The sequence below is a fragment of the Halobacillus sp. Cin3 genome (assembly GCF_947311855.1).
Classification (GTDB): Bacteria; Bacillota; Bacilli; order Bacillales; family Halobacillaceae; genus Halobacillus; species Halobacillus kuroshimensis.
In genome coordinates this window covers 168,991-226,661 of the sequence record NZ_CAMZMV010000002.1, presented here as the reverse complement: position 1 = coordinate 226,661, position 57,671 = coordinate 168,991, and the positions used below count along the sequence as shown (strand labels likewise).

The 57,671-nt window shown below is 46.2% G+C and carries 54 protein-coding genes and 1 riboswitch (2 of these 55 only partly in view); of the genes, 43 read left to right on the top strand and 11 right to left on the bottom strand.

Translation table 11 applies throughout. From position 1 onward, the window contains the following. The 5 genes from QMA39_RS09280 to QMA39_RS09260 all read left to right on the top strand — a co-directional run. Positions 1-75 carry the 3' end of a S41 family peptidase gene (locus tag QMA39_RS09280; RefSeq protein WP_281658505.1) on the top strand. The gene continues 1,425 nt to the left of window position 1, outside the view, so 75 of the gene's 1,500 nt are visible here — the last part of the coding sequence; the start codon falls outside the window, past its left edge; its stop codon occupies positions 73-75. Between the two features lie 103 nt (positions 76-178). Continuing rightward, positions 179-1,366, top strand: a complete 1,188-nt coding sequence (locus tag QMA39_RS09275; protein WP_281658504.1) for a PDZ domain-containing protein — start codon at positions 179-181, stop codon at positions 1,364-1,366. Positions 1,367-1,727: 361 nt separating this feature from the next. Further along, entirely contained in the window at positions 1,728-3,206 is a 1,479-nt protein-coding gene (locus QMA39_RS09270; protein ID WP_281658503.1) for an Lsa family ABC-F type ribosomal protection protein, read from the top strand. Between the two features lie 635 nt (positions 3,207-3,841). Then, positions 3,842-4,996, top strand: a complete 1,155-nt coding sequence (locus QMA39_RS09265; protein ID WP_281658502.1) for a trypsin-like peptidase domain-containing protein — start codon at positions 3,842-3,844, stop codon at positions 4,994-4,996. An 18-nt stretch (positions 4,997-5,014) separates the two neighbouring features. Further along, entirely contained in the window at positions 5,015-5,884 is an 870-nt protein-coding gene (locus QMA39_RS09260; protein ID WP_281658501.1) for a peptidylprolyl isomerase, read from the top strand. 318 nt (positions 5,885-6,202) lie between these two features. Here the strand turns inward: QMA39_RS09260 and QMA39_RS09255 are convergent, their stop codons facing one another. Next, entirely contained in the window at positions 6,203-6,976 is a 774-nt protein-coding gene (locus tag QMA39_RS09255; RefSeq protein ID WP_281658500.1) for an alpha/beta fold hydrolase, read from the bottom strand. Between the two features lie 381 nt (positions 6,977-7,357). On the opposite strand from QMA39_RS09255, the gene QMA39_RS09250 reads away from it, so the two are divergent. After that, positions 7,358-7,582, top strand: coding sequence for a hypothetical protein (locus tag QMA39_RS09250; protein WP_281658499.1), 225 nt, complete (start codon positions 7,358-7,360; stop codon positions 7,580-7,582). Between the two features lie 215 nt (positions 7,583-7,797). Continuing rightward, positions 7,798-8,223, top strand: a complete 426-nt coding sequence (locus QMA39_RS09245) for a hypothetical protein (protein ID WP_281658498.1) — start codon at positions 7,798-7,800, stop codon at positions 8,221-8,223. Here QMA39_RS09245 and QMA39_RS09240 read toward each other — a convergent pair. Then, positions 8,179-8,673 (bottom strand): GNAT family N-acetyltransferase, encoded by a 495-nt coding sequence (locus QMA39_RS09240; protein WP_281658497.1) that lies wholly within the window; start codon positions 8,671-8,673, stop codon positions 8,179-8,181. The genes QMA39_RS09245 and QMA39_RS09240 overlap by 45 nt on opposite strands. A gap of 103 nt (positions 8,674-8,776) precedes the next feature. Beyond that, positions 8,777-8,883: riboswitch (TPP riboswitch) on the top strand. Between the two features lie 79 nt (positions 8,884-8,962). Here QMA39_RS09240 and QMA39_RS09235 point away from each other — a divergent pair. The 4 genes from QMA39_RS09235 (at position 8,963) to QMA39_RS09220 (ending at position 15,502) form a co-directional block, all read left to right on the top strand. After that, complete coding sequence (locus QMA39_RS09235) at positions 8,963-10,249, top strand: acetylornithine deacetylase (protein ID WP_281658496.1); 1,287 nt, start codon at positions 8,963-8,965, stop codon at positions 10,247-10,249. Beyond that, positions 10,249-10,935 (top strand): thiaminase II, encoded by a 687-nt coding sequence (tenA, locus tag QMA39_RS09230; protein ID WP_281658495.1) that lies wholly within the window; start codon positions 10,249-10,251, stop codon positions 10,933-10,935. Before QMA39_RS09235 ends, tenA begins: the two co-directional genes overlap by 1 nt. 577 nt (positions 10,936-11,512) lie before the next feature. After that, a complete protein-coding gene (locus QMA39_RS09225; protein ID WP_281658494.1) occupies positions 11,513-13,456 on the top strand; it encodes a BglG family transcription antiterminator in 1,944 nt (647 codons plus the stop codon). Between the two features lie 87 nt (positions 13,457-13,543). Further along, complete coding sequence (locus QMA39_RS09220) at positions 13,544-15,502, top strand: PTS fructose transporter subunit IIABC (protein WP_281658493.1); 1,959 nt, start codon at positions 13,544-13,546, stop codon at positions 15,500-15,502. A 29-nt stretch (positions 15,503-15,531) separates the two neighbouring features. Here the strand turns inward: QMA39_RS09220 and manA are convergent, their stop codons facing one another. Further along, complete coding sequence (manA, locus tag QMA39_RS09215) at positions 15,532-16,491, bottom strand: mannose-6-phosphate isomerase, class I (protein WP_281658492.1); 960 nt, start codon at positions 16,489-16,491, stop codon at positions 15,532-15,534. Positions 16,492-16,654: 163 nt separating this feature from the next. Here manA and QMA39_RS09210 point away from each other — a divergent pair, with 163 nt between their 5' ends. Both QMA39_RS09210 and QMA39_RS09205 read left to right on the top strand, forming a co-directional pair. Continuing rightward, positions 16,655-17,149, top strand: a complete 495-nt coding sequence (locus QMA39_RS09210; RefSeq protein ID WP_281658491.1) for a PH domain-containing protein — start codon at positions 16,655-16,657, stop codon at positions 17,147-17,149. Then, positions 17,146-18,708, top strand: a complete 1,563-nt coding sequence (locus QMA39_RS09205) for a PH domain-containing protein (protein WP_281658490.1) — start codon at positions 17,146-17,148, stop codon at positions 18,706-18,708. Before QMA39_RS09210 ends, QMA39_RS09205 begins: the two co-directional genes overlap by 4 nt. A 639-nt stretch (positions 18,709-19,347) precedes the next feature. Here the strand turns inward: QMA39_RS09205 and QMA39_RS09200 are convergent. Then, complete coding sequence (locus QMA39_RS09200) at positions 19,348-20,109, bottom strand: SDR family NAD(P)-dependent oxidoreductase (protein WP_281658489.1); 762 nt, start codon at positions 20,107-20,109, stop codon at positions 19,348-19,350. Between the two features lie 92 nt (positions 20,110-20,201). Between QMA39_RS09200 and QMA39_RS09195 the strand changes: the two genes are divergently transcribed. From QMA39_RS09195 to QMA39_RS09165, 7 genes are all read left to right on the top strand, one after another. Beyond that, a complete protein-coding gene (locus QMA39_RS09195) occupies positions 20,202-20,567 on the top strand; it encodes a MerR family transcriptional regulator (RefSeq protein WP_281658488.1) in 366 nt (121 codons plus the stop codon). Between the two features lie 108 nt (positions 20,568-20,675). Further along, entirely contained in the window at positions 20,676-20,882 is a 207-nt protein-coding gene (locus tag QMA39_RS09190) for a helix-turn-helix transcriptional regulator (protein ID WP_281658487.1), read from the top strand. After that, a complete protein-coding gene (locus QMA39_RS09185) occupies positions 20,882-21,259 on the top strand; it encodes a hypothetical protein (RefSeq protein ID WP_281658486.1) in 378 nt (125 codons plus the stop codon). The genes QMA39_RS09190 and QMA39_RS09185 overlap by 1 nt, the downstream gene beginning before the upstream one ends. Positions 21,260-21,600: 341 nt before the next feature. Then, entirely contained in the window at positions 21,601-21,747 is a 147-nt protein-coding gene (locus QMA39_RS09180) for a hypothetical protein (RefSeq protein WP_281658485.1), read from the top strand. 149 nt (positions 21,748-21,896) lie between these two features. Then, positions 21,897-22,334 carry an OsmC family protein gene (locus QMA39_RS09175; protein ID WP_206933477.1) on the top strand — a complete coding sequence of 146 codons (438 nt, stop codon included), beginning with the start codon at positions 21,897-21,899 and terminating at the stop codon, positions 22,332-22,334. Between the two features lie 119 nt (positions 22,335-22,453). Next, the gene (locus QMA39_RS09170; RefSeq protein WP_281658484.1) at positions 22,454-22,669 is read left to right on the top strand and encodes a glutaredoxin; all 216 of its coding nucleotides are present in this window, start codon (positions 22,454-22,456) and stop codon (positions 22,667-22,669) included. Positions 22,670-22,940: 271 nt separating this feature from the next. Continuing rightward, on the top strand, positions 22,941-23,558 hold the full coding sequence (locus QMA39_RS09165) for a membrane protein (RefSeq protein WP_281658483.1): 618 nt from the start codon (positions 22,941-22,943) through the stop codon (positions 23,556-23,558). Between the two features lie 333 nt (positions 23,559-23,891). Here the strand turns inward: QMA39_RS09165 and QMA39_RS09160 are convergent, their stop codons facing one another. Then, a complete protein-coding gene (locus QMA39_RS09160) occupies positions 23,892-25,010 on the bottom strand; it encodes an MFS transporter (RefSeq protein ID WP_281658482.1) in 1,119 nt (372 codons plus the stop codon). Positions 25,011-25,168: 158 nt separating this feature from the next. Further along, the gene (locus tag QMA39_RS09155) at positions 25,169-25,720 is read right to left on the bottom strand and encodes a TetR/AcrR family transcriptional regulator (protein ID WP_281658481.1); all 552 of its coding nucleotides are present in this window, start codon (positions 25,718-25,720) and stop codon (positions 25,169-25,171) included. A 501-nt stretch (positions 25,721-26,221) separates the two neighbouring features. Between QMA39_RS09155 and QMA39_RS09150 the strand changes: the two genes are divergently transcribed. Together QMA39_RS09150 and QMA39_RS09145 are read left to right on the top strand one after the other, a co-directional pair. Next, the gene (locus tag QMA39_RS09150) at positions 26,222-27,013 is read left to right on the top strand and encodes a phosphatidylserine decarboxylase (protein WP_281658480.1); all 792 of its coding nucleotides are present in this window, start codon (positions 26,222-26,224) and stop codon (positions 27,011-27,013) included. A gap of 145 nt (positions 27,014-27,158) precedes the next feature. Beyond that, positions 27,159-27,602: a hypothetical protein gene (locus tag QMA39_RS09145; RefSeq protein WP_281658479.1), complete on the top strand. Its 444-nt coding sequence runs from the start codon at positions 27,159-27,161 to the stop codon at positions 27,600-27,602. Positions 27,603-28,251: 649 nt separating this feature from the next. Here QMA39_RS09145 and QMA39_RS09140 read toward each other — a convergent pair. Together QMA39_RS09140 and QMA39_RS09135 are read right to left on the bottom strand one after the other, a co-directional pair. Continuing rightward, on the bottom strand, positions 28,252-29,619 hold the full coding sequence (locus tag QMA39_RS09140; protein ID WP_281658478.1) for an alkaline phosphatase: 1,368 nt from the start codon (positions 29,617-29,619) through the stop codon (positions 28,252-28,254). Positions 29,620-29,894: 275 nt separating this feature from the next. Next, a complete protein-coding gene (locus QMA39_RS09135) occupies positions 29,895-31,031 on the bottom strand; it encodes a CapA family protein (RefSeq protein WP_281658477.1) in 1,137 nt (378 codons plus the stop codon). Between the two features lie 866 nt (positions 31,032-31,897). Here QMA39_RS09135 and QMA39_RS09130 point away from each other — a divergent pair. Together QMA39_RS09130 and QMA39_RS09125 are read left to right on the top strand one after the other, a co-directional pair. Further along, positions 31,898-32,182, top strand: a complete 285-nt coding sequence (locus tag QMA39_RS09130; protein ID WP_027956276.1) for a hypothetical protein — start codon at positions 31,898-31,900, stop codon at positions 32,180-32,182. A 106-nt stretch (positions 32,183-32,288) separates the two neighbouring features. Next, positions 32,289-32,669, top strand: a complete 381-nt coding sequence (locus tag QMA39_RS09125) for a VOC family protein (protein WP_281658476.1) — start codon at positions 32,289-32,291, stop codon at positions 32,667-32,669. Positions 32,670-32,769: 100 nt separating this feature from the next. Here the strand turns inward: QMA39_RS09125 and QMA39_RS09120 are convergent, their stop codons facing one another. Continuing rightward, positions 32,770-33,453 (bottom strand): Crp/Fnr family transcriptional regulator, encoded by a 684-nt coding sequence (locus QMA39_RS09120; RefSeq protein WP_027956278.1) that lies wholly within the window; start codon positions 33,451-33,453, stop codon positions 32,770-32,772. 195 nt (positions 33,454-33,648) lie between these two features. Here QMA39_RS09120 and QMA39_RS09115 point away from each other — a divergent pair, with 195 nt between their 5' ends. The 3 genes from QMA39_RS09115 (at position 33,649) to QMA39_RS09105 (ending at position 37,575) form a co-directional block, all read left to right on the top strand. Further along, positions 33,649-34,209, top strand: coding sequence for a TetR/AcrR family transcriptional regulator (locus QMA39_RS09115; protein ID WP_281658475.1), 561 nt, complete (start codon positions 33,649-33,651; stop codon positions 34,207-34,209). A gap of 300 nt (positions 34,210-34,509) precedes the next feature. Beyond that, on the top strand, positions 34,510-35,349 hold the full coding sequence (locus QMA39_RS09110) for an ABC transporter ATP-binding protein (RefSeq protein WP_027956280.1): 840 nt from the start codon (positions 34,510-34,512) through the stop codon (positions 35,347-35,349). A 153-nt stretch (positions 35,350-35,502) separates the two neighbouring features. Beyond that, entirely contained in the window at positions 35,503-37,575 is a 2,073-nt protein-coding gene (locus QMA39_RS09105; RefSeq protein ID WP_281658474.1) for a sensor domain-containing diguanylate cyclase, read from the top strand. A gap of 28 nt (positions 37,576-37,603) precedes the next feature. Here QMA39_RS09105 and QMA39_RS09100 read toward each other — a convergent pair whose 3' ends face one another. Continuing rightward, positions 37,604-38,251 carry a haloacid dehalogenase type II gene (locus tag QMA39_RS09100; protein ID WP_027956282.1) on the bottom strand — a complete coding sequence of 216 codons (648 nt, stop codon included), beginning with the start codon at positions 38,249-38,251 and terminating at the stop codon, positions 37,604-37,606. Between the two features lie 85 nt (positions 38,252-38,336). Here QMA39_RS09100 and QMA39_RS09095 point away from each other — a divergent pair, with 85 nt between their 5' ends. Then, positions 38,337-38,891 (top strand): metal-dependent hydrolase, encoded by a 555-nt coding sequence (locus QMA39_RS09095; protein WP_281658473.1) that lies wholly within the window; start codon positions 38,337-38,339, stop codon positions 38,889-38,891. A gap of 104 nt (positions 38,892-38,995) precedes the next feature. Continuing rightward, a complete protein-coding gene (locus QMA39_RS09090; protein WP_027956284.1) occupies positions 38,996-39,886 on the top strand; it encodes a COX15/CtaA family protein in 891 nt (296 codons plus the stop codon). A 42-nt stretch (positions 39,887-39,928) separates the two neighbouring features. On the opposite strand, the gene QMA39_RS09085 is transcribed toward QMA39_RS09090, so the two are convergent. Next, positions 39,929-43,132 (bottom strand): DEAD/DEAH box helicase, encoded by a 3,204-nt coding sequence (locus QMA39_RS09085; RefSeq protein WP_281658472.1) that lies wholly within the window; start codon positions 43,130-43,132, stop codon positions 39,929-39,931. Positions 43,133-43,393: 261 nt separating this feature from the next. Here QMA39_RS09085 and QMA39_RS09080 point away from each other — a divergent pair, with 261 nt between their 5' ends. The 14 genes from QMA39_RS09080 to QMA39_RS09015 all read left to right on the top strand — a co-directional run. Then, entirely contained in the window at positions 43,394-44,977 is a 1,584-nt protein-coding gene (locus QMA39_RS09080; protein WP_027956286.1) for a peptide chain release factor 3, read from the top strand. Between the two features lie 183 nt (positions 44,978-45,160). After that, positions 45,161-47,140 (top strand): excinuclease ABC subunit UvrB, encoded by a 1,980-nt coding sequence (gene uvrB, locus QMA39_RS09075; RefSeq protein WP_206933484.1) that lies wholly within the window; start codon positions 45,161-45,163, stop codon positions 47,138-47,140. Between the two features lie 6 nt (positions 47,141-47,146). Then, positions 47,147-50,023 carry an excinuclease ABC subunit UvrA gene (gene uvrA / locus QMA39_RS09070; protein WP_281658471.1) on the top strand — a complete coding sequence of 959 codons (2,877 nt, stop codon included), beginning with the start codon at positions 47,147-47,149 and terminating at the stop codon, positions 50,021-50,023. 66 nt (positions 50,024-50,089) lie between these two features. Further along, positions 50,090-50,461 carry a YojF family protein gene (locus tag QMA39_RS09065; RefSeq protein WP_027956289.1) on the top strand — a complete coding sequence of 124 codons (372 nt, stop codon included), beginning with the start codon at positions 50,090-50,092 and terminating at the stop codon, positions 50,459-50,461. Then, the gene (gene bshB2, locus QMA39_RS09060) at positions 50,454-51,107 is read left to right on the top strand and encodes a bacillithiol biosynthesis deacetylase BshB2 (RefSeq protein ID WP_281658470.1); all 654 of its coding nucleotides are present in this window, start codon (positions 50,454-50,456) and stop codon (positions 51,105-51,107) included. The genes QMA39_RS09065 and bshB2 overlap by 8 nt, the downstream gene beginning before the upstream one ends. Before the next feature lie 104 nt (positions 51,108-51,211). Continuing rightward, positions 51,212-52,240 (top strand): DUF4097 family beta strand repeat-containing protein, encoded by a 1,029-nt coding sequence (locus tag QMA39_RS09055; RefSeq protein WP_281658469.1) that lies wholly within the window; start codon positions 51,212-51,214, stop codon positions 52,238-52,240. A gap of 27 nt (positions 52,241-52,267) precedes the next feature. Next, on the top strand, positions 52,268-52,624 hold the full coding sequence (locus QMA39_RS09050; RefSeq protein WP_281658468.1) for a phage holin family protein: 357 nt from the start codon (positions 52,268-52,270) through the stop codon (positions 52,622-52,624). 158 nt (positions 52,625-52,782) lie between these two features. Next, a complete protein-coding gene (hprK, locus tag QMA39_RS09045) occupies positions 52,783-53,715 on the top strand; it encodes an HPr(Ser) kinase/phosphatase (RefSeq protein ID WP_027956293.1) in 933 nt (310 codons plus the stop codon). A gap of 12 nt (positions 53,716-53,727) precedes the next feature. Then, on the top strand, positions 53,728-54,564 hold the full coding sequence (lgt, locus tag QMA39_RS09040) for a prolipoprotein diacylglyceryl transferase (protein ID WP_027956294.1): 837 nt from the start codon (positions 53,728-53,730) through the stop codon (positions 54,562-54,564). A 13-nt stretch (positions 54,565-54,577) separates the two neighbouring features. Then, positions 54,578-55,534 carry a nucleoside recognition domain-containing protein gene (locus QMA39_RS09035; protein ID WP_281658467.1) on the top strand — a complete coding sequence of 319 codons (957 nt, stop codon included), beginning with the start codon at positions 54,578-54,580 and terminating at the stop codon, positions 55,532-55,534. Continuing rightward, positions 55,509-56,147 carry a pyrophosphatase PpaX gene (gene ppaX, locus QMA39_RS09030; protein WP_281658466.1) on the top strand — a complete coding sequence of 213 codons (639 nt, stop codon included), beginning with the start codon at positions 55,509-55,511 and terminating at the stop codon, positions 56,145-56,147. Before QMA39_RS09035 ends, ppaX begins: the two co-directional genes overlap by 26 nt. A gap of 3 nt (positions 56,148-56,150) precedes the next feature. Beyond that, the gene (locus QMA39_RS09025) at positions 56,151-56,663 is read left to right on the top strand and encodes an acyltransferase (RefSeq protein WP_281658465.1); all 513 of its coding nucleotides are present in this window, start codon (positions 56,151-56,153) and stop codon (positions 56,661-56,663) included. Further along, positions 56,660-57,211: a glycerol-3-phosphate responsive antiterminator gene (locus QMA39_RS09020; RefSeq protein ID WP_027956298.1), complete on the top strand. Its 552-nt coding sequence runs from the start codon at positions 56,660-56,662 to the stop codon at positions 57,209-57,211. The genes QMA39_RS09025 and QMA39_RS09020 overlap by 4 nt, the downstream gene beginning before the upstream one ends. Before the next feature lie 115 nt (positions 57,212-57,326). Then, positions 57,327-57,671: the beginning of an MIP/aquaporin family protein gene (locus tag QMA39_RS09015; protein ID WP_206933490.1), read on the top strand. The gene runs 456 nt beyond the window's last position; 345 of the gene's 801 nt are visible here — the first part of the coding sequence; its start codon is at positions 57,327-57,329; its stop codon lies off the right edge, out of view.

The following is a 57,671-nucleotide window of genomic DNA, read 5'->3' as shown; positions in this document are numbered from 1 at the left end:
GCGATCATTGAACAAGTGAGAGACGAAGCCAACGATAAACAGATGGACAAAGCGGTGGAGGTCTTGTTTGAATAAGCAGGATTCTGCCGATCCATGACGAAATATATCCGTAGTCGAAGACTGCGGATTTTTTCGTACGATCAGACCTGTTGGTGAAGTGTTGGAAAGGAGAATCGTGTTGGGCGCTTGGTTTATGGAAATTCTTCAAGGAACGGGCAGACTGTTTTTCCTGCCTTTTTTATACATTGCTCTCATCATGAGTGTGATGGTATCTGCAAATCGAATTAAAAAAGAGAGGCGCATGTTCGGAACACGGGTATTCGACCGTTTTTCTGAATGGAAAGGGACGTGGAGTGTGTCGCTTCTCACAGGACTCGTCATCAGTATCATCGGTGTAGGAGCTGGACTGACCGTCTCCTACCCGTTTCTTTTTCTCGCAGCAGCCATTTTGCTCCTTGTGAGCCTCACGGGACGGCTGTCGTGGTATTCTCCCGCCTACACGCTGGGGGTTACAGGGCTTGTCCTTTTACTGATGCCGTTTCTGCCGGAAAGCTGGAAATTCCATCCTTGGATGGAGACGTTGTTCGATACCTCCCTTCCGATGGTGGCGCTGCTGTTGAGCCTCCTGCTGGTCAGAGAGGGGTTACTGCTGCTGAAAACCTCCCCTTCCCATACGTACCCTGAGCGGACGAAAGGACGGAGGGGCCTGTGGATCGGGCAGCATAGGGGGAAACGAATGACGGTTGTTCCGTTCTTTTCTCTTATTCCGGGAGGCGTGATTGAGCCGTTCGCCTCGTGGTGGCCGGTCATTCCTGTCGGTGGTGACACGTACGGCGTCATTCTTATTCCTTTCGTTCTCGGGGCAGAGTGGCTCGTACGCGGCCAGTCCCCGGAAATGGCGTCCAAAGCGATCGGTCGTCATACGTTCTTGTTGGCTTTCTTCCTTACTATGCTGGCTGTAGGGAGCTTTTTCTTAGAAATTCTTACGATTGCCGTATTTGCGCTCGCCTTGATTGGGCGGGAATGGATTTATCTCCGCCACCGGTCAAGAGAGAATAAAACCCCGTTTTTCACATCGACGCCAAAAGGTGTCCGTATCCTGGGCGTGATTCCGGAGAGCCCGGCTGACCAGATGGGCCTTTTCCCTGGTGAGCTTATTGAACGGGTGAACAGCATCCCGGTCCGTACCGAGAATCAGTTTTATGAAGCGCTCCAAAATACTGGTGCTTTTACAAAAATTGAAGTGCGCGATGAGTGGGGCGAAAACCGTTATGTGCAGCGGGCGATGTATGAAGGAGAGCATTATGAGCTCGGTCTTGTATTTGTGGAACCGCCGACACATGAAAGTTCGGTAGGGTTCTTTTGATACTAAATAAGAAACGTTTATATGATTGATTGTATTTGAAAAAAAGAAGTGGTACGATGGAAAAAACAGAAAGGACTGATGATGCCAAATGATTAACTAATCTATATTTTATTAAAGTGTATGATTTCGAATACCACTAAAATATAGGATTAGTCTATTCATTTATAAAACTCAGTCGTGACCTCCATGTGCTGTTTTCTATTGGCATATTTGTTGGTTTATCATGATGTACGTTGACTAATCCTTCCAATTATTATTGGGAGGATTTTTTATTCCTCTCATAGTTGGTTATTTTTCATCATCTATTTTCCTAGTCTGTACGGAAGTAGATGCGTGTTTGAATATGTAAAGGAGAAAAAAGATGTCGATGATTCAAGTTCAGAACCTGACTTTTTCATATCCAAGCAGCTTTGACAATATTTTTGAAAATGTAAGCTTTCAAATAGATACTGATTGGAAACTGGGGTTTATTGGTCGGAACGGAAGAGGGAAAACAACATTCATGAACCTCCTGTTAGGAAATTACGAGTATAGCGGTCAAATCATTTCTTCTGTGGAATTCAACTATTTTCCTACTTCCGTTGCTGATAAAAGGAAAGTCACTCATGAAGTGCTGGAAGGCATATGCCCACAAGCAGAAGACTGGGAGTTTTTCCGGGAAATCTCGCTGTTGAATGTTGATGCAGAGGTTATGTACCGGCCGTTTGATACGTTATCAAATGGTGAGCAGACAAAGGTGCTGCTTGCAGCTCTTTTCCTAAATGAAGACCGGTTTTTATTAATTGACGAGCCGACCAACCACTTGGATATAGAGGGAAGAAAAATCGTTGCTCAATATTTAAATAAGAAAAAGGGTTTTATATTAATTTCCCATGATAGAAACTTTGTCGATGGATGTGTGGATCATATCTTATCGATCAACAAAGCGGATATCGAGGTTCAGACCGGAAATTACTCTTCATGGAAGCTGAACTTTGACCGTCAGCAGGAACTGGAGGACGCTGTCAATGAACGGCTTAAGAAGGATATAAGCAGGCTGAAAAAATCATCAAAGCGCTCAGCTGGCTGGTCTCATAAAAAGGAAGCTTCTAAAAATGGCACGACCAACTCTGGTTCTAAAATCGACAAAGGATATGTCGGCCATAAGGCAGCAAAAATGATGAAGCGTTCAAAAAACATAGAAGCAAGGCATCAGAAAGCTTTGGAAGAGAAGGAAACACTCCTTAAAAATGTGGAAACCAGCGAGTCATTAAAATTAGAGCCGTTGAAATTTAAGTCGAAGGAACTTCTGCATGTTGAAGAGCTAACCGTTATGTATAACGATGCCAAAGTCAATCAACCTGTTAGTTTTACTGTTAATCAGGGAGATCGAGTCGTGTTCGATGGTAAAAATGGTACAGGGAAAAGCAGTATTTTAAAGCTGATCTTAGGAGAGTCCGTCCAGCACACGGGAACGATCATATCAAATTCAGGACTGATCATCTCCTATGTGAAGCAGGATGCTTCTGATTTAAAGGGGAGTTTATCCGGTTTTATAGAAGAAAATAATATCAACGAGCCATTATTTAAGGCCATTTTACGTAAGATGGATTTTGAACGGGTGCAATTTGAAAAAGATCTATCCACTTTTTCAGAAGGTCAAAAGAAGAAACTGCTCGTAGCCAGAAGTTTGTGTGAAAGAGCTCATGTATACATCTGGGACGAGCCCTTAAATTTTATTGATATGTATTCCCGTATGCAGATTGAGGATCTTATTGAAAGGTTTCAACCTACAATGCTTTTTGTCGAGCATGATCAAGCATTTAAAAAGAGAGTTGCGACAAAGACAATCACTTTATAGCTTTACACATGATTACATTAATCAGCCCTTTATGAAAACCACTGTTGAAGTTAGGAATGAGGAAATGAAACGATCATTAAATACATTAGGTTCCATCATTCTTTTTATCGGAGTCGTGCTGTTTATCCTTAGGTTTCAATCAGGTATGGATCTTTTTTATACACCCTGGCTCTTTTCTATTACAGGGTTGGGTTTCCTGGCTTTTTATGCAATTGCAGCTAAAGAAGAAACGAGCCTTTTCTGCAGGGTAGGCTTGCACAAGTATGAGAAAATCGGCTGGGATGATGAAATAAAGTCCAGAGCTGTATATCAGTGTCAAAGGTGTGGAAGGAAGAAGACAGTGTTCAGATCTGTGTAGATCCGCTCTAGATTGCCACATAAAGGGAAGGTAATCATGAATTTAGAAGTACCAAATTGGACGATCATTCTAACGGGGTGTTATGTTTTGCTTCATCCTTTTCCTCCCTGAATGTGTGAGTTTTATCAACGGATGATGCTTTTCGTATCAGAAATGAAACCCAGCCCTCTCCCAAAGGTGAGGGCTGTTTTTTATGTCCACTGATTTACGCTCTGACATCTCCCTGACACATTCAAGACTTATAGTGTAATCAGATCAAAGGAAATGAGGGAGCGGAATGAGTGAACAGAAGACATCACTTTTAAAAATAACCGGCATCGCTTTATCATCAGGGATTTTAGGGGCCGCACTTACATTAGGAACCGTTTCTCAATTGGAAGAACTGCCGAATACATCTGAAACGGTCAGTGCGTCTCAAGAGTCGGTGGAAGGTGAGACAGAAACCTTATCCACAACGTCTGCCTTGTCTACAGCGGATGTTGCAGAGCGAGCTTCGGAAGCGATTGTCGGTGTCGTAAACTTGACTAACCAGCAGACGCCGTTTGCTTCGGCAGAGGAAGTAACGGAGGCGGGTACAGGCTCGGGCGTCATTTATAAGGTGGAGGATGATGCCGCTTATATTGTGACGAACAACCATGTGATTGAAGGGGCCTCGGAAGTGGACATCTCACTTTTTGATGGGGAAACCACCTCCGCAGAAGTCATTGGCGCCGATGCGCTTACGGATATCGCCGTTTTGAAAATAGAAGGAAGCTATAGTATTGAACCGCTGGCCTTCGGCGACTCCGATTCCGTCCGTGCAGGCGAGGGCGTCCTTGCAATCGGGAACCCGCTCGGACTGGACTTATCCCGGACGGTCACTCAGGGAATTGTCAGTGCGGTCGACCGGACGATTTCTGTAACGACGTCTGCTGGAGAGTGGGATCTTGATGTCATTCAGACCGACGCCGCCATCAGTCCGGGGAACAGCGGGGGTGCGTTAATCAATGCCTCGGGTGAGCTGATCGGAATCAACAGCTTGAAAATGGCGGATGCCGATGCGGAAGGGCTTGGTTTTGCGATTCCGAGTAATGATGTGGAAACGCTGATTACGGACATGAGTGAAGATGGTCAGGTGGACCGCTCCTACCTCGGCGTGGGTGTCGTCGGCGTCAATGAGGCGCCTGCCCAGTACCGGACGTCACTGCCTGAGGGAACCGAAGAAGGCGTCATTGTCGCCTCTGTCGATGAAACGTCGGCGGCTGCTAAAGCAGGCCTGCAGGTTGAAGATGTGCTGACTTCTATTGATGGAGTGGCAATCTCAGACAGCACGGACCTGAGAAAATATTTATATACAGAAACGAGCGCAGACGACACCGTCGTTGTGGAATTTTACCGCAATGGACATTCGCAGACGGTGAATGTGACCCTTACGGAACAAATCAATGAGTAGAATAGGAGTTTTGAAGAGATGAATAAAAAAATGCTGCTGGGAGGAGTGGTCGCGGTTTCCGCTGTCCTCCTGATTATTTTGAGCCTGAGTATGGATCCGAAGGAAAGTGTAGCTTCCGTGAACGGAGAAGACATTGAAAAGGAGGAGCTGTATGATACGCTGGTGGAACAGTACGGTCAGGAAACGCTGGATACGCTGATTACCAACAAAATCGTTGAACTGGAAACAGAAGAAAATGACATTACGGTGAGTCAGGAAGCTGTGGAGGAAGAACTGGATGTGTACTATGATCAGTACGGTGGTGAGGAAGCCTTTCAGTCCACCCTTGAAGCAAGCGGGATGACGATTGCTGACGTAGAGAAGGATATTGAAGATTACTTAGCTGTTGATCTGCTGCTTGCTGAGAGAATTTCCATCACTGATGAAGAAAAGGAAACCTACTTTGAAGAAAACAAAGAAAGCTATAATGTACCGGAGCAGGTAAGCGCACGCCATATTCTGACCGAGACGGAAGAGGAAGCAGAGGAAGTGCTGACGAAACTGGAGGATGATGAGGCGTTTGAAGATCTTGTGGCTGAATATTCCATTGATGATACGACGGTGGCATCAGGAGGCGATCTTGGAGCGTTCAGTGAAGGTGAAATGGTCGAAGCCTTTGAGGAAGCCGCTTTTTCGATGGAAGTTGGGGAAGTCAGTGATATCGTTGAGACGGAGTACGGCTATCATATCATTGAAGTGACCGATCATACCGAAGCGCAGGATGCGGTTTATGATGAAGTGGAAAAGGAAATTGGTGAGACGTTATACCAATCCAAAGTCAGTGAAGAGTACAACCTTTGGATGCAGGAGAAAATGGAGGAGTACGATATTGAAAATACTCTGGAGTAAATAAGAAAAGGCCAGCCGTTTACAGGCTGGCCTTTTCAGTTTCTTGAACATGTATTGGTCATCAAGTGTGTTTTTTATGAGGGTAACGGTCACATTACGCTTATCGGTGGATGCTTGCCGCGGGCACGGCTTCAGCTAACGTGGGCAGGAAAGCCACCTGCCCAAGTAGATCTTCGGATCGCGCTGTTTCCGCAGGCGTCACCACCGAACGCTTCCCGTGTCCTTTATCCATAACTGTTTTTGAACCTATTCATCTAATAATCCCTGGAAATCATAAACACAGGAAGGATGTCTCTACAACCTGAAAAGGCCAGCCTTTTATGGGCTGACTTTTTTCCGATGCTTGATGGAGGTGCGCGTCTCTAGATAGGAAAGCAGCTCATCGATGATTTGCTCCTTATCGTAGTCCATCGAGGCGACATGGTAGGAATTCTCCAAGACGTATTTCGATACGCTGTTTGAATAGACTTTTCTAAGGATGTAATCGGTATTCTCTGGTGGAACGACGTTGTCAACGCTGGACACAAAACAGGTGATCGGACATCGAATGCCGGTTAATTTTCTTCTGACGACCTTCATATACTTCAACAGTTCCTGGTAAGCGGTCAACGGTGTCTGGGTATAGGTGATTTCCACAGCACCAGGATCTTTGATGTCAGGCTTTCCTTCCTCTATATAAAAGGGCTCGGAAGCTTGTTCCAGATGGGAGAGCGCCGGAATATACATAGCTGGGTTGATTAACGCAATGCCGGAAATGCCGGGATATTGAGCAGCGAGGTCCAGGGTCAGCGTGCCTCCCATCGACTGACCGATGACGAACACCTCCCTGCACCTTGAATACAGTTGAAGATAAGCGGTTTCGATTTGCATATACCAATCGGAAAACGAGCAGGAAGCCAGGTCTTTATAGTGCGTTCCGTGACCTGGAAGTCGTGGCACCGATACGGTATAACCTTGATCCGCCAGCCCTTCTGCCATCTCTCTCAGACTCTGGGGCGTTCCTAAAAAGCCATGACAGAGCAGTACCCCTGTATCATTTCCTTCAAAAAACAACGATTCCGCACCATCAATAACCGGATAGGCTTCCTTCATCATGTTTCCCTCCATCTTCATTCACTGGTCGTTCGATAAAAATCTATTAGTGCTATTAAAATACAATAATTCCGATAAGTCAACTATGTTATATAAGCTGATCGATTTGATCAACGCTTACCTTCCATGTGAAATGGATTTTTCAGCGTCCATCCAGGAATGATAGAATAGCAGAGAAAGTGTAAAAGGGGGCTTGCTTTTGAAGGGAATCCTATTGGTGCTTTTATCTGTTTTATTCCTGACAGCGTGTCAAAGTGAAAGGGAATGGTCCTTCTCTGAAATTGGGAAAAAGGATCTTCCAGGGGACGCGTTGTCCTATTTTCAAACGGACATGGAAATCATATGTTCCAAGATGGAGATCAGAATATAGTATATATCTATTTGAACGGAATAAAACAGGGCGAAGGGGCGGAATATTATACATCCTTCGAGGTCCGGGCAGAAAAAGATACGCTGAACCTGTTATACAAGACAGAGGCCGGCGCTGGTGGTTCGCATAAATCCGAACGCTTCTACAGAGTGGACGGTTATAAAAGTTATGAGATCCTGAGGATTTATGAAAACGGAAAAGAAGCCGTCTTTGAGACCATATCTCTGGGCGGATAATTTTCTCTATCCCTATAGAAAAAAGGACTCTCCTCCTCTCATTCGCCTTACCCTGATACATAGGCGCCGCCAACGCCTATACTACAACCTGGTCATGTGGTGAAGTCACGAGGAGCATTTGATGAAGGGTGCGGGAACAGAACAGACCCACCCATAATCGGAACCCGCGCTTCTTTTACCTACATAAATAAAACAACATGAAAGTGAGTTGGACGATGCGGAATATTCTTGCTGCCTTAATCAGCAGTTTTGTAACAGCTTTATTGGTTTCTATTTATCTCACATCGGATTACAGCAACCTGTTAGGAAACTTATATTTTAATTTAGTCAATATCTATTTGGGGCATGCTGTGTTTGCCCTCCCCCTATCCTTGATAGCCGATCGTTTAAGCAGTCAGCTGTCGTTGGGACGCTTTTTTATTGAGTGGGGCCTGTATCTTTTAATTGGACCACTTCTAGCTGTGTTATTGGCTGTCTTTACGATGTTCTTAAGCTTGTATCTCATACCGATCAGTTTCATTTTTCCAATCACCTACACGCTCGTTAAAAAAATTCCTGCTGCTTTCCTGAAGAGGAGTCTGACAGCGGCTGTCCTCTTATCCGTTGCGGTCACCGCGGCTATGTATTACAGTATCCGTTAGTTTCAGTGTCATAAATAAGCTGTTCGGGTCTTCCTTGTAGCCGGCGAAAGGATCGCAGAAAATAAACCCGAACTTCTTATACAGCTGGACAGCCGGATGGAACGCCTTTTGAGACCCGGTTTCTAAAAAGAGCTGTGTATACCCTCGATCACTGGATTCATTTATGATGTGTTGGAGCATTCTATGGGCGACGCCTCGTCTTAAATGGGAAGAGGCTGTTCTCATCGACTTGATCTCTCCGTGCGCCGGATGGAGTTCTTTCAACGCTCCCATTCCCGCCAGCTCTCCCTTTTCCCAGGCTGTCCAAAAGGTCACGCCGGGCTGCTTTAATTTTTCTATATCCAATGCGTGGATGCTTTCGGGCGGGGAGTGCAGGGTCATATTGAAAAGGTGCTCCTTTATGAATGCTTGTACTTCCGCACCTGTTAAATCATCTTTTTTGATGTTCATCCAATGCCTCCTGTTCTATTCGTCATCCGTTTACATTTCGCGATTGAACAGGACTTGTCCTTTCCAGACGCCTATGTTGTAATGAAAATAACAGTTTTATAGCATGTTTCACTAGGGGAGCCCTGATGACCGGGCTGAGAAAAGCAGAAGCTTTGACCCTTACAACCTGATCTGGCTCATACCAGCGGAGGGAAGTGAAGCGGTCGATGATTGATCTTTTCTTACATGATGATCAAGCCCGCTCCTTCTCTCGAAGGGGCGGGCTTTTTATATGGAAGGAGAGAGTACGATGATTCAGTTAGAGGAATTGCTGCAGAGAGTGGAGGAAAAGGAAGAGGAGATGCGCCAGCTTCTAGGGGATTTGGTCGCCTTTCCGACGTTAAGCCCTCCAGCCCGAAATGCGGCGGAAGCACAACAGTACATAGAAGAGTATTTAAGCCGGATGGATTTTGAAATAGACACATGGGAACTGTATCCCGGTGATCCGATTGTCGTCGGAACGAAAAAAGGAACCGACCGGGAACATAGCAGAAGTCTCATCTTAAACGGTCATATTGATGTGGCTGCGCTGGATGAAGGGGAATCGTGGGGGCATGATCCTTTTATACTGACCTTGAAGGACGACCGCTTGTACGGTCGCGGCACGGCGGATATGAAAGGTGGAATGGCGGCTGTTCTGTTTGCACTCAAATTGCTCCATGAAGCGGGAATCGAGCCGGCCGGCGACCTTCATGTGCAGTCCGTCGTCGGTGAAGAGGTCGGAGAAGCAGGAACAAAATCCTGTGGAGAAAGAGGGTATCAGGCAGATTTAGCCATCGTAGCCGATACGAGTAACTGTGCCATTCAGGGGCAGGGAGGCGTCATTACCGGATGGATTACGATTGAAAGTCCGGAAACCTTCCACGACGCGGAACGCCGTTCGATCATTCATGCCGGTGGAAAAAGATACGGAGCAGGGGCAATTGAAAAAATGATGAAAATCATCCAGTCGCTGCAGGAATTGGAGCGGCACTGGGCGGTTACGAAATCGAGTCCGGGCTTTCCACCTGGATCGACGACAATCAATCCTGCTGTCATTGAAGGTGGAAGGCACGCGGCTTTTATCGCCGACCGCTGTGCTTTATGGATTACCGTGCACTATTATCCAGAAGAGCATTACGAAGATGTGATCGAAGAAATTGAAGCACATGTCCGTGCTGCCGCCCAGGCCGATCCATGGCTGAAAAACCATGCCCCTCAATTCAAATGGGGAGGAACGTCCATGATTGAGGACCGCGGAGAAATTTTCCCCGCCTTTTCTGTTGATCCTGCTCATCCAGGGGTACAGCAGCTCCAACAGGCCCATAAAACCATCCATGGTACGCCGGCGGAAACGTCCATGTCTCCGACTGTGACAGATGGAGGGTGGCTCTCAGAAGCTGGGATCCCGACGATTCTCTACGGCCCAGGCACGCTCGATCAGGCGCATGCAGTAAATGAGTCGCTGGACAGGAGACAGCTGTTGGATTATACGAAAACGATGATGGCTTTTTTGCACGATTGGTTTCAACAGACAGATGACAAGGAGGAAGCGTAATGTTTACAGACCGTTTATACGAAAGTGCCCGTCCGATTTGGGAAGCCTACCTCGATCACCCATTCGTCAAAGGGATTGGGGACGGCACGCTCGAACTTGAGAAATTCCAATTTTTCATGCGCCAGGATTATTTGTACTTGGTTGATTACTGCCGGGTGTTTGCTCTTGGTTCCGTTAAGGCGAAAAGCCTGGATACAATGACGATGTTCTCTGAACTGCTTCATTCCACTTTAAGTGAGGAAATGGAACTGCATCGGAACTATGCGGCGCGGATCGGCATCAGCCGGGAGGAACTGGAGGAGACAAAACCTTCTGCCACCCTCCTCGCTTATACGAGCTATATGCTGAACAAGGCAAATCAAGGATCAGAGGCTGAGGTGGCGGCCTGTGTACTGGCCTGCACATGGAGCTACAACGTGATCGGCCTTCACCTTGCCGAACAGAATCAAGGGGAAAAGCACGAGTTTTACGGCGATTGGATTGAGATGTATGCGTCCGACGAATTTTCTGAGCTTGCTTCCTCCCTGAAAAAATTAATCAACGAGCTGGCTGACGGACTTCCGGAAAGGGAAAAATCTCACCTCGAAGAGATCTTTATTCATACGAGTAAGCTGGAGTATATGTTCTGGGAGATGGCGTGGAAACAAAAAATGTGGGTCGAGGAAGAGAGCTTTTTGAACGAGTAATTAAATTTTCTCCTGATGTAGAAGAAAGGGTGTCGAGAACACACAATCGACAGCCTTTTTTGCTGTGATTTATAAAAAGGGGTTCCTGTTCGTCATCGCGTAAAAGCAGAATTTTTCTTGAACATCGGCTGTTAAAGGCTTACCTCCTTCCGTAACGCATGATCTATGAGAATCGACCTGTTATGTTTGATTTATATACTATGAGGACAATCTTTTTTAGACAGGATAGCCTCTCTTTTCTTTCCTTATTAGGTGAAGTCACGAGAGCGTTCGGTGGTGACGCCTGCGGGAACGGCACGAGCCGAAGATCCACTTGGGGAGGTGGTTTTTTTGCCCAAGTTAGCTGAGGCCGTGCCCGCGGCAAGCATCCACCGATAAGCGGCACGTGACCCTTCACTCCCACGATAAACAGATAAATCCACTGAATGATAAGCAAATGCTGAGACCGCCCTCTCCTAAATGGAGAGGGTTTTGTCATTAATGTCGAAAGTAGTCAAAATGTCACGAACGATGTAGAATAAAAGGTAGTCTATCCCTTTCAACCCATTTGAAAAAAGAGGCAAAGGAGAACATACCTATGAAGGAAATTCAACAGCAGATCCTCCACTATATTACCGGGATTCCGAACACGTTCATCCCGACGGGTAAGATTGCGGAGTCTCTCGGATACTCAGATAAAGCCATTCGAAATCATCTGCCGGCAGTTCAGGATTATTTGGACGAGCAGGGCCGGACGGGTGTTATTGAGAAAAAAGCCGGCCGCGGGGTGCGGCTTGCGATTAAAGAAGCTGACAACGCCCTGTTGATCGACCATCTCCATCATTCCTTTCCTCAAAATGAAGCGCACGAACGTTCTCTCCGGACGAAAATCGCCTTTGACCTGTTGTCCGCTCCACGCCCGGTCACCATCCAGAAGCTGCGGAAAGACTACTACCTTTCCCATACCGCTGTCAGAAATATTCTGGATGAAATCGAAACATGGCTGCACCCTTTTCATCTGGAAATGGTCCGCAAGCAGAAAATCGGCGTCTATATATCCGGAGAGGAAAAACAGATCCGTCAGGCCGTGACAGGACTTTCTGCACTGGAAGGCCCCGCTGAAGATGTAACAAAGGTTCTTTTTGATTCCTTCTTCATCCGGACGATTCAGCACGAATTGGCAGCCCTTCAGGAAAAACACCAGGTCGACTTTACAGACGCAGCCCTCGAATCCCTGCTTCTCCATACCGCTTTTATGATTAAGAGGGTTCAGCTTGGTCAGATCATTTCGCTGCCGGAAGAGGATGTTCTATCCATCCGGACCCACGAAGAATTTCCGTGGGCGGAAGAAATGTGTAACCGTCTGGAGCGTGTTTTTGCGATGACGTTCCCAAGGGAGGAAGTCCTCTATTTGACCATGCATCTGAGAAGTGCCAAAACTCATGGGGCTTCCAGGGAAGGTCTTACACCGAAGCTTCCCGAAGAAATTTCCAACATTATCGATTGGCTGGTGACAGAAGCATCGGCCCAGACCGGGTACCGTTTTGAAGAAGACGAAGTCCTGCGTGATCATTTATATGTGCATCTGAAAACGACGCTGGCCCGCCTTTCCTACGGGTTGTCCATCTCCAATCCCCTGCTGATGACCATCAAAAAAAAGTATCCATACCTTTTTGACACGCTTGTCTGGATTTTAGACCAGCACAAGGAAGAACTGCTCTACCCGATTCCGGAAGAGGAGGCCGCCTATTTGGTACTGCATTTCCAGGCGGCCTTGGAAAGAAAGGCGACCGTGAAAAAGGAAAAAGTGGAAGTGGTGATCGTCTGTCATATGGGGATGGGACTTTCACAGCTGCTGGCAGCCCGGATGGAAAAGCTGTTTCCGGATATCCATATTCACGGTAGTATTGCGGCGCACCGGCTGCGTTCGTTCACAAAGGAGCATCGTGTAGACGGAATTATCTCTACAGTGCCGGTCGAAGAACTGGGCATTCCTGCTGTCGTCGTTTCACCGTTATTTGAAGCGGAGGACCAATCACTTGTAAAGAGTCTTATCAAGCAGCTGGAGCAGGGGAGAACCTCTGATAGAAAGAGGGGGAAAGAATCCCTTCTGCTTCAGAGTATGTCTCCTTTTCTCATTCAAACGGGCCAGTCCGGGTTGTCGAAATATGAAGTGATTGAGAATCTCTCCCGCCTGCTTGTGAAAAAGGGGTATGTGAAAGATGGTTACCCTCAATCCTGTCTGCACAGGGAATACTTGTCTTCTACAGCCATTGGCGGCGGAATCGCCATCCCTCATGGACAGGTGGAAGACGTGAACAGCTCCGCCATTGCAGTGGCCGCCTTTCCTGAACCTGTGGAATGGGATGGTGAGTCTGTGCATGTCGTTCTGCTTCTTGCGATGAAATATGAAAACACACAGGAAGCCCGGCAGTTGTTCAGGGAAATCCATACGTTGACGTCGAACCCTTCTTTTGTAAAGCAGCTGGCTGAACAGAAAGATGCCGCTGCAATTATGAATGCGCTTCACAATAATCCATAAGTACCACAGCCTGTGGAAGATTTAAAAATTTTTCCTCTGTTATTGTCTGCTACAGTATAAGTAAGCGATAACAAGAGGAGGAAGCTTATGAAAATTCTAGCGATTACATCATGTCCCAACGGCATCGCCCATACGTACATGGCTGCAGAAAACCTGCAGAAGGCGGCCGATGCGATGGGCATCGATATAAAGATTGAAACCCAGGGGTCCATCGGGGTGGAAAATGAATTTACGCAGGCAGACATCGATGCAGCTGACGGGGTGATTATTGCGGCTGATAAAACAGTCAATAAAGAGCGGTTTGTCGGCAAGCCACTTGTAGCCGTCGGCGTCCAGCAGGGGATTAACGCTCCTGAAACATTGATTCGGCGGGTTGTCGACGGTCAGGCATCCGTCCATGAAGAAAGTGGTCAGCGCTCCAATGAAGATGCTGGAAACGCGGCCGGTGGGAAAGGGCAGAATGCTTTTTACCGCCACTTGATGAACGGCGTTTCCTACATGATTCCGTTTATCGTCATCGGAGGACTGTTGATTGCCATATCGCTCACCCTTGGCGGTACATCTACACCAGAAGGCATTCAAATCCCGGAAGATTCCTTCTGGAAGACGATTGAAAACATTGGTGCTGCATCGTTCAGCTTCATGGTACCGATCCTGGCTGGTTTTATCGCCATGAGTATTGCAGACCGTCCGGGTCTTGCGCCGGGTATGGTTGGCGGGTACATCGCCATGAACGGAAGCTTTTACGGCAGTGAAGCCGGAGCTGGTTTCCTTGGAGGAATCATTGCTGGTTTTCTTGCAGGTTACATTGCTCTTTGGATTAAGAAAATCAAAGTACCGAGTGTCGTCCAGCCGATTATGCCGATCATTGTCATTCCGGTGCTTGCTTCCCTAGCCGTCGGATTGATCTTCGTAACGATCGTAGGTGCACCGGTCGCCCAGATTTTTGAGTCGTTGACAACGTGGCTGCAGGATATGCAGGGAACAAGCTCCATTCTTCTGGCCTTAATTTTAGGCGGCATGATTGCTTTTGACATGGGAGGACCTGTCAATAAGGTAGCCTTCCTCTTCGGATCAGCCATGATTGCAGAAGGAAACTATGAAATTATGGGGCCGATTGCCGTCGCTATCGCCGTACCACCGATCGGTATGGGAATCGCTACCTTCTTGAATCGAAGGAAGTTTGCAGCAACGGAAGTGGAAACAGGAAAGGCATCCTTTACGATGGGGCTTTTTGGAATTACAGAAGGAGCCATCCCATTTGCTGCGCAGGATCCCTTCCGTGTCATCCCGAGTAACATGATCGGTGCCATGGTCGGAGCTGTTATCGCCATGATGAGCGGAGTAGGTGACCGTGTTGCCCATGGCGGACCGATTGTCGGTGTGCTTGGTGCTGTGGATAATGTCCTCATGTTCTTCGTGGCCATTATCGTAGGTAGTTTTGTAACAGCGATTACCGTGAACCTTTTGAAAAAAGAAGCAGCTGTAGAACCTGCGTTGGCGGGAGTTCCGACGCAGCCAGCGGCAGAAGAAACGGTGAAAGAGGAAAAACCGGCCGTGAAAGGACAACCGCAGCCGGAAGAGGAAAACGTAGACCTTCATTCGCTCACGAATAAGAACTTGATTCAAGTGAACGTAAAGGCAGAATCAAAGGAACAGACCATTGATGAGTTGATTGATCTTCTTGCAGCAGAGAATGTCTTGACGTCCCGCGCCGATGTTAAAGAGGCGATTTTAGAACGCGAAGCGGAAGGATCCACAGGCATCGGAATGAACATTGCCATTCCGCATGCCAAATCGACCGCTGTGAAAGAACCACGCGTCGCCTTCGGAGTGAAAAGGGATGGTGTCGACTGGAACAGCCTTGATGGCACAGAAGCCAAGCTGATTTTCATGATTGTTGTACCGAAGGAAAGTGAAGGAACCCAGCATCTGAAAATTCTACAGATGCTGTCCAGAAAATTAATGGATGATCAATACAGGGAACAACTTTTACAGGTCACATCAACCGATGAAGCCTATCAGTTATTAAAAGAAGTCAAATAAAAATCAGAGGGCCACAGGCCCTCTGATTTTTATTTGGGATAAGAAACGATGGCTTTCGCCGTTCCTTCCAATTTGAAGTTTTCCAGTTCGTAAGGAAGAATAAAATGATCGCCCTTTTTCAGAAGATGGGTGTCTTTTCCTGTGAACGTGACTTCTCCTTCAATGATCGTGGCAAGAAGATAATCCGCCGGTCTGCTTCCTTCATAGATGCCATCAAGATCAAGATGGAACACAGAGAAAAAGTCATTTTCCGTCAAGGTCGTAATCGAGAGGTCATGCACATTTTGATAAGAAAATGCGTTCTCCTGCTTTTCATCTGGAATGGTGGTGACCTCGACTGCTTTATTTAAATGCAGTTCACGCGTCTGATTCTGGTCATCCCGGCGGTCATAATCGTAGACGCGGTACGTGGTGTCGGAGTTCTGCTGGGTTTCCAGAATGACGATCCCTTCACCAATGGCGTGAATCGTGCCGGCGGGAACGAAAAAGAAATCGCCTGGTTTGACAGGTACTCTTCGCAGAAGTCCATCCCAGTCCCCTTTTTCAATATAGTCTTCCAAATCCGCACGCGTTTTTGCATGGTGTCCGAGAACGATTTCAGAACCGTCTTTACAATCCACAATATACCAGCATTCTGTTTTCCCATAGGCCTCATTATCTTCCAACTCGTGCGCCTGGGCGTCATTGGGGTGCACTTGGACAGATAGATCATCATTGGCATCCAGAATCTTAATCAAAAGAGGGAAGGCCTTCTCATCGTTGTCCTCATTGAACAATTCTTTCTTATGTTCCTTCCAGGCGTCCATCAGTGTCCAGCCTGTCAACGGTCCGTTCGTAATCGTGGAGGATCCGCTGGGATGGGAAGCGATTCCCCAGCATTCGCCTGTGTGATCACTTGGAATATCGTAATCAAAATTCGTATGTAGAGAACTGCCGCCCCACACTTTTTCCTTAAAGATCGGGGATAGTCGTATTATATCTGTATACATAGCCAAACTCCTTTATCCGCGTAATAGAGTAAACCGCTTACGTAAATCGACTAAATTATATCAAATTATTCAATGTAGAGACAGGATTTTAAAGAAGAGTGAAACGAAAAGGACCCTTCAACGTATAGGAAGATAAAGGGAAAATTGGAGGAGTGCATACCTTATGGAAGTGATCATGGAACCCCCATTACGGCAGTTATCCAAAGACAGTATAAAAGTGTGGATATGGAAGGAAGTCATTGAGAATATCATCGGAACAGCTGTACTGATCGTTTTGTTTATTCTGGACCGGATGTTTTCCTGGCCGGTCTGGGCCGGCTGGATTTTGTACGGCCTTGTTGGTTTAACGGTTATGGGAATGATCTGGGCTGTGTTTAAAGTGAAATTATTACAAAAGCACTGGCGTTACGGAATCAATGAAGATTTCCTGTATGTTAAATCAGGGGCTTTAAAAGAAGAATACAAAGTCATTCCGATGACGAAGGTCCAGTCTGTTTCCACAAATGAAGGTCCTCTGTTGAAAAAATACAAGCTCTCGTCTGTGGAAGTCAGTACCATTGGCCGAATGCACGTGATTCCTGCTCTTCCGAAAGCAGAGGCGCAGAAACTGCGGCAGCAGATCGCTCTATACTCCAACGTCGAGGAGGAAGACGAATGATCAAAGACGACAGAAACAGGTATCACCCGATGGCCATGCTTCATGATTACATCCACCTGATCAAGAAGACTGTTCCTTTATTCTTTCTGGCTTTTGTATTAAAAGCGGATTCAAGCGCATGGTTGTTCACCTATGGCCGGTACATCCTTCCTGCAGCCGTTATCTGTTCGGCACTATATATTCCGGTCAAATGGTATACAAAAACATATGAGATTCTGCCTTCCGCTATTGTTGTGACCTCGAAACTTTTTACAACATCAACAAAAACGATTCCCTATTCAAAAATTCAGCAGGTGAAAAGAAAAACGACATGGGTGCATCGTCTGCTTGGAATGACTTCGTTGACATTGGAGACGAGCGCGGAGGGCCGTGACGGTACTGTTAGATTTGATGTTTTAAGACCATCGGAAGCTTCGTCCATGGAACAGCGCGTCCAACAGGAGAAGCCTGATGTTGAAAGGGAAACGTTTCTGGAAAAGCAAGACCAAGAGAATGCTCAGGAGGATAATCATGAGCAGGAAGAAGTAGAACAGGCAGCCGCGGCAACCCCCGTTGATCAAAAGGAACCAAGGGTTATAGGTGATGAGAAAACAATTCATTTCAAGCCGACGAAAAAGGATCTTATCAAGGCGTCTCTTGCATCGCTCAGCTTTCTTGCGGTTATTCCGCTTGCGGGGTCCCGGCTCTCTGATGCAGAGGATCTTCATTTTGAAAAACAGGTGGATGGGTTGTTCGAGAGCCTTTTGTCATCGATCGGAATGATCGTCGGAGCCCTTGCCGTCTTAACTGTGATAGGTGTTGGGCTTGGCTTTGTTCGTACATATAAGAAATACGGAAAATATGAGCTGGCGTCGACGTCTGAACGGATTTTCATCACGAAGGGGGCCTGGGAGCAGGATTATCTTTCTGTGAGGAAAGACCATGTGCAGGCTGTCTTAATTGAACAGTCCCTCATGAAGCGGCTTCTCGGTTTTGCATCATTAAAACTGGTTATTGCCGGTGAAAATGAAGGGGAGGAGGAAGTAACATCCGTTTATCCGTTTCTTCCAGTGAAACGAGCCTACAGCCTTGTTCATGAGGTGCTTCCCGATTACCGGGTGCTTGGGAATATGGATAGGCTGCCACGCCGGGCCTTTTATCTACGCCTGTTACGTCCCAGCTGGATATGGGTGGCGGTAACCGGGGGATTGTATTTCTTCAAACCTGGCTCGTTCTTTATCGATCTGCCTTGGTGGGCGTTTTCCTCAGCTCTTTTCGTCATCATTGTCCTGTCCCGGATCCAAGGGTGCGTTCACAGCCGATTCCAAATGGATGATACGTTCATTCAATTCCAGGCAGGGGGATTCACCAAAACGCTGTATCTTTCCAAGCGAAGCAAGGTGATAGAGTTGGAAGTTTCCCGAAATTATGTGCAGCAGAAATCAGGGTTGGCTTCGGTCAAGCTGATCAATCGGGCCAATCCTGTTCGCGAGACGATTATGAACGATGTCCCGGACGAATTTGCTGAGCGGCTGAAGGTGTGGTATACCCATCAAACCCTGAAAAGAAAAGCCTCTTAAGAAAAAGCCCCCTGCTTTTAGAACAGGGGGGCTCAGGCTGTAGAAAAATCCGTGTTATCCAGTTAGAGTTCTCCGCATGTCGTGTTGAGGGGACACGTTCCGCTTATCGGTGGATGCTTGCCGCGGGCACGGCCTCAGCTGACTTGGTCAAGCAAACCATTGACCAAGTGGATCTTCGGCTTGCGCTGTTCCCGCAGGCGTCACCACCGAACGCTCCTCGTGCCGACATAGAATATAGAGGAGAGAGATTGTGCCCTATGCAGATTCGTAGATTCAAAAGAAAGGCATGGGCTGCACTATGGCCGCTTGCGTGAAAAGAAAAAGAGAAAGAACAGGCGCTGATGACGACTGACGGCCGGAATATGAAAAAGATTGTTCTCCATCCAGCAAGGGTGAGCTAAGTGAAGGAGAGTCTTTTTCGATGTTAAAGAACTCCCAAGGAGCGGTGCCCCTTCCACTCCTGCGGAAGAACGAGTGGTCCGAGATCGCCGAGTGTGGGTTTTGCGAGGAAGCTCGGGCGCTCGTCCGCGGAAAGGGAAGGGGCTTTCGCTCCTGGCGGTAAGAAAGAAAAAAGCTCGTAAAGAAACAGGGGCTTCTCTACAAGCTGAGCCCCCTGTTTTTAGAACAGGGGGCTGATCTTTATTTGCGGGTTCTTCGCGCGTATGGATAGATTGGATCTTTCAATTCAAACTCATAGGTTTCACCATCAACGATACCGACGACTTTGTCGCTGTCGTACAGATCGAGCATGAAGTGGGCCATTTCTTTTGCCGTGTGGAACTGCGGAATATTTCCTTCATAATCGAAGTTTTCGGTGTCCATGGAGCGGTCGGCGAATTCGGTTTCTGTCGCAGCCGGTGCAAGGACTTTGGCCTGCATTTTCGCTCCTTTGTCCTCAAGCTCCTGCGCCAATCCTTCTGTGAAGGCACTTACGAAGAATTTTGTTGCACAATAGGTCACAGCATCCGCTACAATCGTATAGCCTCCGCCGGACGAAACGTTGATCAGCTGCGTTCCTTCGACTTCTGCATAATCCCGAGCATACAAGGATGAAAGAATCGTAAGGGCTTCGTTGTTCAAACGCAGCATGGATTCAATTTTAGGAAGCTTCTGTTCTCCAACCGCCGCAAAATTTCCAAAGCCGGCGTTGTTAATGAAGGTCTCAATGTCAAGGTCTTTCAAGCTTTCATATAAATCATAGACGTTTTCGGAAACGGACAAGTCAACTTCACGGATGATTACGTCCAAATCAGCGTTGATATTATGGACTTCCTTTTTCAACTGTTCCAGCTGCTCCGTTCTGCGGGCGGCAATTACGAGGTTTTTTCCGCGGCCGGCAAAAACGAGGGCCGATTCATAGCCAATCCCTGAGCTTGCTCCTGTGATAACCGTATATTTCATCATTGATCCCTCCAATAGTTTTGGTACACTGTTATTGTAGACCTTAGAGTGAACTCTAAGTCAAATCATAACTGTAAAAATGGAGGAAGCCGATGTATACCATCAGTGAAACGGCCGAAAAACTCGGCATGAGTGCGCATACCCTCCGTTATTATGAAAAAGAGGGAATTATCGCACCACAACGGAATGAAGCAGGGATCAGGGAGTTCGATGAGCAGCATATTCTCTGGCTTCAGTTCGTGAAGAAAATGCGCGAAACCCAGATGCCTGTGACGCAGATTAAAGCCTATACCGAGCTGTTCCAGGAAGGAGAGCATACGGCCGGTGACAGGCTGAAGCTGTTGGAAGAGCATCAACAGTATATTAAAAACCAGATTGAAACACTGCAGGCGACAGATGAAATGCTGACGAAAAAAATCACCGCATATAAAAAAGCCATGAAAGGCATTTTGAATTAATTCTGTTGTCACCCCCGGAATCATCCGGGATTTTTTTGCATCATATGTAAAGCACCCTTGACGTTAAGTTACCTTTACAATAAAATGGAAACAATTGGAGGTGGAAGTGTGGAAAACCGACTGGCTGAATTTAGAAAGAAGCATGGATGGTCACAGGACAAACTCGCAGAAAAGCTTCACGTGTCCAGACAAACGATCATTTCCATAGAAAAAAACAGGTATTCTCCTTCCCTCCCTCTCGCTTTTGAAATCTCGCGTACGTTTGGTGTTTCTATTGAAGATATTTTTATTTACCACGAAGGAGGACGAGAATAATGGATCATTATCCAAGGACATTCATCGTTTTAGGATCACTGCTCGGAGCTATGGGACTTTCTTTACTGATCATTGGATTGCTGGCTGACGGGTCTGTACAGGGTCATTCTTTTTCGATGCTCTCTTTATCGGTGCTTGCCTTCTGCATGAGTTACTTGTATCCACAGTTTAAGCAGAAGGATGAACGAATGAAGTCCATCCGTCAGAAAGCTGTTTCTTATGCCTTTACGTCCGGGATCGGATATATGCTCATCTTTTCCCTTTTAGCTGAGATGAATGTCCTGAAGATGGACGTGTCCAGCGTTCTTTCGCTGATCATCGCCTTGAGTATGACGACCTTGTTCCTGCTGCTTGTTTTCCTGGCACGTAAATATTGAATCAAAGGAGTGGATATCATGAGGTGGTTTTTCCCTGTTATGTTTTTGCTTTCATTTGGGATCAGCTATTATATCTTGAAAAAGGAAACGACGAATGGATCTCTATCAAAAAAAGGCTTCTACCAAATCACAGTTTTCCTGCTTTTTATCTTCCTCCTGGCGTTCAGTGTTGCTGCCTGGGCAGCATGATCATTTTTCCCGGCCACCGGCACATGGGGGTTCCGCTTCTTTTGTGTAAGACAGCTTACACTTCTGAGCGCAGCGGTAGTGGATCTATCTCTCCCGTGTTACATTGGATTTGTCTTCAAGAGAAGACCGAATATCACGAAAGAGGTGTTGGTATGATCAAATGGATGTTGTCCAAGATCACGAATAAAGCCCATGCTTCGCAAAAGCTGACTCAGAGAGAGTCGGAGAAAGAAGACCAGCTCCAGGCTTCTCAAAAAGCAGAAGGCTATGTTCGTGACTGTGATCTAGGCTGGTGCTGACCCGCTTAAATCAAGAAAGTGTGAGCTGTCTTACGAATGTGAAGCAGGAATGTTGCACAGATTTGATACAACTGATATATTTTTTCTGTACCAACCGGTTGGTCTAACTATTATTTATAAAAAAGAAAGATTCGAGAGGAGAATGATCCATGGCTAAAATGAACGAAAAAATCACAGCAGTATCTAAAGGTATGAAAACAGAAGGTGTTTCCGGAGAGCATAAGGTTGTTATTGATGAACCTGCAAAAATGGGAGGAACCGACGAAGGTGCCAACCCACTTGCAACCCTTCTTGTATCTCTTGCAGGGTGTGAAAACGCGATTGCAAACTTCGTAGCTAAAGAAATGGAGTTCGATCTTCAAGGCATCGACTTCGAAATTGACGGAGAACTGGATCCCCGCGGTATGATGGGAGAAGAAGGCGTCCGCCCTTACTTCCAGAAAATCACCGTAAACGCAACTGTTCACACAAGTGAATCAGAAGAGCGTCTCGCTCAATTCCAAGAAACAATTGATTCCCGCTGCCCTGTGTATACAACACTAAAAGCGGCTGACGTTGAAATGATCCCGAACTGGGTTAAAGCATAAATAATTTTTCCAACACCCTTTAAGTGTCATCTTAAAGGGTGTTTATTTTTGTAAGGCGGGTTACAGGTGGAAACTGACCGTAGCTGTATACTGAAGGCATGGGAGAAAGGGAGTTTCTTATGAATGTGCTGTATGTCATGAATGGCTGTCCGCTCTGTGCCGAAGCTGTGAGGCACCTGAAAGAAGAGAAGTATCCATTTGAAGCCGTCAGTATCCTTGAGGATCCACAGGCCCGGAGAAAGTTGAAGGAAACGATCGGAGAAGTGTATACGCCCGTTCTCTATCATCATGGAAGGATGACGAAGGGCAAGGATATCCTGAACCTTACGTGGTAACGGATGTCGCCATGAGTAAGGATGAAAGCGGACGTGCCGCATAGGAAGTGCTGCACGGCCCGCTTTTATATCCATTATGATTTATTGAGTCGTTTATAGAGAAATCAACAGTTATGGATATGCCTAACGTTGAAAGAGCTTCCCATTTTGGGAAGCTTTTTTACGATTAGACATGGACATACCTTTTCAGGAAAGTCATTTTTATTGAATGCATCGGAAAGTCCTGTTACTGTTTAAATGCTTATTCAGAATGAAAAGGAGGGACAAGTGTATGAAGCAGTTATTCTTATATTTGTTCGGTATACTCATCTCGAGTCTTGGCATTGCGTTTTTCATTAAAGCGGATGTTGGGGTTGGCACGACAGACAGCGTCGCAGTAGGCTTGTCCTCCCATATACCAATTAGTGTAGGGGTAGGAATGATGACAGTCCATGTCACGGTAATTCTTTTAAATAGTATTCTTGGAAAGACAATCCCATCCTTATTTGTATTTATTCCAATTGTTCTGAGAGGGGTAACCCTCGACTTGTGGAATTTCCTTCTTACAGATTTCCAGCTGGAGTCGCTCGTCTTAAGATGGGGGCTCTTATTCGTTGGAATTGCCTTCATGGGAATTGGTATTGGGTCGTACCTACACACAAATCTCCCTAAAATCCCTGTTGATGAACTTATGCAAACATTGATGAAGAAAGATGGACTTTCTCTTAGAGTAAACCGAAATCTCTATGAGTTTTCCTTGCTTGTCATCGGGTTCCTACTTGGGGGACCAATCGGAATCGGAACGTTTGTTATCTCGTTCTTACTAGGTCCATCCATTCAATTCTTCTATGAACGGTGGAATGACCTGCTTTCACCTACAAATGGACGACAATACGCAAGTACTTCCTAACTGCTGAAAAGCCAATTCTAATGAGAATTGGCTTTTTCTTTAGAAACAGAACGGACTCTATTTCTCGAGGATGAGAGTGTTAAGGCAGTGGGGAGTGCAGTTCTTCATGGAAGTCCTGCCATGATTGATAGGAATTACATGAAGCCCTTACCTCCTAAATGGTTTTAACATACAGTCGAGTATGGTGATCGGTTCTGTATTTTACTCTTTGCGGAAGAGTACTATTTTCGATCATAAGCTCAACACACAAAAAAGCTTCCATGAAATGGGAAGCTTTTTTGCTGTGAATATCAATCCGAACTTTTCTATGATCTGTCATTGCTGGTGTCTGCTCTAGGCTGTCCGTAAGAAAGATCCTACGATAGAGATAGCGCCGAATACTGCGAACGTTACAGCATACCCAACCCATTCAATCATACTGCCCGCAAGGATAGACCCTATAACTTGGCCAAAGGAAAGCATAATAAAAGGTAAACCTATACCTAAAGAAGCATTACTCTCAAATACACGGATTCCCCAGACGATGAGCAAGCCACATATAAACAAGTTAGAAGTGCCAAATAACGCAGCTGCTCCTAATATCATAGGAGTGCTTTCAGATGCCCAGGTAAGCAGGAACGAAGCTCCTCCCATCATCACAGCAAATAGGGTATAACTGGATTGGAGCCCAATTCGTTCAATAACGGTCCCTCCTAAACCACTGGTTATGCCGAAGAGTCCGATCGTTACCCAAAATAGAGATAATACAAGCGAATTGAATTCACCGCTGCTTTCTATGAAGCTTCTGGAAAAAGTCCAAAAACATGCACTTGAAATACCCATGAGAATAGCCCCGATAATTATGGATTTTGCTCCTTCTACACCTTTTGCCGATAATATCCCGCGTTGAAACTTTAAGGAATCGTCAGCTTTTGGGATAATCCGATAATTCCACCATAAAACGATTAAAGCAATAAGGGCATATAGCAAGTATGTGTATCGCCAATGAAGAGGGAGCAGAATGGCACCAAGTCCTGTGGCCACTATACCTAAACTAGTACCGGAGTTTATCCACGTATTGGCTTTTCCTTGTAAGGGTGCTTTTATCCAAAGGGCAATAGCTGATCCGAACGGTGGGGATACGAGTCCTGTACTCCCTCCAGCCAAGAGAACGCCTGCCGCGAGCATCCATTCGTTTAAGGAAGCGCTGATCATAAGCATTCCACTAACAGCGAAACCACCCGCCAGCATAATCATAGGTCTAGGCCCTTTATTAGTTGTTATGACAGTAGAATAAATAATGGTGAAACAAAAGGCAAGGTAAAATAAAGAAGAAATGATACCGGAAAGTGTATCGGACATTATAAATGATTTGGAAATGTTAGGGAGTAACAATCCGAAACTGTACCTTGCTAATCCATAGGTTACCGCAATCATGGTTATGCCAGGAAAGACGAGTCTCGTGAAATTCATAAGCTACGATACTCCTTTGTTGCTAAGTTTAGATAGAACGTTCTTTCTATTTGAGTTACTAGGATTAATCCAGACAAGCTGTATGCTTTATACCATGAACTCTTCTATATAAGACAAGGAATAGCTTATAGAAAAAACGGTATCCGAAAGGATGCCGTTTACGTTAGGAAATTGGATTGAAGAGCTTTTGTCATGGTAATTGCATGCTCAGTGGCTTGTGTTGGATCTGTGATCTGGGTCATGGATGTAGCCCCTTCGATAATGAGAAGAAATTCATAAGCAAAGTTCTTATAATCTTTGATATTGTTACAAATGGCAAGTTTTTCGAAATACTGAAGAACTTTTGATTTATGCTTTATGGCAATATCTGCTATGTCCTTGTCTGTATCCTGATATACTTCAATGGCACGCAGGAACATACAACCTTGAGGGGATACTTCTTTTAAGAATGCTCCATGTAATTGGGCAATTCGTACAAATGTATCGTTAGAATAGTCCTCGGATACAGAACAAATGTATGCCCAGTACCGCTCTTCACGGTTTTTAATAGCCTCTTCTACAAGCTTATTCTTAGAGGAAAAGTGATTATATAACGTCATTGTCGCAACATTTGCTTCATTAACAATTTGTTTTAAACCTACTCCATGAAATCCATAAGTATAGAAAAGTTGTTCGGCAACATTTAATACTTGTTTGCGCTTCTCACTCAATGGTTAAGCAAACCTCCTTTAGATAGAACGTTCATTCTATTATCAACGTAGCATCTAAAATAGTAGAAGTCAAAGTAAACACAGCCTTTTTATTGTGGGTGAATTTAGTAACAATCAAACGTCTAAATACTTTGATGAGACTGCATGAACCTTTCATGCAACATTCTTGGATAGGGGAATAGTCTTTAGTGTACTTTATTCATTAACTAATGCTGACGCATAATACCTTTTATGCTGTTGTAGGAAGTGAAAGGATAAAAGTATTTTATTGGTTGATGCTTAAAGGATAAGGATTAAGAGAAGAAATAAAGGGAGCGAAAATGAACACAGAATGGAGTGGCCGATAGTAATCTACTCCTATAACCCGGAATTAAGTGTCCAAGTTCTGGGGGCGGTTGTCCAATAGGAAAGATCACTTTTCATTAACCAGCAGGATTGTAGAAACTCCATTAATGGGATGAAACGCAGTATAGGTAACAAGGGAAATCTGGGGGGATTTGAGTGAGAAAGCATTTGTATCGGAGTATTATTAGCTTACTGAATTCTAAATGGATCGGAAAATGCATTCAAAGAGCCAGTCGTTCTTCTGTCAGTAGACGGCTCATTCCAGCATTCGTGAAAGTCCTAAAGGTCCCAACTGATGAATTAAACAAAAATATAAAAGAATTTACTTCATTAGAAGATTTTTTTGTTAGAAAACTGAAATCAGGTGCACGACCTGTAAAGGGAGGGAAGAAAGAAATTGTAAGTCCTGTCGATGCTAAAGTAGAGCAATTCGGTGAAATAAAGGGTGAAGCAATTAACATAAAAGGAATCTCTTATTCAATTGGAAATCTATTAGAGAATAAAGAAATGATGGAACGCTTTCAAGAGGGTTTATTTATTGTTCTTTATCTTAGTCCGCATGATTATCATCGAATCCACTCTCCCGCAGATGCTGTCGTTACCAAGCAGTATGAACTTGGAGGAAAGTCTACCCCTGTTAATAAGTGGGGGTTGGCTTTAGGGAACTCTCCAATCTCAACTAATTACCGAATTGTTACGGAATTAAAACAAGATGATGGGATGCATATTGCTCTTATAAAGGTAGGGGCAATGTGGGTTAACACTATTCAACTATCTCATTCCTCTTCGCACCTGAAGAAAGGGGAAGAAGTCGGCTTTTTTAACTTTGGTTCTACCGTTGTTCTATTGTTCGAAAAAAGGAAGGTAAGTCTTAAAGAAAAGTTAAAGCGCGAATCCTTTATTAAAGTTGGTGAGCCTTTGGCTAATAAAAGAAACGTTAAATTCTAGACTGTTTAAGATAATATGGAGGATGTAATATAGGACGTGTTTGGAGCAGGTTCATTGAAATACACCTAAATTATCCCGAACTTGAGTCTTAAACTATCGAGGGCAAACCATTAATAACACAACAATAAAGAAAGAAGGAAAATCAGTGAAGGCAGTAAGATTTTCTGGACATGAATTAGAAGTGGATTATGATGAAACTCTAGCTTACTATAAGCATCTACCACAGATAGGTGAGAAAGATCATTGTGATTGTACTTACTGTAAGAATTATGTACTTGCAACCAACACCTTTCCCATGAGCGTTAAAGCTTTATTTCAGGATATGGGGGTGAATCGTGAAAAAGGTGCAGAAGTAAGTCACTTTTATGAGGCGGAGAATAGGAAGCACATGTATGTTGCTGACTATAGACTGTCTGGGAAATTATTAAAGAGTCCTGCTGTTAAAACAACGAATATATACTATAAAAATAATGATGACTATTTTACAATCGGCTTCGAAAATGTGGATGCATTAGAAAAGGGTGCAGGGATGGTGAGTTTTTACATTGAAGCATTTTTACCTTGGCTTTTAGATATAGAGTCTGAGTAGGTAACGTGTCTAATTTATGAATTTGACCTCTGAAATCCAGTCGGTGTTTTGATAATAGGTCTTCCACAAAAGGGAGAATGCTAATGTGAAAAGAAGAATCTCATTACATAGCACCTATAAAAAACGACAGCCATAGGGCTGTCGTCAGGCTGTAGAAAAATCCGTGTTATCCAGTTAGAGTTCTCCGCATGTCGTGTTGAGGGGACACGTTCCGCTTATCGGTGGAAGCTTGCGGCTGGCACGGCCTCAGCTGACTTGGTTAAGAAAACCATTGGACCAAGTGGATCTTCGGCTCGCGCTGTTCCTGCAGGCATCACCACCGAACGCTCCTCGTGCCGACGTTAGAATATATAGGGTGCCCTATGCAGATTGCGCTATGGCCGCTTGCGTGGAAAAGAAAAAGGGAAAGAACAGGCGTTGATGACAGCTGCCTGCCGGAATATGAAAAAGATTGTCCTCCATCCAGCAAGGGTGAGCTAAGTGAAGGAGAGTCTTTTTCGATGTTAAAGAACTCCCAAGGAGCGGTGCCACTTTCGCTCCTGGCGGTAAGAAAGAAAAAAGCTCGTAAAGAAACAGGGGTTTCTCTACAAGCTGAAAACGACAGCCATAGGGCTGTCGTTTTTCTTGTTTTAAAACTGTACTTCTTATTTTACTTATCCTCTAAATCTACTTTCAGGGCTTCTGCCATAATTTTAGGAAGATCGGTGTTGTCGATCAGGCCGTTGAAGGAATTCGACTGAGGGCCGTAGGCATAAACTGGAATGTCTACACCTGTATGTCCAGTACTGGTCCATCCGACAAGGGCTTTATCACTAACAAATTGGTTAATTGCAAGTTTTGGATCTTCAGATTCCCGGATTTTTTGAACATCTTCTTCGGACAGCTCAAAAGGTGTATGGCTCTCTACGACTTGTTCAACATTGGAACGATTTTCGTTTAATTCTTCAGCCATGAACGCACCCGTGGCAGTAACATCTTTTACAAGCTCAGGCTTGGTATCATACTCACCATTGGATCCAACGGTCATACCGCCGGTTTCATGGTCACCCGCTATAACGACAAGAGTGTTTCCATCTTCTTCAGCGAATTCAATGGCCTTTTCCACTGCTTGTTCAAAAGCTGCTGTATCCTTTAATGCCCATGTGGGATCATTATCGTGGCCTGCCCAGTCAATTTGACTGCCTTCAACCATTAAGAAGAATCCATCCTTGTCTTTCCCAAGGATGTCAATTGAACGTTCGGTCATTTCTGAGAGACTTGGCTGTTCTGTATTTTCACGCTCCATTTCGGGTTTTAAGGGGCCGTCTGCAAATAAACCAAGAAGCTTTTCCCCTTCTTCTACATCAATATCATCAGTTTCCATTAAATCGTCACGCGATTCCACGTTTGTATATCCTGCTTCCTCAGCTTGCTCTAAAAGGTTTTCATCTTGTTGTTCGCCACCCTCAGACACCGGGAGGAAGAAATCTTTACCTCCGCCAAGCATCACATCGACATCGTTACCCAGCATTTGCTTAGCAATCTCAGGCTGATTATCACGCGACTCCACATGAGAGGCAAATGCTGCTGGTGTCGCATGGGTAATCGTTGATGTGGCAACTAACCCGGTAGCTTTTCCTTTTTCTTCTGAGGCTTCTAAAATGGTCTTCACTTGGTTTCCGTCGTCATCTAACCCTACCGTACCATTATTCGTTTTAACACTAGTTGCCATTGCTGTTCCGGCAGCAGCGGAGTCAGTTACCCTGGAATCATCCGAATATGTTTTATGGAGGCCTTTTAAATGTTTGTCCCAAACTGCATCTTCACCCTTGTACCAACGGTAGCTTGTAGCGTAATCCGTGTTAAAACCATCAGGGATCATATAAATGACGTTTTCGACTTTTTCTTGGGAAGAACCTGCATGGTCAGGTTTTCCTTTCCCATCCCCTTCCTGGGCATCAGACTGTGGAACACATCCCGCTCCTACGCCCAAAATCAAACTTGCACTCATTGTAAAAACACCTAATTTTTTAAACATATGTATACTCCCTTTACTCATTTGATTCATCGAGAGTATAGCAAGTACATATTTAATTGGTTTTAACGAAAAGTTAAGATCATTAAAAAAATGTATGTGTTTTGTAAATATCAAATACCTCTTGTATAAGAGAGGAATGGTATAAAGGGTGTCGTATGCAATCGGAAATAATGGCTGCCTCCCAGGCGTTTGAGAATCCTGTATATTAGCCAAATGGACGGAAGCTTCATGCAGGAGAAAACCGGACACTCTTAGGAAAAGCGTCCGGTTTTTGCTTAGTTTACAGATAGATCATGGATGGATGTTTTCATATGTTTGGATAATTCCTGAAACATCTCTTCATTAAATTCCTTCACAGGGGTAATTTTAAAATCCTGATCATTTTTAAAATCAACATATGTGAGTTTAAATCGGGGTTCTTTTATGCTGATTGAGGTTCCTCTCAACCCCTGCACTTTCTGTACAGTCACACCCGCTATCCCACCAATCCGTCGGTACTTTTCTTCCTGGCCGGAGAGAAAATTGCCGAGAGAATAGAAAACGAGACTTTGAGACCCATCGGAATTTTGAATCCATTCCGGCGGCTGGAGGACGTGCGGGTGATGACCAAGTATAATATCTGCTCCTTGTTCGGACGCATAAGCGGCCCATTCCTTCTGATCATCACTCGGGAATCTTTCATATTCCTTGCCGAAATGTAAACTCATGACGACGACATCAGATTTGCTGGAGGCCCGCTTGATGTCAGAGGCAATCTGGTCTTTATCCATCCTGTTCACCAGGTAAGGCTTTCCATCAGGGGTCGGAATGCCATTTGTTCCATAGGTGTAAGCCAAAAAGGAGAAGGTGATGTCATTCTTACGGATCGTTGTGATCGTGTCTCTTCCCTCCGATGACAAGTAGGAACCTACCTTTTTAATCCCAAGTAAATCCCATTGGTTAATTGCGTTTTCAATAGCCATCACACCCCTGTCCAAAGTGTGGTTGTTGCTCATAGAAACAATATCAATGCCGTTGGTTTTTAACGTATCCCCTAATTCAAAGGGGGTGTTGAAGGAAGGGTAGGTGGATACGCCAATGGCTGAACCACCCAGGATGCTTTCTGAATTTGCGAATGTAATGTCAGCATTTGAAAGATGAGGAGAAACCTCATGGAACATAGGATCAAAATCATAGCCTGAAGACGTCTTCGCATCATTGTAAACTTCTTTATGGATTAACAGATCCCCCACGGCTGCGAGGGAAACTTCTGACACTTTTGTCTTCTTTATTGGTTTGTCCAGCGTTCTCATGTTGGATGACACACGTTTTGCCATTTCTGTTTTGTTCGGTTGGGAGAAGATGATGGAACCGCTAATGAAACTAATAACCAATATGAACGCTGAAATAATAAGCAGGCTTTTATTTTTCATCAAATCCTCCTAATTTGTCGATATTTTGATCCAATTCACCTGCAACCATCAGGAATGACTAAAGAATAATGGTAACGAGCAATTGCAGGACTTCTATAAGCAGGTACATGGGGTTTTTTCAAAGGTAATAAGCCGTATCGTTTCGACATATATTTATTTTATTATAAAAGATTCGTTAATTATAGGTAAAATATCTCATTATTTTTTATGCTTCCCTAATATATATGACAAATGTAAAAATCAAGAGACTCTTTACTTCAGCAGAATGATCCTATAGGCTCTTTTGTTTGGTTGAATAAATAATTGGATAGGAATAAATAGGCGATTATCATGAACCTATTTATAAAAAGATCACACTGTAATATCAAATTTAACTTTGGATATATTGAAGGCAAGTTTTCAACTAAAATGAGCCATTCTTTCACAGAAGAATGGCTCATTTTTATATGTTTCAAGATGAAGTAAAAACTTAAGGGTGATTTGGTTGTAATTTCCACATGGATATAGATTTGATAGGATTGAATTATAATTTTTTTAACGGGATGGTAGTTCAGGTATCAAAGCTTTTGTTATGGGGGATGGTTGCCTATTGCTGAAATCACTAACGAGGCTAAAGGTGGAGGTTAATACTAAAGTATTTTGAAAAGGAGTTTAAATGAAGAAATTATTCAAGTATCCGTTCATCATCATTTACTTATTTATGTTTAGTTATCTAGGAAGTATTTTTGAAGTACCTAAGAATATCTATTACATACTCATCGGGTTTCCATTATTATTAGGAGGAGTTTTGTTCCTGCGATTTTTATTTGAAAGAAAGTCATGACTTCCTATCCATATGTGGAAAATGAATGAGGGGAGAGTTGGAAATGTGGATCATACTTGCGGTTATATCGATAGTGGCAACTTTCATCAACCTATATCTGTATCTAGCAGGAAAGGAATACAAGTTTGCCATGGCAGTGGGATTGTCTTTCACATCACTAACCCTCTGTGCTGAATACAGTCTTGTATCCCAGTGGGTTATAGCGGAAGATTGGGCAGCTTTATTAGATGTCGTGCCGGGGATGGAAAGGGCCTTGTGGTCTCTGACGATTGTCTCTATCATGCTGAATACAGCACCTGTACTACTGGAAATGAAAAGGAAGAAATAATAGCTTACCTATCTCTCCTTTAGATGGAAATAGGAAGGGATGAAAAGAAGGGTTTGACTTGTGAAAAAGAGAATAACAGAGTATAACTTTTAGGGAGTGGAGAACCATGTTGACGAAGGTAGGTCAAATCATGTTATATGTGAATGACCAGGATGAAGCCGTGGATTTCTGGACACTTAAATTGGGGTTTCGTGTAATTGCAGAAGAAGACAGTGGTGAAGGATTGAGATGTATCGAAATTGCTCCCCGGGAAAGTGCTGAAACCACCATTGTCCTTCACAACAAAGATATGGTCGCCAAAATGTCTCCTGGCCTGAACCTCGATACACCTTCCTTAATGTTCTACTCTGATCATTTTGACCAGTTACATAGTGATCTGCGAAGCAGAAAAGTAACCGTAGGAGAAATTATGAACAGGCCATCCGGCAGAGTGTTCAATTTTGCCGACAATGAAGATCATTATTTTGCTGTGATGGAGAAAAAATAGTGGCATCTGATCGATATACAAAGAGGAGCTTCCCAACGGGGAAGCTCCTCTTTGTATTTGAACATCCACACCGAAAGAAATAAAAGGGAAGTTTTCAGATTCAAGAGCTTCCATGCAGCAATTCCTCTGTTTTATCCGCATCGATGGAAAGATAGCGGACTTTTTTTATATACCCGTCTTTTTTCAATTGGCTCATCATCGCACTGGTCGTCTCTCTGGTGGCTCCGATCATGTTGGCGAGATCCTGGTGGGTGAGTTTCATTTCAATGGTCTGCCAGTTTTTCTTCCGGCGGCCGGTTTTCTGACTCAGCATGAGCAGCAGGTAAAGGAGACGCTGCTTCACATCACTGAGGGCGATTTTTTCACTCAGGCTGTAAACATCCTTCAATCGTGAGGAAAGAATGTCAATCAGCTTCAGGGCTACGTGGGGGTTCTCCTTGATGAAGCTTTCATAGTCCTCATGGCTGAGGGTACAGAGATACGTATCGGTCATAGCTTCTGCGTAGGTTTGATCATCCGTCAGACTGATGGTGGAGGTTTCACCGAAAATGTTGCCGTCTACTAGTATATCCACCGTAAACTGGCGGCCGTCTTCGTTCATGCGGTACAAGCGCACCTGCCCCTTTTTCAAAAGGAAAAGCACGTCCATAGGGTGATCAGGAGAAACAATCACCGTTCCTTTTTTTACGGGGCTCATTTCACTCATTTGGTCAATACTCATTAATTCATCCTTGGATAGTTCTTCAAACAAACTGATCTGGGAAAGCAGGGTCAGCTTATCCATTCGTGTTCACCTCATATCTTCCTTGAAGTACAGGAAATTGAATCATTGATAAGATAGGGAAATCTTTCTCTATGATAGCAGGATTGGAGAGAGCCGGGCAATGAGCGGATCAGAGCATTGTCTGTTTTCCTGCAGGCGTGTTATCATTATACAACTTGACCAACTGGTTGGTATAACTGCAGGAAGGTGAGGCAGATGAGTGAAAAAAAACAACAAATCATATGGACAGCTGCTAAGCTGATACATGCGAAAGGCTATGAATCGACAAAGCTGAGTGACATTTTGGCAGCGTGCGGTATTGGCAAAGGCCAGTTCTATCATTATTTTACTTCGAAAAGGGAGCTTGGGCTGGCCATAGTCGATCATTATGCGCAGATGTGGCAGGACGAGCTGATTGAAGGCATTCTAAAATCCGGCCGATCCCCGGAGAGGAAAATGGAAGAAATGCTTCAGTGGGCGATTCAGTTTCATGAAACGCCGGAAAAGCTTCACGGTTGTCCGTTTGGAAACCTTGCGCTCGAGATGAGTGAACATGATGAAGATTTCCGGGTGAAAATCAACCGCATTTTCTCTGACTGGATTGAAGAGCTGACACAGGTGATTGAAGCTCTTCAAGGTGAAAAGCAGGCAAGGCAGAAAGCGCGAATGGTTGTCGCTCAGATTGAAGGGGCGATTCTTCTTATGAAGAACAATCAGGACTCCGAGGTTCTCCTTGATATTATTGATGGCATCCGGCAGGAATATATCAGCAGCTAATAGAGGCTGCGAGTCTCTTTTTTATACATGGAAAATGGGAAGCGCCCCCCTCCATGGTTCTTTCACGATGGAAAAAGGCATACACTTTTCCATGAACCAGATGACAATGATTCTCAAATTCATTGACACACTATACGTAAGCCCATACACTAGATAGTAGGAAAATGATAGTTTTCTAAAAAATTCAACATCTATATATGAATGAAGAAACAAACGGAGACCTTTTTGGACGTTGAATGAGGTCTTGAGATAAAGTAGACGGTTTAAAGGTTTAGTGAGAAAAAAAGGAGAGGTCAGGTCATGGATACCTTATTGGCAAACAATCTCACACTTGGATATGGGGACTCGGTCATTATTGACTCTCTTGATGTGAAAATACCGAAAGGGAAAGTAACGGTCCTGATCGGAGGGAATGGTTGTGGCAAATCGACACTTCTCCGTTCCATGGCACGGCTGTTAAAGCCGAAATCCGGTCAGGTGGTACTGGATCAGAAGGATATTTCCAAAATGAGGACGAAGGACGTGGCCAAGAAGATGGCCATTCTTCCACAGAGTCCAACGACGCCTGAAGGATTGACCGTGTACCAGCTTGTGAAGCAGGGGCGTTATCCTTATCAGGGATTTGCTAAGCGCTGGTCGGATGATGACGAAGAAGCGGTTACGCGTGCGCTCAACGACACGAATCTTATGGAATTGAAGGATCGCTCTGTTGACTCCTTATCCGGAGGACAGCGGCAGCGTGCCTGGATTGCCATGACATTAGCTCAGGATACGGATACGCTCCTTCTTGATGAACCGACGACATACCTGGATATGACCCACCAAATTGAAATTCTGGATCTTCTTTTCGATTTGAACCAGGATAATGGCCGGACGATTGTGATGGTTCTGCACGATATTAACCTGGCATGCCGGTATGCGGATCATATCATTGCAGTTAAGGATAAGACGGTTTATACACAGGGGCGTCCCGAGGATGTCGTAACCTGTGATATGATGCAGCATGTATTTGAAATGGTCTGTGATGTGAGGGAGGACCCTCTTTTCGGCACCCCGATGTGTATTCCACACGGAAAGGGACGTTGTCTGATTAAACAGGCACAGGCGGAAGCGCAGGCCCAGCAGAAACAAACCGTATAGATTTCGAAGCAGCCGGGAACATCCGGCTGCTTTTTTTGTCGCTGTTTTTTCTTTGGAACAAGGGGATTGGTTCATTTGAATAGAAGTGTACAGAAGAGACAATAAATCTTAGATATATGGAAGATTCATGTATAGGGAACAGGGAGGAATTAGGTGAAACAGATAAAAGAAGCAGAAGGTACGGGAACTATGGAGGGGATCAGTGATCATATTCCCTATGATGATCTGCTTCCCATGTTGATGAACGGAATTTCTGATTTTATCTTTTTTGTGGACGTAGATGGGCCGCGTCGTTTCAAATACCGTTATATGAACAAGTCTGCTTTGAAGGGTTCCCTGGCCGGTGGCGCAGTTTGGAAAGGAAAATACATAGAAGAAGTAATGGATGAGAATGCAGCACCGCCACTTATTGACGCGTATGAGGAAGCCGTTCAGAAAAAGGGTCCGGTTACGTACGAAGATCAGATCATGGTGAACGGGAAGGTGTTCCGGAGTCATTCGGTTCTGACACCAACGCTGAACGAAGAGGGGGACGTGACACATATTCTGGCGGTGACGCGAAACCTCACCGAGGTGATGGAAAAGGAAGAGGCGCTTGGAAGTATGAATGCGGTATACAAATCGTTGATGACAAATACGACGGATGCCGTTATCATCCTGGGTACAGATGGAAGCGTACTGGATGTGAACAAGGCTTTTACGGAGCTTTACGGTTTTTCGAAAGAAGATATATCCGGATGCTCCTATCCGTTTGTGCCGGAAGATTTGACTGATGAAGCGTGTGAACTCGTCCAACAGGCATTGGAGGGACGTGGAACATCGGGCCGGACAACAATCCGGAAATCCCGGGATGGTTCGCTGTTGGATGTGTCTATCAGTGTTTCCCGCATCCAGAATGAAGAAGGGGAAACCATCGGGGTCAGTTCGATCATCCGGAATGTGACAGAGGAGAAGAATGAGGAGCGGAGACGGGAAAGCAGTCGATCACGCTACCGTTCCTTATTTGAACACAATCCTCAGGCCATTTTAACACTGACCTTCCGCGGTACCATAACCAATGCGAATCCGGCCAGCCTTGAAATGCTTGAAAAAGAAGGACATGAAGTGCTGCACACCTCCTTTATGGAATTGATTTCCAAAGAACAGGAAGGCGCTGTGCGAAAGGAAATTCATGGTTCATTCTTCGACACCGGCGGTCAGTTCCGGACAGTTGTGGATGTAGGAGGAGAGGAGAAAATCCTCCAAATCTCTTTAGTCCCGATTATCATTCAGGATAAGAAAGAAGGCATCTATGCTATCTTGGATGACATCACGGAAAAGGAAAAAGCCTATGAAGGGATGCGCCAGAGTCAGGAGAGCTTCCGCTTGATCGCCAATTACTCCAATGATTTGATTTCTGTCTTCTCTCCCAAAGGCGCCCTGATCTATGCCTCTCCTTCCCAACATGAGTTTTTCGGGGAAGACCCTATGAGCTGGTCCAGAGAAAACCTGATGCAGAAGGTTGATCTTGGTGACCTGCGCCGTTTGACGGACCTTTTTATCAAGAGCTGCCAAACCAAGGAAGGATTCACCATTACAGTGAAATTGACAAGCTTCAACGGTGAACCCGTCTGGTTTGAATGCCGCGCAACACCTGTCATCGATGATGACCATGAAGTCAGTCACATTGTCGTAGTGGCCCGGGATATATCGGAACAGAAGAGTTATGAAGAGAAGCTGGAGAGGTTCGCCTATTATGATTATTTAACTGGTCTTCCCAACCGCCTTCTTTTCGAGGAAAACGTATGGAAAGCCGTTGAAAAGGGGCAGCGGACAGGCCAGGCGTTTGCGATTTTATATTTGGACGGTGACGGCTTCAAAGGCATCAACGATCAATATGGACACGACATGGGTGATGAATTTCTAAGGGAGGTTGGAAAACGGCTCCGTTCCTGTATTCGAGGAGGCGACTCTGTGGCGAGAATCGGTGGGGATGAGTTTTCCGTCCTGGTTGAAGAACTGAAAGACCGCCGTCTGATTCGTGATGTATCGAATAGATTGTTAAATGAACTGCGTGAGCCTTACTATGTCAGAGGAATGGAAATCCGGACGTCTTTTTCCATCGGTGTGGCCTGCTTTCCGGAGGACGGAGAAACACATGAAGGATTGTTCCGAGCTGCTGATACAGCCTTATACGAAGGTAAAAAGAAAGGGAAAAACCAAGTGTTGTTTTTTGAAGATCAATAGGAAAAAAAGGAGTCCGTGATGGACTCCTTTATTGTGGGATATTTGTCAGGTTATCAATGATATAAGTCGGTTCGATGCCGAGTTCCGGCCACTTTTGTTCCTTCCGGTTCACCCAGGCGGTATGGAACCCGTAGGAAGTGGCTCCAGTGATGTCCCATGGATTGCTGGAGAAAAATAGAATTTCTTCTTTTTTCAGTCCGAGTTTTTCCTGAGCATAGGCATAAGCTTCCGGATGCGGTTTGTACACCTGAACATCATCGGCACTCAGCAGCTGGAAGGTATCGGACAGCTGGTTATTTTCAAGGAGCGGTTCAAGCATGGAGGTCGTTCCATTTGAAAAGATGGTGAACGTCTTGTCCGGATGCTTTTCGCTCATAGAAGCAACTTCTTCATAAGGGGAAAGGTGCTGGTATTCCTCCATCAGCTCACTCACGACCTCTTCTTTCACTTCCACACCACTTGTGGACAGGGCATCAAGAAGCGCCCATCTTGTAATATCCGTAAAAGGACGGTAATCTTGAATCAGCTGACGGACAAGGAAATAATGAATCTGGTTACTGCGCCATTTCTGACTGATGGCTTCCCCTTTTTCCGGATAGAACTGATGAATTTTTTCCATCACGCTGTGCACGTCAAAGACTGTGCCGTACGCGTCAAAAACGTAAGCTTTATACATAACTTCGACTCCTTTCCATGTTGTATGTTTCCCTCGCGGCTGAAAGGATAAACAATGGTCGAGGGAAGATAAGGGAGATGAACGCATGAACACGTTACACCATGGATACTGGACCTTTTTCGCCACCCGGAAAAAGAAATATACCGGGTGGTTCGTGTTTGGAAGTATCCTTCCAGACATCGTTTATTATGTCATGTTTTTATATTTGAGCGTAAGTAGAAGGGCCTGGGAGGTAGCGGATGATGAGAACCCGATGCGCTCGCTGTTCCATCTGGTCTACGATCTATTTGAACACCCGGTCGTCTTTATTCTGCGCCAGGCCGGCCATTCTGTTTTCGTCTGGGCGGTGGTTTTTGTTGTGCTGCTCGTTTGGAAGGGGAGGAAATTGAACGCATGGACAGCCCTTGCCTATGGCTGGCTTGGACATATCGTTCTGGACCTGCTCACCCATGTGGAAGATGCCGTGCCGATGTTTTACCCAGTGAGCAGCTACACGTTCCGTGGACCTGTTTCCTATTGGGACGATGACTACCATGCTGCGGCTTTTTCCCTTGTTAATACGACGCTCATCGTCCTCTCACTCATCTATATGTTCGTGAAAAAAGTGAAGGACAAACGTTCGTTCACAAAAAGTTCATGAGAGTTGGGTGCGCTTTCCTTTATCGAATCCACTGTTTTCATGATATGATTTACATGTAATTCTTCTGTTACATCTCATGATATAAATAGAGAAAGGGTAAGACGATGAAGAAATTTTCTATTCTTACAACGTTTGTCACGTTCCTCGCCCTTATCCTGGGAAATCTTGTCGTTGCGACAGACTCCGGGGACGCGTGTGGAACGTCATGGCCGTTTTGTAATGACCGGATCATTCCTGATTTCACGGATTATCACGTCATTATCGAATATTCCCACCGGTTGATGGTGCCGCTGCTTATTGTACTGACGGGCCTCAATGCGATAGGAGCCATTTATAAGTACCGAAAAAATAAATCTGTATTTGTTCTCGCTGTTCTCAGTCTGGCCCTGCTCGTTCTTCAGTCCATTATTGGCGGATTGAACGTGCTGCTTGGGACACCGCCTGGATTTACGACCTTTGATGTCACATTCAGCCAGCTTCTTTTAGTCGTCCTTGTGCTGCTGAGCTACAGTCTGCATGAGACGAAAATCGAGCTGGACAGGAGCCGCTGGTCTTCCATTGCGATGAGTTACCGGACGTTCCTGATCGGTTACGGGCTGTATGTCCTGCAGGTGATTTTAGGCGCCTTCTTTAAACACAGCCGTGCCAGCAATGTGATGATGGACATTCCGGCCGTGGAGTATTTGATTACAAGCGAATCAATGGCGAATGCTGTCTATTCGCTGCACTGGGTGGCGACGGTCGTCATTATCGTAGCCGCTGTTTATTTCGTCATTTACGCATCCAGGTTCAAATATCACATCTCGCTGTCGTGGTTGTATTTGATTTCGATCCTGATGAATGCGGCCGTTGGATTCATCATTGTAGTGACAGGGAATGTCGTACTGGCATCCTCGATCCATATGATCATTTCCACGATAACGATGACCATTGGCGCCTGTATCCTGGGCGGGTACTGGTTCAAACTTCAGAAAAAGTCCTTAACGGTAGAATAAAAGCACGAGCGGATGCGTCCGCTCGTGCTTTTTTATGAGGATTTATTGAAACAGCTGCTGGATTTCTTCTTCGCTCAGTGATGTAAGCATGGATTCTCCAGGCTGGATGATCTGATCGACGAGGTCGCGTTTTTTCTGTTGAAGCTGATAAATCCGCTCCTCGATCGTTCCTTCGGATATCATCCGGATCACCTGGACGACTTTTTCCTGACCGATCCGGTGGGCCCGGCCGGCTGCCTGTTCTTCAATAGCCGGGTTCCACCAAAGGTCATAAAGGATGACCGTATCGGCGCCGGTCAGATTGAGTCCGGTCCCGCCGGCTTTCAAGGAAATAAAGAAGGCGTCTTTTTCTCCGTTGTTGAAGGCTTCGACCATTTCCATCCGTTTTTCTGATTTTGTACTGCCATCTAAATAGAAGGCATCGAGACCCTTGTCAGTCAGCTCTTTGTGCATCAGGGTCAGCATGCTGGAAAACTGCGAGAAAATCAGCATCCGGTGGCCGCCGGCTTTCATTTCCTCCGCCAGGTCTTTCAATTGCTCCAGCTTTCCGGACTGGCCTTCGTAATTTTCAAGAAACAGGGCGGGGTGACAGCAGATCTGCCGCAGCCGTGTAAGTCCTGCAAGGATTTCCAGTTTTCCGCGCTGAATCCCTTTCGTAGCGATCGTCTCCTGGATATCGTTTTGGATTCGTTCTAAATAAGCCAGGTACACTTCTTTTTGTTCACGGGTCAGCTCCGAGTATTGAACCGAATCAATTTTGTCCGGGAGTTCATCAAGCACTTCGGTTTTCATCCGTCTCAGAATGAACGGCCGGGTCATTTGTGAGATCTTTGCCGGTTTCAGCTGCGTGAACTTCTTTTTACTCGTAAAGAATCCGGGCATAATGGCGCGGAACAGCGACCACAGTTCCTGCAGCGAGTTTTCGATCGGCGTTCCACTCAATGCGAATCGGTGTCTCGCACGCAAGGACCGGACGGAAGAGGCTGTTTTCGTTGATTCGTTTTTGATGGCCTGGGACTCATCAAGGACCATGACGTGAAAGTCCTTATCTTCGTATTGCTTAATATCCTGACGGAGCAGGGGATAGGAGGTGATCCAGACATCTTTACCCTCTGCCTGTTCAAAGGCGGCCTGGCGTTCTGAAGGATCACCGGTCATTACCTGCACCGTGAGGGAAGGTGCGAATTTTTCGAGCTCCTTTTTCCAGTTGTAAACAAGGGAGGCTGGAGCGACGATAACAGCTGGAGCGGTTAAAGACCCCTCCTGCTTTTCATCGAGAATGTAGGAGATCGTCTGCAGCGTCTTACCAAGCCCCATATCGTCAGCGAGGACGCCGCCGAGACCGTAATGACTGAGCATCTTCATCCACCGGAATCCTGTCAGCTGATACGACCTAAGGTCCGCCTGGAGGTTCTCGGGTGGATCAATTTCAAAGGACTGAGGAGACCGGAGCCGGGTCACCAGTTCTTCATAACGGTTGCTGCGGTCGGCAAGGTTCGTATCCAGCGTTTCATCCACCTGCAGGCTTCGTGCAGCGGCAACCTGAAAATGGTTGTCCTCCACATCTCCGGTGGTTAAGTTCAAGTCCTCCACAAGCTGTTGGAAACGCTCAAATGAATCAGAAGTCAAGGACATCAGCGCACCATCGGATAATCGGTAGTATTTTTTCCGTTCAATGACCGCCTTTAAAGCTTCCGTTACATCGTCCGTGCTGATGCCTTCGATGGCAAAGCTGATATCGAGCCAGCTGCCATCGGATTCAAGGTCAATCGATGCCTGCAGCTCATGCTGCTGATCATCAAACAGTGACCGGACCGCTCCGGATAAAAATACGTCACTGTAATTCTTTAAAGATGGCAGGTATTGATAGAGGAACGTTTCCAAGCTATCCTCGTCTTCTAAATACACCATCTCCCCATCAAATTTGAATTCGGCGGATTCAATAATCTGCATGATGTTCTGCTCCGTCTCGAAGTCGCGCTGAACAATGGTCTGTCCCGGGCGTTCCTTATCGTTAAAAGGGTCAATGACGAGGTCACCGTAATGAAATTTCACATCGATCGTTAATGTCCACTGCTGGAAATCAAGATACACTTCAGCCCGGAGGTCTTCCTGGTTGATTTTCTGCTGGGCGGACGTGTCCAGATTCACATCAGCAATCGTTTCCAGTTCCGGCAGGACATACGAAACGATTCCTTCCATATCATTATGGCTGATCGTATGGCTGCCGTTGGAGTTGTAGGGAAGGATGGAATACAGCGTCCGGATCACTTCCTCCTTTTCCTGAGCGACGGGATAGAAGCTTCCTTCCTTATAAAGCAGATGGTAATCAGATAAATAATCATAATCCTTTAAATGGTTCATATGCATGTGGAAATGTCCGCGCTCTTCCGATACATAAAACGTTAAATCAGGAAAAGACTCTTCGTAATGGAGTAGACCCGCCTGGCTGCCGCGCTCGATGACCTCCGCCTTCTGCTTTTCCAACAGGGGCAGAAGCTGGTGGACGAGGGCGGGGGAGATTTTCAAGATCTTCTGTTCAGCGGTATTCCACTGCTGTTCAAAAAACTGCTCCTGCTCATACGCCCTTTGAAGCAGCTGGAATATGGCCTGATCCTCTTCCGAAAACGTATGTTCAGCAGGATCGTACGTAAACGATTTGGTCAGACGGTAGGGCTGCTGCTTTCGGATGTACTCCAATAGTTCGCGGATATTTTTGATGACGTAGGGGTATTTCTCTCCAAGCTTCAATTCAATCCCGAGGCTGCGTGCGCCGAGAATGGATTGGATGTGCAGGGAATATTGAATGCGCAGCGGCTTTTTCGTGTCCATCCCTGTCCGGCTTTCCTGTTTTTGACGGAAGGCTTCGAATAGACTGACCGCAAACATCCGGTCCTGGCTTGTCGTCCGGGGCGAACGGCTCCGGCCCTTGTCAGCCAGTTTCGGAGCAAGCTCCTCCAGGGCTCTTTCGCGGATGGCAATCAGTACCGCGGCGATATGCTTGCACGTATAATAGGTGGAGTAGGCGGCACACTCACACGTGGCTTCCACATCATCATCCTCAAAAAAGAAGACGCGCACCTCATAATCATGAGTGCCCGCAACAACAGCACGCCAGGAATGGATGGCGCTGTTATGGGAAAGGCCGTACACTTTGCCGGATTCAAAATATTGTTTTCCTCGTGAATAAAAGGCTTCACCGGTAATTTTCTTTATATCTTTCGGTTGTAATAAGTAGCTCTGCATACTTGGCATCCTTACTCTCAGTTTTAGTTTCATTATAACAGGTTTAAGCGGTCCAGGAGAACGCCCCAGCCTTTGGAATCCTGTTCTGGTGATTGATTTTAATGGTTGGTTATGCTAACTTTCAATGTATCATATAAAAAATACGAGGAAGGCGCTTATAAGTCTGAGCGCTTTTTTTATGGAGTGAATCAGATCATGTAGGACGTATATCCTTTCCACCCCATTCATATAGAAATTTTTAATACGACGGAGGATATCACGATGAATGATATACAAAATGAAATGAAAAAACGCCGCACGTTTGCTATTATCTCCCACCCGGACGCCGGTAAAACGACGATGACGGAGAAAATGCTTTTACTGGGTAACTTGATCCGTTCTGCGGGTACAGTCAAAGGGAAAAAAACCGGAAAATTCGCCACATCCGACTGGATGGAAATTGAGAAACAGCGTGGAATTTCCGTAACTTCCAGTGTGATGAACTTCCCTTATAAAGACTATCAAGTCAATATTCTCGACACACCTGGTCACGAAGACTTCAGTGAGGATACGTACCGGACGTTGACAGCCGTAGACAGTGTGGTCATGGTTATTGACGGAACAAAAGGAATCGAAGCCCAGACCTTGAAACTATTTAAGGTGTGTAAGATGCGCGGGATTCCCATCTTCACTTTCATTAACAAAATGGACCGGGAAGGCCGCGAGCCGTTTGAATTGATGGAAGAAATCGAAGAGACACTGAACATCGAAACCTATCCAATGACATGGCCGGCAGGGATGGGCAAGCGTTTCCTTGGTGTGTTTGACCGCCAGAACGAGCAGTTCGTCCAGTACACAGGGAATGAGGAAGAAGAATATATTCCTTATGCTGAACTTGACCAGCATCCGGAGCTGACCGAAAACGCAACGTATAAGGAAGCGGAAGAAGAAATGATGCTTGTGGATGAAGCCGGGGAAGATTTCGATATGGATAAAGTCATGCGCGGAGAACAGACCCCTGTCTTCTTCGGAAGTGCCCTGGCCCCGTTCGGTGTGGAAACATTCTTCAACAGCTTCATTGATATGGCACCGGAGCCTGCGCCAAGGAAGTCGACAGAAGGCGTCGTCTCACCGGATCACGAGGAGTTCTCCGGATTCATCTTTAAGATCCAGGCGAATATGAACCCGCAGCACCGCGACCGTGTAGCCTTCGTCCGAATCTGCTCCGGCAAATTCGAGCGGGGGATGAACGTGACGCTTTCAAGAACTGGGAAATCCTTTAAGCTCGCCCAGTCCCAGCAGTTTGTTGCTTCTTCAAGAGGAACGGTCGAGGAAGGCTATGCCGGAGATATCATCGGTATCTATGATCCGAACGTGTACCGGATCGGTGACACGATCGTTACAGGGAAATCCAAGTTCCAGTATGATGAACTGCCACAGTTCCCGCCTGAAATCTTTAAAAAGGTGACCGCAAAAAACGTCATGAAGTCCAAACAGTTCCGTAAAGGGCTCGAGCAGCTCGTGCAGGAAGGCGCGATCCAGCTGTTTAAACGCTACCGCTTTGAGGATTACATCATCGGAGCGGTCGGTGAACTTCAATACGAAGTGTTCGAATACCGTATGAAAAACGAATACAATGTAGATATTGAATTGACACAGCTTGGGGAAAGGATCCCACGCTGGTTGAATGAGGATCAGGTGGATGAATCATTGTTCGATGAACGGAACATGCTTGCCGAAGATCGGGAAGGCAATCCGCTTGTCCTGTTCAAAAATGACTTCTCCCTCCGTTGGTTCAAGGATAAGAATCCGGATATTGAACTGACCGATTTATTTGAAGTGAACCAGTATAACCAGACATTCTAACAAAATGAAAATAAAGCACTCTGCGTTGAGCAGAGTGCTTTTTATATGGCTGAAGGTGGGTATAATGAATGGTTAGAAACATCTTTTGGATAACCAGGACCGAATGTTTGTTCGATGGATGTTAGAATGATAAACTGATGTGGTAAACTAAAGTGTAACTAGTAAGGAACGGAGGTTTTCGTCGTGGATGAGAAGTTTGAGTTAGTTTCGAAATTTTCCCCACAGGGAGATCAGCCGAAAGCCATTGAAAAAATGGTCGAGGGGATCCAGAACGGGAAAAAGCACCAGACACTTCTGGGCGCAACAGGTACCGGAAAAACGTTTACGATGTCCAATGTCATTGCACAGGTGAACAAACCGACCTTAATTATTGCCCATAACAAAACACTGGCTGGACAGCTGTACAGTGAATTCAAGGAATTCTTTCCCAACAATGCTGTCGAGTACTTTGTCAGCTATTATGATTACTATCAGCCGGAAGCGTATGTTCCCTCTTCCGATACCTTCATAGAAAAAGACGCCAGCATCAATGATGAGATTGATAAGCTTCGACACTCGGCTACCTCATCGTTGTTCGAGCGCAATGATGTCATCATCGTTGCCAGTGTCTCCTGCATTTACGGCCTCGGTTCTCCAGAAGAATACCGGAGCCAGGTGCTTTCCGTCCGTTCCGGTATGGAAAAGGACAGAGATCAGCTTCTCCGCGAGCTTGTAGATATTCAATATGCCCGTAACGACATCGATTTCCAGCGCGGAACGTTCCGTGTCCGCGGAGATTCTGTAGAAATCATCCCCGCCTCCAGAGAAGAGCATGCCATTCGTGTGGAGTTTTTCGGAGATGAAATCGACCGGATTCGTGAGGTGGATGTGCTGACAGGTGAAGTGACAGGGGAACGAGAGCATGTCGCCATCTTCCCGGCTTCCCACTTCGTCACACGTGAAGAAAAATTAAAAAAAGCCATTGCCAACATTGAAGCAGAAATGGAAGCGCGTGTAAAAGAACTGCGTGACCAGGAAAAGCTGCTGGAAGCCCAGCGTCTCGAGCAGCGGACGAACTATGATCTGGAAATGATGAGAGAGATGGGATTCTGTTCCGGTATCGAGAACTACTCCCGTCACTTGACGTTCCGCGAAGAAGGCGCGACACCTTATACGCTGCTTGACTTCTTTCCCGACGATTTCTTAATTATGGTTGATGAGTCGCACGTGACCCTTCCCCAGGTAAGAGGGATGTACAACGGGGACCGTGCCCGTAAGCAGGTGCTTGTTGATCACGGGTTCAGACTTCCATCGGCTCTTGATAACCGGCCGCTCATGTTCCCTGAATTTGAGGAGCATATCAACCGGATCGCTTATGTATCGGCAACACCTGGACCTTATGAGATTGAACATACTCCCGAAATGATCGAACAGATCATCCGGCCGACAGGACTGCTTGATCCTGAAATTGAAGTACGCCCGATCCACGGTCAGATTGATGATCTTGTCGGGGAGATTAATAAGCGGAAAGATGAGGGCGAGCGCGTGCTTGTCACGACCCTGACGAAGAAAATGTCTGAGGATCTGACGGCCTACTTGAAGGACCTCGGGATTAAGGTGGCATATCTGCACTCGGAGATTAAAACACTGGAACGTATTGAAATCATCCGTGATCTGCGGGTCGGTAAATACGATGTCATTGTAGGAATCAACCTGCTGCGTGAAGGTCTGGACATTCCTGAAGTGTCACTCGTTACCATTTTGGACGCGGATAAAGAAGGCTTCCTGCGTTCCGACCGCTCTCTGATTCAGACGATCGGCCGTGCTGCACGTAACGAAAAAGGCAGAGTCATCATGTACGCGGATAAGATGACGAAATCCATGCAGTATGCTATCGATGAAACCTACCGCCGTCGTGAAAAACAGATGGCTTACAATGAAGAGCACGGCATTACACCACAGACCATTAAGAAAGAGGTCCGTGATGTGATTAAGGCAACTGCCGTCGCTGAAGAAGATATCAGCTATGAGACAGGCAAGAAGCCTTCAGAAATGACGAAGAAGGAACGTCAGGAAATGATCGACAATATGGAAACAGAAATGAAGCAGGCTGCGCGTGACCTCGACTTTGAACGGGCCGCTGAGCTGCGCGACATTCTGCTGGAATTAAAAGCGGAGGGATGATGGAGTATGCCCAGTAAACATATCAGCGTTCGGGGAGCCCGTGCCCACAATTTAAAAAATATAGATATTGATATCCCGAAGAATAAACTCGTCGTCATGACGGGTTTATCCGGGTCCGGAAAATCATCACTGGCTTTTGATACGATTTATGCGGAAGGACAGCGTCGTTATGTAGAGTCCTTAAGTGCCTATGCCCGTCAGTTTCTCGGACAGATGGACAAGCCGGATGTAGACTCGATTGAAGGTCTGTCGCCGGCCATTTCCATCGATCAGAAAACGACAAGCCGCAACCCGCGTTCCACGGTCGGAACGGTAACGGAGATCTACGACTATCTCCGTCTGTTATTTGCCAGGATCGGACGCCCGACCTGTCCGAACCACGGCATTGAAATCAGTTCCCAGACCGTCCAGCAGATGGTGGATCGTTTGATGGAATATCCGGAGCGCACGAAAATGCAGATTCTTGCCCCGGTCGTTTCCGGTCGTAAGGGTGAGCATGTGAAAGTGTTTGAGCAGCTCCAGAAGGAAGGGTATATCCGCCTTCGAGTCGATGGGGAAATGCGGGAAATTTCCGAGGAAATAAAACTCGAAAAAAACAAAAAGCATTCCATTGAAGTGGTCATCGACCGGATTGTCATTAAAGACAGTGTCGAAGGACGTCTGTCAGATTCGTTGGAAACAGCGTTGAATCTTGGGAATGGGAATACGATTGTCGATGTCATCGGAGAAGAAGAACTTACATTCAGCGAGCATCATGCCTGCCCGATCTGTGGATTCTCCGTCAGTGAATTGGAGCCGAGGATGTTCTCCTTCAACAGTCCGTATGGTGCCTGCAGCCGCTGTGATGGACTCGGCACTCAGCTGGAAGTCGACATTGATCTTGTCATTCCGGACTGGGGACGTTCCCTGAATGAACATGCGATTGCTGCATGGGAACCTCAGAGCTCCCAATATTACCCGCAGCTTCTGAAAAGCGTAGCGGATCATTACGGTATTGATATGGATAAACCGTTCCGTGATCTTCCTGAAGAGCATAAAGAACGTATTCTTTACGGAAGTGGAGATGAAAAAGTCTACTTCCGCTATGAAAATGACTTCGGCAAAGTACGTGAGAACGAAATTTTCTTCGAGGGTGTCATTCCGAACATTTCCCGCCGGTACAGGGAAACGAGTTCTGATTACATTCGTGAACAGATGGAGAAATACATGGCTCAGAAGCCGTGTCCGAAATGTAAAGGCAACCGTTTGAATGAAGAGGCTCTGTCCGTCTTGATTAACGGCAGCCATATTGGTACAACCACTGATTTTTCCGTAACAGAGGCCAAAGAGTTCTTTGAATCTGTTGAACTGACCGAAAAAGAAGAAACGATCGCCCGGATGATTTTGAAGGAAATCTGTGAACGACTCAGCTTCCTTGCCAATGTCGGCCTGGACTATTTAACGCTGTCCCGTTCTGCCGGTACGCTGTCCGGTGGTGAAGCACAGCGGATCAGACTGGCGACCCAGATCGGTTCCGCCCTCACCGGCGTTCTTTATGTGCTGGATGAGCCTTCCATCGGTCTGCATCAGCGGGATAATGACCGTCTGATCAATACGTTGAAGCGGATGCGTGACCTGGACAATACTTTGATTGTCGTGGAACACGATGAAGATACCATGCTTGCTGCGGACTACTTGATTGATATCGGGCCGGGCGCAGGCGCCCACGGCGGAAATATCGTTACTCAGGGGACACCAAAGCAGGTCATGAAAAACCGCAAGTCCCTGACAGGCCAGTATTTATCCGGCCGGCAGTTCATTCCCCTGCCTTCTGAACGACGGAAATCCGACGGCCGCTCCTTGAAAGTGAAAGGAGCGGAGGAAAACAACCTGAAAAAAGTGAATGCCGATATTCCGCTCGGTGTTTTCACGGCTGTGACAGGAGTTTCCGGGTCGGGGAAAAGTACGCTCATCAACGAAATCCTCTACAAGACACTGTCTATGAAGCTTCATAACGGAAAGCAGAAACCGGGACAGCACAAATCTGTCGAAGGCATAGAGCACCTGGACAAGGTCATTGATATCGACCAGTCGCCGATTGGAAGGACACCAAGATCCAACCCGGCGACCTATACAGGTGTCTTTGATGATATCCGTGATGTGTTTGCACAGACGAATGAAGCGAAAATCCGCGGATATAAAAAAGGCCGCTTCAGTTTCAACGTCAAGGGTGGACGGTGTGAAGCCTGCCGCGGAGACGGAATCATCAAAATTGAAATGCACTTCCTCCCGGATGTTTATGTTCCCTGCGAAGTCTGTGACGGTAAACGGTACAACAGAGAAACGCTGGAAGTGAAATATAAAAACAAGAGCATCGCAGATGTTCTGGCGATGACGATTGAAGAAGCGCTGGAGTTCTTCTCCAACATTCCGAAAATTAAGCGCAAACTGCAGACGGTTGCTGATGTCGGTCTGGAATATATTAAACTCGGCCAGCCGGCTACAACGTTGTCCGGCGGGGAAGCCCAGCGTGTGAAGCTTGCGAGTGAACTGCACCGCCGATCCAACGGAAAATCCTTCTACATTTTGGATGAGCCGACGACCGGCCTTCATGTGGATGATATTTCACGTCTCCTGAAAGTTCTCCAGCGTCTCGTTGATAATGGGGACTCGGTGCTTGTCATTGAACACAACCTTGATGTCATCAAAGAAGCAGATCACATTATTGACCTAGGACCGGAAGGCGGCGGAAATGGCGGACGGATCATTGCGAGTGGAACGCCTGAACACGTCGCAGAGCAGGAGGTTTCCTATACAGGGCGGTATTTGAAGCCTGTTCTGGAGAGAGACCGCGAGCGTATGGAAAAGCAGATGGATAGTCGTGAACAAGTGGCCGGCAAGTAGATGTTTTGACGCCCGCCGCCAAATTGAGTATCGTTAAACAAGAATGGTTGGACGGGAGGAATACGAGTGGAATCAATACAACCGAACAAAGTTCAGGATAAAATCAACCAGTTAGCCAATAAAACGGTATACGTGCATTTGGAAACAACCAATGGTGCTTATGCCAGTCACTTCGATGAGAATGCCTATAACGTGGGAGCTTTCATCCGTAATGCGGAAGTTTCTTATCAACACGGAAAAATCGTCAGCACGGGCGGCAGCTACCGCGTAGGTCTTAAACTTGATCTCGGATGGGTGTACGCCGAAGGGCTGAGCGATTATGAAATCGATGAAAAAGGCCGTCTGCTGATGGCGGGTCATGACCGCGAAGGACGCTTGATGGTCGCTTTGGAAATCAGTGAGACCCCATTCTCACACGGAGCGGATCCTGATGAGTAAAGGGCATGTGGTCGTCATTTTCCCACATCCGGATGACGAGTCCTTTGGTGCTTCCGGCACCATCTCTAAATTCAGGGATGAAGGGGTTCCGGTCACATACCTTTGTGGAACATTGGGAGAAATGGGACGGAATATGGGAAGTCCGGTTTTTGCTAACAGAGAGACGTTGTCCACATTCCGCAGACAGGAATTAAAGGAAGCAGCCAGACAACTTGATATTGAAGTGGAGTTTCTCGGCTACCGGGATAAGACGCTTGAATTTGAACCGCGTGATCAGGTAGCGTCTCATTTGAAGAAAAGACTGGAAGAGCTGGAGGCGACAGTGGTCATCACGCATTATCCGGGGTACGCGGTCCATCCGGATCATGATGCTCTCGGAGCCGCAGCGGTCGAGGCCGTCAAACTGATGGAAGAGACCTCGCGCCCGGATGTATGGATGCATGCCATCTCAAACGGCCATGCGGATGTATTAGGGGAACCGGATATCGTCTATGATATCCGCCCTTATTGGGAAAGGAAGCTTGCAGCGATTCAGGCCCACCTTTCCCAGGCGGACGGAATGATGAGTTTGATTGAAAATCATGATCAGGCCGCTGAACAGCTGGAACGATTGAAAACAGAACGATTTTACCGCTGGCACTTTTAACATAGCAGCCATGGATCAGACTTTACGTCGGATCCATGGTTTTTTGTTTTTGAATCTTTTTTTATGGGAACAACGTACATAGATAGGTAAAGGAGAGTGAATGTATGCCGGTAAATGAAGAACGTATGAAAATTTTGGAGATGATTGAAAAGGGAACGATCAATGCAGAAGAAGGTGCGAAGCTTTTAAGTGCTCTGGAACGTGAAGGAGAGGATCAGCCGGAGAAGAAAAAGTACGGCATTGTGAACTTTCTTGATGACGCGGTCGATAAAATTAAGAACGCCGACTTTGATCTTGCTTTTGGAGAATCGGTGGAGATTAAGGAAGATTCCCTGCTTGATGCTGGCGACTTGAAGGAAGTGGATCTAATGATTGCCAACGGTTCCCTCCATGTCTACTCCTGGGAGGAGGATCAGGTGAAGGCCTCCTCCAGAATCAAAGTGTATCAGGCGGCCTCAGAAGAAGAAGCGAAGGAACGTGTATACGGAGATGTTCAATTCGACATCAAATATGGCCTGCTTCGTTTGGCCAGTCCTTCCAAGAAAATCAAAATGCATACAGATCTTTACTTACCGAAACGCTCCTATGAATTTATTAAAGCTCAGCTCCAGAACGGCCCCCTGCACGCGGAAGGCCTGGAAGGAGAGCATTTCCATTTGAAAACCTCCAACGGTTCTGTCAAAGGAGCCCGCCTGAAAGGCAGAAGCTGCAAAATTCATACGGCCAACGGGTTGATCAAGCTCGAAGAAGGTGTGTTTGATCAGTTGGAAGCAGATACGATCAACGGGCCGGTGACCCTTGAAGGGACATTCGGGAAAATTGATGGATCCTCTGTGAGCGGAGGGATTACCGTCGACCACAAAGGAAGTACAGCGCATACCGCCTTTTTAAAAACGACAGCAGGGGCCATCCAGGTTTCTCTTCCCGTGGAGCGTAAAGTCGACGGGATTCTGAAAACGAAATTCGGTTCCCTTCAGTGCAGCCTTGATAATTATAAAATCCTGAAAGACAAGAAAGACGTTATGAATAAGACGCTGGAATTCGAAGCGTATGAACAATTTGAAGATGTTTATCATATAGAAGCAGAGACGAAGACTGGTTCAGTGAAGGTTCAGCCACCTGTCCAGCTTTAAAACAGTGGGAAAATTGAGGTGAGTGTTATGAAAAACTGGCTGCTGCATATTTTAGTGAATGCTGTTGCCATTATTGCTGTCGGAGCCCTGCTCGAAAGTGTCCAGATTGATGGTGTGGGCGGTGCTTTGCTTGCCGCATTCATCCTTTCGATCCTTAATGCGGTCGTCCGTCCATTTCTCGTCATTTTGACTCTTCCGATTACGATTGTTTCGCTCGGATTGTTCCTGTTTGTGATCAACGCCATCACACTGGCTCTGACCGACTTGTTCCTCGGAAGTACATTCGATATTGATGGATTTGGCATGACGATCCTTGCCGCGGTCATCATTTCTTTCTTGAACCTGGTACTGAACAGCCTGTTGAAGGATATGAAGAAATCCTGATTCAGCCGTACGGAGAAATCCGTACGGTTTTTTTATGCGCAGAACCTATTTTATGTCTATACTGATAGGGACCCCTGGTTGAGACAGACCTATCCAAGATTTCAGCAAAACATGCTACAATAGGGGACAGTGATTGATGAATGGAGGTTGTTGGAAAGATGAGCAAGGTCCGCACAGAAGATTTACTGGAACAGTTTCAGCTTGAATTAGTAACCGGAAAAGATGGAGTTCACCGTGAAATACATATGAGTGATATTTCCCGCCCCGGTGTAGAAATGACCGGGTATTTCAAATTTTACCCGAAAGACAGACTGCAGCTTCTCGGTAAGACGGAGCTGTCTTATTTCAATGAACTGACGAAGGAACAGCGTCAGGAGCGGGCGGAAAAGCTCTGCACGGATGTTACCCCGGGGATCGTTATAACGAGGGGAATGGATATTCCGGAAGAGTTGTTTGAAGCCGCTAAGGAAGCTGGCGTCCCATTGATGATCTCCCCATACAAGACAACGAGAGTCATCAGCCGGCTGACCAATTTTCTGGAGTCCAAGTTTGCTCCGTTTACAGCTATACACGGGGTCCTTGTAGATATTTACGGCATCGGTGTACTGATCACCGGTCAGAGTGGCGTTGGTAAAAGTGAAACAGCGCTTGAACTGGTGAAGCGTGGTCACCGTCTCGTTGCCGATGACAGCGTGGAAATCCGGCAGGAAGATTACGATACGCTGATCGGAAACAGTCCGCCGCTGATTGAGCACCTTCTGGAAATCCGCGGTCTTGGAATTATCAACGTGATGACGCTGTTTGGCGCTGGAGCTGTCCGAAGCTTCAAACGTATCACACTCGTTATCAACCTTGAACTTTGGGATAAGAACAAACAATATGACCGTCTGGGCCTTGAGGAAGAAACAATGAAAATTATGGACGTTCAAGTTCCGAAAGCGACGATCCCCGTGCGTCCAGGACGTAACCTTGCCGTTATCATTGAAGTGGCAGCAATGAACTTCCGCCTGAAGCGGATGGGCGTCAATGCCGCAGAGGAATTTTCCGAGCGGTTAACCAAAGTGATCGATCAGGATCAAACGGGGAAATAAGGAGGAAACAAGATGCAGACATGTGAAGCACAGCCTCTTGATCCCGTCTTTCTTCAGCTGGGTCCACTTTCTGTTTACTGGTATGGCCTGATTATTGCTACAGGAGCCTTTTTAGGACTATGGATTGCGACAAGAGAAACAGAAAGACTGGGATTGAAAAAGGACTATATGGTGGACATCGTGGTGTTCGCGATTCCTGCAGCCATTTTATGTGCCCGCCTTTATTATGTGATTTTTGAATGGGAGCGGTATGCCGGCGGCCCGTTGTGGAAGGTTTTTGCTGTCTGGGAAGGCGGGATCGCCATCCACGGAGCGTTGATCGGTTCGGTACTGACCGCCTATATTTATACAAAAGTAAAAGGTATCTCCTTCTGGATGATGGCAGATATCGCTGCACCGAGTATTATTCTTGGTCAGGCAATCGGGCGCTGGGGGAATTTCATGAACCAGGAAGCCCATGGTGGACCTGTCTCACAGGCTTTTTACGAGAATTTCATGCAGTATCTGCCTGCCTTCATCAACCAGCAGATGTGCATTGACGGAACGGTGTATCACCCGACGTTTCTTTATGAATCCGTCTGGAATATCATCGGATTCGCTCTTCTGCTCGTTCTTCGCCACCGATTCAACCCGCGTCGTGGGGAAGTTTTCTTAAGCTATGTCATATGGTATTCTGTCGGCCGTTTCTTCGTGGAAGGCCTTCGTACGGACAGTCTCTACTTGTTCGGAGATATCCGTATGGCTCAATTTATTTCCATTGTACTGGTCATCGGTAGTGCCGTACTCATTTACTACCGCAGAAAGAGCGGAATGGCAGATAAATATTATAACGGAAAGAAAGTAAAATAAGGGAGCCGATAGCATGAAAGGAACGTTGCTGCGTGGTGGAAATAAGGGCCTGGATTTAACATGGACACTGGGGAAAGTCATTTTTCCCGTAACACTGATTGTGACGATTCTCCAGTATACACCTGTCCTGCCATGGGTGATGGACAAACTGGAACCTCTGATGGGGTGGCTGGGTCTTCCAGGTCAGGCGGCTGTCCCTTTAGTGGTTGGGAATTTTTTGAACCTGTATGCCGGCATCGCTGCGATTCTCTCCTTTGATTTTACGGTGAAAGAAGTATTTATTTTAGCTGTCATGCTGTCGTTCTCCCATAACCTGCTGATTGAATCGACCGTTGCTAAAAAGGTCGGGGTCAGCTGGTGGATCGTTATTGGTGTCCGCCTTTCCCTTGCTTTCTTTTCTGCATTTATCATCCATTTGTTCTGGGACGGGGGAGGGGCACAGGCGAAATACGGCCTCGCCCCCTCTAATCCTGTGGAACCGGAGGGATGGACCGAAATCGTCATCCAGGGGGTGCAGACGGCCGGCATGGGGATCATCCAGCTTGCCTTCATTGTCATCCCATTGATGGTCGTCATGCAGTTTATGAGAGAAAAAGGATGGCTCGACAAATTTTCGGAATGGGTCGCTCCCTGCACCAGGTTTTTAGGTATGGAGCGTAATACGTCCATGACACTGGCCGCCGGATTGACGATCGGCCTTGCCTACGGGGCCGGGTTAATGATTCAGGCCGTGGAAGAAGACGGTGTATCAAAAAAGGATATGTATCTGGCCGTCATCTTCCTTGTCGCCTGTCATGCTGTCGTTGAAGATACGCTCGTATTCATTCCACTCGGCATTCCTGTCTGGCCGCTTCTCATCATCCGGTTAACGACAGCTGTGCTGTTAACAGCGGCCGTAGGGTTTGTTTGGAACAAATTACAACATAATAGAAAGGATACATCACATGAGCATACGTACCATTCTCTTTGATTTAGACGGCACACTGATTGATACGAATGAACTGATTATTGCATCCTTCACTCACACCATCGCCCAATATGGGGACAGAGACTATACGCGTGAAGAGATCTTGGATTTTATCGGGCCCCCTCTTGTGGAAAGCCTGGCTAAGATCAATCCGGACAAGGTGGAGGAGATGGTGGAAACCTACCGAGAACATAATGTGGAGAACCATGACCGCTATGTGACTGCCTACGAAGGTGTTGTTGAAACAATGCATGCCTTGAAGGACGAAGGTTTCCGGCTTGGCATAGTGACCACAAAGATGAAAAACACGGTACACTTGGGACTTGAGCTCACGAATTTGGACGGCTTGTTTGAAACGGTAGTCACTCTTGATGATGTGACCAATGCCAAACCTCATCCGGAACCAATTATGCGTGCGCTTCAGGAACTGGATACACCGGCATCAGAAGCACTTATGGTCGGTGATAATACTCATGATATTGATGCAGGGAAAAATGCCGGAACGAAAACAGCCGGGGTTGTATGGACGGTCAAAGGCAGAAATGTACTGGACGATTTAAGCCCGGATTACATGCTGGATAACATGCGTGACCTGCTGCAGATTACCGGGAGATAATGGATGAGAAAGACAGACCGCTATCCCGTCGAGGGCGCGAATTCCTTGTGGCATATCTATAAAACCGTGCCTTTTTTAAAAGTCGTGAAAAATTTCACCATTATTCAAGTGGCACGCTATACCCCTTTTCTCGGAATGAAAAATTGGCTGTACCGCACGTTTTTAGACATGAAGGTGGGGGATCGGACAGCCTTTGCCTTGATGGTGATGGTTGATATTATGTTTCCTGAAAAAATCAAAGTTGGGTATAATACGGTAATTGGGTACAATACAACCATCCTTGCTCATGAATACTTGATCGATGAATACCGGCTGGGTGAGGTGACCATCGGAGATGAGGTCCTGATCGGAGCCAATACGACAATCCTCCCGGGAATCACTATTGGGGACAGGGCGGTCGTATCGGCGGGCACGTTGGTGAATAAAGATGTTCCACCCGGCAGTTTTGTCGGGGGAAACCCGATGAAGGTCATTTATACGAAAGAGCAGATGGCTCAGCGGGAGGCGGAGGAATGAGTTTTACACAAACGGTTTTACCAGCAGTAAAGAAAATCAAGGATTTTGAAACACTGCTGGAATCGGATACGGAGTATATCATCCTTCTTGAAAGCCGTCTCGGACTGCTTCGAAAGCTCGTCCGTCTTGGGCAGAAGTCGGGAAAGAAAGTCCTCGTCCATGTGGATTTGATCCAAGGCTTGAAAGCGGATGATTACGGTATGGAATACCTCGGTCAGGAAGTGAAACCCGACGGGGTGATTTCAACAAGAGGGCATGTCATTCATCAGGCGAAAAAATATAATATCCTATCTGTGCAGCGGTTGTTTCTTATTGACAGCCAGGCCATTGAGCACAATGTAAAGCTCATCCAGAGAACGGAGCCTGATTACGTCGAAGTTTTGCCCGGTGTCCTGCCGGGAATGATAAAAGAGATTAAAGAGCGGATCGGGGTACCTGTCATCGCTGGAGGACTCGTCCGTACGGAGGAAGACGTAGAGCAGGCACTGGCCTCCGGGGCTTCTGCCGTTTCTACTTCTCGTACCGACTTATGGAAGTTTTCCAAATAGATGATACAGACGCCCATTTTAAAAAGAAGCCTGAAAACGCACAGAGATTAGAAGAGACGCTAATAGTTGTGCGTTTTTGGCAGGGATCCGCTGAAGATCGGAAAGGAGCGGGCACATGACGGAATTTATGGGTGAATTGATTGGTACGATGATTTTAATCATTTTTGGAGGCGGTGTCATAGCCGGAGCGAACTTGAAAGCTACAAAAGCGGAGGGAAACTGGGTGCTTATTACGATTGCCTGGGGCCTCGCTGTAGCCATGGGCGTGTACGCGGTTGGAAGCGTTACAGGCGCCCATATCAATCCGGCAGTTACACTTGGGTTTGCCGTTGTCGGAGATTTCCCGTGGGCGAAAGTCCCGCTATACATCACCGCACAAATGATGGGGGCATTTATCGGAGCAGCCATCGTGTTTTTCCATTACCTGCCTCATTTCAAAGACACGGAAGATCAGCTGGCT

What these genes read in the sequence shown, in the direction of transcription:
- QMA39_RS09270 (WP_281658503.1), top strand. Translation starts at nt 1,728, where the DNA reads ATGTCGATGATTCAAGTTCAGAACCTGACTTTTTCATATCCAAGCAGC.
- QMA39_RS09265 (WP_281658502.1), top strand. Translation starts at nt 3,842, where the DNA reads ATGAGTGAACAGAAGACATCACTTTTAAAAATAACCGGCATCGCTTTA.
- QMA39_RS09260 (WP_281658501.1), top strand. Translation starts at nt 5,015, where the DNA reads ATGAATAAAAAAATGCTGCTGGGAGGAGTGGTCGCGGTTTCCGCTGTC.
- QMA39_RS09255 (WP_281658500.1), bottom strand. Translation starts at nt 6,976, where the DNA reads ATGAAGGAAGCCTATCCGGTTATTGATGGTGCGGAATCGTTGTTTTTT.
- QMA39_RS09245 (WP_281658498.1), top strand. Translation starts at nt 7,798, where the DNA reads ATGCGGAATATTCTTGCTGCCTTAATCAGCAGTTTTGTAACAGCTTTA.
- QMA39_RS09240 (WP_281658497.1), bottom strand. Translation starts at nt 8,673, where the DNA reads ATGAACATCAAAAAAGATGATTTAACAGGTGCGGAAGTACAAGCATTC.
- QMA39_RS09235 (WP_281658496.1), top strand. Translation starts at nt 8,963, where the DNA reads ATGATTCAGTTAGAGGAATTGCTGCAGAGAGTGGAGGAAAAGGAAGAG.
- tenA (WP_281658495.1), top strand. Translation starts at nt 10,249, where the DNA reads ATGTTTACAGACCGTTTATACGAAAGTGCCCGTCCGATTTGGGAAGCC.
- QMA39_RS09225 (WP_281658494.1), top strand. Translation starts at nt 11,513, where the DNA reads ATGAAGGAAATTCAACAGCAGATCCTCCACTATATTACCGGGATTCCG.
- QMA39_RS09220 (WP_281658493.1), top strand. Translation starts at nt 13,544, where the DNA reads ATGAAAATTCTAGCGATTACATCATGTCCCAACGGCATCGCCCATACG.
- manA (WP_281658492.1), bottom strand. Translation starts at nt 16,491, where the DNA reads ATGTATACAGATATAATACGACTATCCCCGATCTTTAAGGAAAAAGTG.
- QMA39_RS09210 (WP_281658491.1), top strand. Translation starts at nt 16,655, where the DNA reads ATGGAAGTGATCATGGAACCCCCATTACGGCAGTTATCCAAAGACAGT.
- QMA39_RS09205 (WP_281658490.1), top strand. Translation starts at nt 17,146, where the DNA reads ATGATCAAAGACGACAGAAACAGGTATCACCCGATGGCCATGCTTCAT.
- QMA39_RS09200 (WP_281658489.1), bottom strand. Translation starts at nt 20,109, where the DNA reads ATGAAATATACGGTTATCACAGGAGCAAGCTCAGGGATTGGCTATGAA.
- QMA39_RS09195 (WP_281658488.1), top strand. Translation starts at nt 20,202, where the DNA reads ATGTATACCATCAGTGAAACGGCCGAAAAACTCGGCATGAGTGCGCAT.
- QMA39_RS09185 (WP_281658486.1), top strand. Translation starts at nt 20,882, where the DNA reads ATGGATCATTATCCAAGGACATTCATCGTTTTAGGATCACTGCTCGGA.
- QMA39_RS09180 (WP_281658485.1), top strand. Translation starts at nt 21,601, where the DNA reads ATGATCAAATGGATGTTGTCCAAGATCACGAATAAAGCCCATGCTTCG.
- QMA39_RS09175 (WP_206933477.1), top strand. Translation starts at nt 21,897, where the DNA reads ATGGCTAAAATGAACGAAAAAATCACAGCAGTATCTAAAGGTATGAAA.
- QMA39_RS09170 (WP_281658484.1), top strand. Translation starts at nt 22,454, where the DNA reads ATGAATGTGCTGTATGTCATGAATGGCTGTCCGCTCTGTGCCGAAGCT.
- QMA39_RS09165 (WP_281658483.1), top strand. Translation starts at nt 22,941, where the DNA reads ATGAAGCAGTTATTCTTATATTTGTTCGGTATACTCATCTCGAGTCTT.
- QMA39_RS09160 (WP_281658482.1), bottom strand. Translation starts at nt 25,010, where the DNA reads ATGAATTTCACGAGACTCGTCTTTCCTGGCATAACCATGATTGCGGTA.
- QMA39_RS09140 (WP_281658478.1), bottom strand. Translation starts at nt 29,619, where the DNA reads ATGTTTAAAAAATTAGGTGTTTTTACAATGAGTGCAAGTTTGATTTTG.
- QMA39_RS09135 (WP_281658477.1), bottom strand. Translation starts at nt 31,031, where the DNA reads ATGAAAAATAAAAGCCTGCTTATTATTTCAGCGTTCATATTGGTTATT.
- QMA39_RS09130 (WP_027956276.1), top strand. Translation starts at nt 31,898, where the DNA reads ATGTGGATCATACTTGCGGTTATATCGATAGTGGCAACTTTCATCAAC.
- QMA39_RS09125 (WP_281658476.1), top strand. Translation starts at nt 32,289, where the DNA reads ATGTTGACGAAGGTAGGTCAAATCATGTTATATGTGAATGACCAGGAT.
- QMA39_RS09120 (WP_027956278.1), bottom strand. Translation starts at nt 33,453, where the DNA reads ATGGATAAGCTGACCCTGCTTTCCCAGATCAGTTTGTTTGAAGAACTA.
- QMA39_RS09115 (WP_281658475.1), top strand. Translation starts at nt 33,649, where the DNA reads ATGAGTGAAAAAAAACAACAAATCATATGGACAGCTGCTAAGCTGATA.
- QMA39_RS09110 (WP_027956280.1), top strand. Translation starts at nt 34,510, where the DNA reads ATGGATACCTTATTGGCAAACAATCTCACACTTGGATATGGGGACTCG.
- QMA39_RS09100 (WP_027956282.1), bottom strand. Translation starts at nt 38,251, where the DNA reads ATGTATAAAGCTTACGTTTTTGACGCGTACGGCACAGTCTTTGACGTG.
- QMA39_RS09095 (WP_281658473.1), top strand. Translation starts at nt 38,337, where the DNA reads ATGAACACGTTACACCATGGATACTGGACCTTTTTCGCCACCCGGAAA.
- QMA39_RS09090 (WP_027956284.1), top strand. Translation starts at nt 38,996, where the DNA reads ATGAAGAAATTTTCTATTCTTACAACGTTTGTCACGTTCCTCGCCCTT.
- QMA39_RS09085 (WP_281658472.1), bottom strand. Translation starts at nt 43,132, where the DNA reads ATGCAGAGCTACTTATTACAACCGAAAGATATAAAGAAAATTACCGGT.
- QMA39_RS09080 (WP_027956286.1), top strand. Translation starts at nt 43,394, where the DNA reads ATGAATGATATACAAAATGAAATGAAAAAACGCCGCACGTTTGCTATT.
- uvrA (WP_281658471.1), top strand. Translation starts at nt 47,147, where the DNA reads ATGCCCAGTAAACATATCAGCGTTCGGGGAGCCCGTGCCCACAATTTA.
- bshB2 (WP_281658470.1), top strand. Translation starts at nt 50,454, where the DNA reads ATGAGTAAAGGGCATGTGGTCGTCATTTTCCCACATCCGGATGACGAG.
- QMA39_RS09055 (WP_281658469.1), top strand. Translation starts at nt 51,212, where the DNA reads ATGCCGGTAAATGAAGAACGTATGAAAATTTTGGAGATGATTGAAAAG.
- QMA39_RS09050 (WP_281658468.1), top strand. Translation starts at nt 52,268, where the DNA reads ATGAAAAACTGGCTGCTGCATATTTTAGTGAATGCTGTTGCCATTATT.
- hprK (WP_027956293.1), top strand. Translation starts at nt 52,783, where the DNA reads ATGAGCAAGGTCCGCACAGAAGATTTACTGGAACAGTTTCAGCTTGAA.
- lgt (WP_027956294.1), top strand. Translation starts at nt 53,728, where the DNA reads ATGCAGACATGTGAAGCACAGCCTCTTGATCCCGTCTTTCTTCAGCTG.
- QMA39_RS09035 (WP_281658467.1), top strand. Translation starts at nt 54,578, where the DNA reads ATGAAAGGAACGTTGCTGCGTGGTGGAAATAAGGGCCTGGATTTAACA.
- ppaX (WP_281658466.1), top strand. Translation starts at nt 55,509, where the DNA reads ATGAGCATACGTACCATTCTCTTTGATTTAGACGGCACACTGATTGAT.
- QMA39_RS09025 (WP_281658465.1), top strand. Translation starts at nt 56,151, where the DNA reads ATGAGAAAGACAGACCGCTATCCCGTCGAGGGCGCGAATTCCTTGTGG.
- QMA39_RS09020 (WP_027956298.1), top strand. Translation starts at nt 56,660, where the DNA reads ATGAGTTTTACACAAACGGTTTTACCAGCAGTAAAGAAAATCAAGGAT.